Genomic DNA, 47,419 nt, shown 5'->3' on the forward strand with positions numbered 1-47,419 from the left:
TCGGAGGGCACGAGGATGGGTTCACGGCCGGCGGCGATGGCGCGCTTTTCACGCCACCTGTGCAGCCGGTCTGCAACGCGGTAGCCGATGTTGACTGCCTCGTCGGCAGCATCGTTCACAAGGTTGCGCAATTCGTGAGTGCCCAAATTCTCCATCCCACTAGTGTAGCGGAGCGTTACCGGCTTGAGGCTTCTTGATTTTGTGTTCTTATACCTAGTTTTTATACCTATTAATACTGTGGTGCTGAGCGCGCGGTGTGATGTGCACATTATTTAGGGTGTATTCGCTGTTCAGATTCGTTCCTTGCAGGTGGGGGCGTTATCCTGGAGAGTATGACCCACTCACAGCCTAACCGCCGACTTTTTGTGCTCGGCACTGCTATGCTTCCGCTGATTGCTGCCTGCTCGAAGAAGTCGAATGACTACGACGGCACCAGCGGTAATTTCACTCCGTATCAGGCTGGCGGCGAGACCTCTGCTACTGCTACTCGCCCCGCACCCACGAATTCGCCGACGGTTGCCGCTGCTGGCAACCCGGTTGATAAGCCGCGCGAATGGCCCGGCATCGGCAACTCCCTCATTGGTGACGGCAAGTATGTTGCGTGGACTGTTGATGACGGCGCAAGCCCGGAGGCGATTCGCGGCTACGCTGAGTTCTCGAAGCGTACGAATACTCGCCTGACTTTCTTCATTAACGCTTCTTACACCGGTTTTAAGGAGCATGTGTCGTTGCTGCGTCCGCTGGTTCAGAGCGGCCAGATTCAGGTTGCGAACCACACGTACAGCCACGCCGATCTGACCACCCTGGATGCTGAGGGCGTGAAGGAAGAGCTGCAGCGTAACGAAGACGAGATTATGAGCATGTTCGGTGTCTCGTCGAAGCCGTACTTCCGCCCGCCCTACGGCCGCTACAACGATGCGGTGCTGAAGGCTGCCGGTGAGATTGGTTTTACCCGCCCGGTCATGTGGAACGGCACCACCGGTGACGAGGCGAAGACCAGCTCCCGCGTGATTTACATGCGTTGCATCCGCTACATGCTGCCGCAGCAGATTGTGCTGGGTCACCTGAACTACGAGACGATCATCCCGATTCTGGATAAGGTGAAGGGTCTGATTGATGACCGCGGCCTGACTGCGGTGACGGTTCGTGACTACTACGGTGACGCATCCGAGGAAGAGATTAAGGCGGCGGCTCCTTCGCCGACCCCTACCCCGGAGGAGAAAACCCCGGAGCCCGAGCAGACCACTGAGGCACCGGCAACCCCTACCCAGGAGCCGACTACTGAAACTCCGACTCAGGCACCGACCACCCGCTATGAGGATGAGGTAGCGGCTAGCCAGCAGGCTACTACGGCTCCGGCGGCAACGACTGCTCCGCCTGCTCGTGCGACGGCGGCTCCGGCGGCTACGACCGCACCGGCAGGCACGACGAGCGCTTCGGCAGCTGCCCGCCGATAGGCTCGCGTATATCGCGTGTGCTAAGCCCCCTTGACCCGGTTCCCCTACGGACCGGTACGAGGGGGCTTTGCCGTACCCGGCGAGAATAAACGCGCGGGAATAAAGGCTGGGGAATAAACGCGGCAACCGGGGCGTTAGGTGAGCGTACAGTTGCGGCAGTTGCCCCATCCGAGTGTGAGAGGAATAGACACCATGCGTATTGATATTTGGTCCGATATTGTGTGCCCCTTCTGCTACGTGGGCAAGCGTAACCTGGAGCTGGCGCTCGCCGAGTTTGAGCACCGTGACGAGGTTGAGGTGGTGTGGCATAGTTTTGAGCTGGACCCGTCGGCTACGGAGCATCCGGCAGGTTCGTTGCCTGAGATGATTGCTGGCAAGTATCAGATGCCGTTGGAGCAGGCGATTGCGAGCCAGGAGTCGATAGCGGAGCGTGCCCGCGAGGTGGGTTTGGATTTCAATTGGCGGCAGGCACGCTACGGTAACACGTTTGATGCGCACCGTGTGATTCATTATGCGGCGGAGCAGGGTTTGGCATCGGCGGCGCAGGAGGCGTTTAAGAAGGCGTACTTCACGCAGGGCCGTTCGGTGCAGGATCACGAGTCGATTCTGGATATCGCCTCTGAGATTGGTTTGGATACCGCCGAGGTTGAGGCGGTGTTGAAGAGCGACCGTTACGCGGTGGATGTGCGCGCTGATGAGCAGTTGGCGCACCAGCTGGGCATTAATGGTGTGCCGTTCTTCTTGATTGAGTCGAAGTGGGCGGTGAATGGTGCGCAGCCTGCGGAGGCGCTGGTGCAGGCGCTGCGTCAGGTGTGGGAGCAGACTCATCAGGTTGAGTTCCTGAACCCGCTGGCGGGCGCGGCTGGTGACGCAGCAGGTAACAATGCTGCGGAGGCGGGTCCGTCCTGCGATGTGAACGGCAACTGCTCCTAGCCTCAGCCCGGCTAGAGCTAGCGGTTCTGGCTAGAGCTGTCCCGGCGGGGACTACTCCCCTAGCTCTCCCCGGCTCATACAGCCCCAGATATGGCGAAGCAACAGATATAGCGAAGCCCCCTTGTGCCGGTTCTGTGCGAACCGGTGCGAGGGGGCTTTGCCATGCCCGCACACTGTGTCTTTCCTTGTCGGGCTCTTTGTGGGCGGCTCGATGTTGTCTGCGGGTGGGGCTGTTTTCCTTTACACTGGAGTGTGTGTTCTACGGTGAACACGCTTGTCCACTCACTTCTAAAGGAATATTGTGTTGAAAATTCACGCCGCGACCGCTGGTGTTCTTGCGGGTGCCCTGCTTCTGACCGGTTGCTCTTCGTCTGTTCGCGCTCCGAAGCCTGGGCCTTCTGCGTCATCGTCGACGTCTGTTTCTGCTAGCCCTTCGGTTTCAGCTACTCCTAGTTCTTCTCCGAGTGCGTCTGCGACTCCTTCGGAGTCTCCTACCCCGACGGTAACCCCGTCTCCGGTTCCGACTACTGAGGCTCCCGTGCAGGCACCGGCTACTGAGGCACCTTCCGCGGAGGCTCCGGCACCTCCAGTTTCTGAGGCACCCGCGCAACAGGCTGAGCCTGTTCAGCAGGCGCCGGTAGCTACGGAGGCGCCCGTCCAGCAGGCACCCGCGCAGGCTCCGGCGGCTGAGGCTCCCGCTCAGCAAGCTCCCGCGCAGCCGGTGCAGCAGGCTCCGGCGCAGTCGAGTGTTTATTACAAGAATTGTGATGCGGTACGTGCAGCTGGTGCGGCGCCGTTGCATCGTGGCGAGCCGGGTTACCGCCCCGGTCTTGATTCTGATGGTGACGGCGTGGCGTGCGAGCCGAAGAAGAAGCACTAAGTTTCAACCCCAGATATGGCGAAGCCCCCTCGCACTATTTCTAGTACGAGGGGGCTTCGTCATATCAGCCTCGTTCTGTCAGCTCAGCCGGTGAGGTTAGCGCGGCTGGTAGGCACGGGCACGCTCAGCACGAGCACGGCGCGCCTCCGCATCCTGCAGGACCGGCACCAGCATACGCACCACCTGGCCCATGCCACGCAGCACCAAATTCAGCCACAAACCCACAGACCACACCGCCGCCACACGCGGATGCCCCGTGCGCATCCACCGCACACCCAGAAAAGACAGCGAGTAATACAGCAGAAGCAGCAGCGACTCACGGAAGCGGTGCACCTGCCGAAGGATAGGGTTCTGAGGAAGCTTCATCATGCCTCCCAGTATACCCACCGGAACCCCTCGCCGGGGCTCCCCCGCACTACCCGTAATAGTCGCGAATCGTCACCGTCTTCAACCCGCGCCGATTCAACAACGCCCGAATACGGTCCAGCTCAGACACCACACCCCGATAATTCAAATGCCCAATCACAATATGCTGAGCCAACGCATACTTCTCCGCATAGGCATACACCTCAGCCGAAGAAATATTAGACGAATCCGCCAACGACCCGTACCACAGAACCGGGCGCGTAAAACCACACGAGGCCGCAGCCGCCAACACGCGCGCATCATAATACCCGTACGGCGGGCGGAAATACGGCTTCGAAGACACCCCAAACAGACGCCTAATCTCCTCATCATTACGGGTCAACTCCTGAACAATCTGCTCATCCGTCAGGCTCGTCAACGCCGCATGACTATACGTATGGTTCGCAATCTGCAACTGACCACTCTTCACCAGCGGCAACAACAGGTCACGATGCTGCCTAAACGCCGGGTACTGACCGTTGATAAAGAAGGTGAGGCGCGTGCCGGTACGGCGAGAAAACTCCGCGTAGGCGCGTACCACCTCCGGGTCGGCGCCGTCATCGACCGTCCACGCAATATACTTGCCCTCACCCGGTAGACCGGTCTGCGGGCCAGTCCAGGCGCGCGCTGCGGGAACCGGGTTCGACGAGGTCGCAGTCGCAGAATCGGTCTTAGATGCCGCGGCGGTCGGGGATGCAGTACCCGTTGCGGAGCCAGATGCGGAAGGGGTAGCCGCCGAGCTTGCCGAAGGGGTCGAAGAAGGGCTTGCCGAGGCGCTACCCGACGCACTACCGGACGGGCTGCTCGATGGGGTGTTCGACGGGGTGCAACCGGTGAGGCCAAGACCCAGCACTCCGAAGCTCACCGCGCCCAGACCAAAGGTACTAACGTGTCGTAAGAGTTCCCGTCGCCCCATGGAGGCGCGGGCAGAGGCACCCGCCACCGCCCGGTCAGCGGTGGGGTCAGTAATAGCGGATTGACGAGGAGCGATAGGTGTTTCTGAGTGTGGAACAGTGTTCATATTACGAGTGTATGATGAGACCACTGTTAGCTATCGAAAAATTCAAAATATTACTTAATGATTAACAACTGCGCTATTAAAGAACCTCTACGTACTTTCAGTCCACTCACTCACCGAAGACCACGCTCAGCGCACTAAGCTACCCCCGCCAGGCAATCCAGGTACAGCTACAGCGCAAGGTGCAGCTCTAGGTAAGCACAGCAAGGCCCCTCCCCCAGAACGCGTTCACAACGCGCCCTGGAAAGGGGCCTCAATATATAAGTTCACACAATCGTACAACCAAGTACGCGGCTAGAAACCTACTCGGATTCAGACGCTTCCGGCTGCTCCGCCTTAGCGGATTCCAACGCATTCAGCGCCTCCAGAGCTGCAGCCTCCGCCGCTTCTTCGGCGTCCGCCTCAGCCACACGCTCAGCATCCGACTCAGCAGAAGTCACCGCCGCCGGGTTCGTCAGAACCTTCACACCCATGCTGCGCAGCGCATCCGTGTTCGTAATCGTCTCGTCATTATCAATCAGGTACACCTTGTACCCGTCATTCCGCAGGCGACGCATCAGCTCCAGGAGCATGCTCTGAGCGACCTCATCCACCGCGTACACGCGCGTCACATCCAGGGCGACCTTGGAACCCTCCATCGGGGATTCCACAATCTCACGGATTACGCGCTCCACACCCGCAAAACGGATGCGGCCCTGCAACTGAATCAGGCGCATAGACTCATCGCCCGAACCGATCTGGTAGTTCGCGCGCAACGCCGAACGAGCCACGGTCGGCACGTTCATCACGTGCATGCCCATGTCATCCGAGAACTGTTCGAACAGCTCCACACCGCGCACACTGTTACCGTGACCGTCAAGGCGCGGCGAGAACGTCGCCACACCCAGCTGACCGGGCACCGCACCAATAATGCCGCCGCCCACGCCGCTCTTCGCCGGCACACCCACCTGGGTCGCCCAGTCACCCGCAGCGTTATACATACCGCACGTGAACATGACGCTCAGCACCTGACGCACCACAGTCTTAGGAACCACCTGCTCACCCGTCACCGGATGCACACCATAGTTCGCCAAAGTCGCCGCCATCAGCGCCAAATCCTTAACCGTCACCATCAGCGAGCACTGGCGGGTGTAACCCTGCACCGCCACGGTCGGGTCACCGGTCAGGATGCCGTGGCCGCGCAACATGTGCGCAATCGCGTAGTTACGGTGCGCGTGCTCCAGCTCAGACTCGTACACGCGCTCATTCACCGACAGGCGACGACCCGCAAACGCAGATAGACCAGAAATGACGCGCTCCATGCGCTCGCCCTGAGTCGCACCGGGAGGACCCACCAGCGAATGGGTAGTAATCGCACCCGCGTTAATCATCGGGTTCAGCGGTTTACCGGAGCCGTCCTCCAGGGACAGCTCATTGAACGGCTCACCGGAAGGCTCCACGCCCACCTTTGCAAGCACGTCATCATAGCCGCGGTCCGCGAGCGCCAGGGCGTACACGAACGGCTTAGAAATCGACTGGATCGTGAACTCCACATCGGAGTCACCGGCGGCGTACTGCTCACCGTCAACCATCGCAATAGACGCGGCGAGCTTGTCCGGGTCCACGGCGGCAAGTTCCGGAATATAGTTTGCCAACTCACCGGAGGTATCAGAAGCGACCGACTCGAGGGTCTCGGTCAGGTAAGTGGCAATAGGTGAATGCATAGTGTTCCGTATCTGCTGCTAATCGTGGTTGTTCTCGTCAAAAATCTATGGATGCGCCCGCCCGCTGTTCCGTTTCAGCTATTCCGTTTCAGCTGGGCTGAGGCGCTCATCGTTGCAGGCTACCGCGACTGCCAAACTAAAGAGCCAGCCAGCGGACCTGTCAAAGTGTGCGGGTGAGGAGCACCTTTTGCTCCCTAAAGAGTGTATCTTTTGCATAGTTGAGCCACCAAATATAACGGTCGCCTCTCCCCCGCTATCTCTGGTTCTGGTACCTGTTCTGGCTTGCTATTTCTGCTCTATCTACCGCGGCGGGCAGACCTGCCGGCGAAGCATGGGCAAAATCTACGCGAGGCAAAACCTACGCGAGGCAAAACCTACGCGAGCCAGCCTACGGGTGGCGAATCGAAGCCGGCTCACGACCACCCAGCTCGGCGGTCTCCAGCTGGAAGGTCGAGTGCTCAACCGACACCTCAAAATGGCTCGCCACACACGAACGGATATGGTCCAGAATCGTCACCGCAGACCCGTCATGGAAGCATGAATCGGCAACCACCACGTGCGCGGTCACCACTGGCAGACCGGTCGCCACCATCGAGGCGTGCACATCGTGCACCTCTACAACGCCGTCAACGCGCAGCATGTGCTCACGCATCGCGTCCAGGTCCAGGCCGTCCGGGGTAAACTCCATGAGCACCGCCGTGGTCTGCTTCATCAAACGTACTGCACGCGGCACAATCAGCGCCGCAATGAATAGACCCGCCAGGGCATCCGCCTGGTAGAAGCCGGTCAGCCAAATCACGATAGCCGCCACAATCACGCCCAGCGAGCCCAGGGCGTCATTGAGCACCTCCAGGAACGCGGCACGCATATTGAAGTTCGAGTTACGGCCCGAAGCCAGCACCGCAATACCAATAGCGTTCGCGACCAGGCCAACCACACCAAAGATCAGCAGTTCGGTACCGGGCACCTCCGGCGGAGCGAACAGGCGATGCACGCCCTCCACCGCCGTGTAGATACCCACCGCCAGCAGTAGCACTGACTGTCCGAGGGCGGCAAGCACCTCAATGCGGCGGAAACCCCATGTGCGGCGGGACGTCGCGGGCCGGGTCATCAGCGAAGCCGCCGTAAGCGCCACCAGCAGGCCCGAGGCATCCGCCAGGGCGTGCGCCGTATCAGTCAGCAGCGCAAGACTTCCCGTGACCAACGAACCAATCGCCTGCGCCAACACAATAACGACCGCCAAGCTAAACGCAATCAGCAGGCGCGGACGCATCAAGGCGGCGTCCTCCGGGCTCGGGGCATGCGAATGATCGTGGTGATGCCCGTGATGCCCGCCGTGGCCGTGATGTGCGTGCGCTCCCATGAGTGACTCCTCAACTATGAACTGTGTTGTTGACTATCGAGAGTTATCGGCAGATAGCAAAATCGCCCGATTCACAAGAACCGGGCGACAAGCTCCTCAACCGAGGAAAACGTGGAGATAAGGGGACTCGAACCCCTGACCCCCTGCATGCCATGCAGGTGCGCTACCAGCTGCGCCATATCCCCATATTCAGTTAGTGACCTCAACGAGGCAACATGAATATATTACACACACCACGGACAGCGATGCAAACCAGCGCACCCAAAAATCCAAAAAGTTCCCGGCGGGTAAGCCAAAGGCTAAGCAAGAAGGGCGGACCCCGCGGCACCATACAGCGCCAGCAGAGCCCACCCCTCATCAGCTAAAAATCAAGCTTACGCCTCATCCTGAGCGGGAATGATGCGCGCAGCATCTTCCTCAGTCTCACCCTCAATGTCGAAGGGAGCCTCGTTCTCAACCCCCAGCTCAATACGCGGGGCCTCAGCCCACAGACGATCCAGAGCGTAGAACTCGCGGTCCTCCTCATGCTGAACATGCACGACAATATCGCCGAAGTCCAGCAGAATCCAACGACCCGAGGAACGACCCTCACGGCGGACCGGCTTCAGGTCAGCCTGCTCACGCAGAGCGTCCTCAACCTCATCCGCAACAGCGTTCACGAGGCGCTCATTGTGGGCAGAAACCACCAGGAAGCCATCAATCAGACCCATCGCGTCGGATGCATCCACAGCGAACAGGTTCGTTCCCTGCTTCTCCTCCGCAGCGCGGGCGGCAATGCGCAGAGCCTCAATCGAGGACTGTGCAGCAGTCATATTTTCCTTCCTTGCCGGCAGAACACCCGCCGGCAGCACCCGCAACAGGGGTGCATTGTTCACGGCCTACTTAGGGCCAAAAATCATAATCAGACCAACAACGACCAGGGCAAGCAGCAGCACAATCCACAGCCACGCCAGGGAGGTCTTCTGCGCAGGTTGCAGAACCTCTTCAGCCTTCTCAACAGCGCTCTCAGAAGCAGACTCTTCCTCAGCTTCCTCCGGAGCCTCAGCAGAAGCAGCCGAAGCAGACTTCGACTCAGCCGACTTAGACTCTTCATCCTCAGAGTCCTCTTCAGACTCTTCGGCAGTCTCCTCAACCAGTGCCTCTTCGGGATCCTGACGATCCACCATGCGCTGCAGCAGCTCCTCAACCTCATCCGGGCTCAGAGCAACAGTCGGGTCGCCGTCCACCGAATCTACGGTATCCCCTGCGGAGGCGCTATCCAACACGCTCAGGTCAAGACCCTGCGCGTTCACTGCGCTCACGCGGGTGGGCAGTTCGTCAGCAGACTCTTCAACCTCAGCAACCTCAACGGTCTCTTCCTCAACGGAAGCGACCTCGGTCTGCTCAGCCTCAACGTCAGAGCTGTCCAGCTCCTCAACCTTCGGCTCATCGCGCACCAGGTACTGGTGCAGCTCGGGTTCCGGCTTCTCCTCCTTGACCACGGCAATGACAGGGATTGAAGAAGTCATCGGGTTATCCACCGCGGAGGGGCTGGTCGCATCCACACGGTTCTGCGCGATCTCTTCGGGACGCAGAATACGCAGGCTACTGGTCAGAGGAGCAGGCTCGTGCAGCTTCTCCTCATCGTTCGCCTCAGTGTCAATCTTGCCCTGCGCCGCCAGCGCCGCAAAACGACGCTGAACAGCCAGAACCTGCGGGTCAATAGCGTCCGCATGAATCACGGAGCCCATATTCGCAACAGGCTTCGCGGGCTCACCGCGGCGGGCTGCACGCAGGTACTCGGCAACTTCTTCACGGTAGCGGGCAAGACGGCGCGGACCCATCACCTTAGTAGGCGGCGGCACCTCAATGCCGTCCTCGGTCACGTACGTCTCGTAGAGGTACGCTTCGTCCTCGCTATAGGGCTTCGAACCCGTAGCTTCACTCATGTGTTCCCTCATTATTCGTCGATTGGGGTGCCTGCCCAGACTCATCTTTCACGTGAGGCAAGCCGTCACGGTACGCCGTCAAAGCGTCCTTCTTGTACAGGCCGTACTTAGCAATGTACTGCACCACACCATCGGGCACCAGGTACCAGATGGGGGCATCTTCAGCTGCGCGGCGACGAATATCGGTCGAAGAGATCGCCATCGCAGGAATCTTCAGGGTCGTAATATGACGACCCTCTGCCAGCGGCGGATCCAGATCGTGATCGGGGCGGGTCACACCCACAAAAGTCGCCAAATCCCACAGCTTATGGGCATTGCGCCAGGTCATAATCTGGCTAATCGCGTCCGCGCCGGTAATGAAGAACAGGTCAGCATCCGGGCGCAGGGCGCGCAGCTCGTTAAGCGTATCAAAGGTGTAGGTGGCGCCGCCACGGTCAATATCAATACGGCTCACCGTAAAACGCGGGTTCGACGCGGTCGCAATCACCGTCATCAGGTAGCGATGCTCAGCGTCGCTCACGTGCCGCTCCCCCACCTTCTGCCAGGGCTGACCGGTCGGAACGAACACGACCTCGTCCAGGTCGAACACGGCGGCAACTTCACTAGCTGCCACCAGGTGTCCGTGGTGAATCGGGTCGAAGGTTCCACCCATCACGCCCAGACGCACCCGACCGGGAATGCGCGGGGGAATCGACTCGGTGCTCGGAGCACCAAAATCAAGGTGAACAGACTGGTCAGTCACAAATGCCGTCCTTGCTGGGGACAGAGACCGCACCACGGCAGCTAAAAAGCCACTACAGGCGCGGATGCGGGCAGGTACACAGAAGGCACGCAACACCGAAAACGGTGCCCGCGTACATTCCCCTCTATGCTACCTGCTTACGGTCAAAAAAACCGAAATGACGGGGGGTGAGCTAAGCCGCCAGTGGAATACCCAGCCAGCACGCCCGACCACAGGTTCACCCGCATGTTCCAACACACACATCCGGCGCGAGAGACAACCGCACAGCACACAAGAAAGTGCCGCGCACCGGGGCAAACCCCGGTGCGCGGCACCATTCACTGTCTAGGCAACAGCTGTCTAGGCAACAGCTAACGCTTCAGCTATTAGTCCTCGACGTTCGGCATGTCGATATTCTCGTCGACCTTGCCTTCCTTCAGCTTCTTGCGGTACTCAACCGACTCGGTCCACACGCCTGCAGCGCGCTCGGACTCCAGCTCGGCACGAGCCTCCGCCTTCGCGTCCATACGCTCCTTGTACTCCACACGCTTCTGCGCACGAGTCGGGCGAATGATCTCTTCCAGACGAGCGTCCGTACCACGCGGGGAGGACAGCAGCTCAGCGCCACCGACCATGGTCGGCTCCCAATCGAAGATCACCGAGTTGTCGTTCTCACCAATCACCACGGCGTCACCGGCACGAGCACCAGCCTTAAACAGCTCATCCTCAACACCCAGGCGCGCCAGGCGGTCCGCCAGGTAGCCGACAGCCTCATCATTATTGAAGTCAGTCTGCTGAATCCAACGCTCAGGCTTCTCACCAATCACGCGGAATAGCGGCTCAAGGTTACGCTCCTCGCGGCGAATAGTGAACTCCTGCTTCTTCTTACCGCGGAAGCCCTTCGGACGAACCACGGGAGCCTCAACAACCACGCGCTCCGCTTCCTTCTCGGCAGCGGCACGAGCCACGCGGTCCTCCTCCACGAGCTTTGCCATCGCAAAGATCAGGGACTTCAGACCCTCATGGGAAGCAGTCGAAATCTCGAAGACCTTGAAGCCCATCTCCTCAAACTCGGGGCGAACAAACTCAGCCAGCTCACGAGCCTCAGGAACGTCAATCTTATTGAGCACCACAATCTGCGGACGCTCATGCAGCGGCACGGTCACACCCGCAGTCGGGTCAACCTCATAGTTCTGCAGCTCGCCGCGGATCACCTCAAAGTCACTAATCGGGTCGCGGCCCGGCTCCAAAGTAGCGCAGTCAATCACATGCACAAGAGCCGAAGAACGCTCCACATGGCGCAGGAAGCGGTGACCCAGACCGCGGCCCTCCGAAGCGCCCTCAATCAGACCCGGAACATCCGCGACGGTGTAGCGAACATCGCCCGCCTGCACCACACCCAGGTTCGGAATCAAAGTGGTGAACGGGTAGTCAGCAATCTTCGGACGCGCCGCAGAAATCGCAGCAATCAACGAAGACTTACCCGCCGACGGGTAACCCACCAGAGCCACATCCGCAATGGACTTGAGCTCCAGAACAATATCAGCCTCTTCACCGGGGGTGCCCAACAGAGCAAAACCGGGAGCCTTACGCTTAGCCGAAGCCAACGCAGCATTACCCAGACCGCCCATACCGCCACGCGCAGCAACATACTCGTCGCCCACACGCAGCAGGTCAGCCAAAACATTACCCTCGCGGTCCTTCACCACAGTACCCTGCGGCACGGTCAGAACCAGGTCCTCACCGTTATAGCCGTGGTGCATATCGCCACGACCAATATCGCCATTCGGGGCGTGCTGGTGCGGGCTGTGGTGGTACTCCAGCAGGGTCGTGGTCTGGTTATCTACGCGCAGAATCACCGCGCCACCATTACCACCGTTACCGCCGTTAGGGCCGCCCAGGGGCTTAAACTTTTCACGTCGCACGGAGACGCAGCCGTTACCTCCGCGACCGCCAGATACATGCAAGACCACGCGGTCCACGAATTCTGCCACGGGTTCTCCTTATCTTGGAAAATCTTCACTTCGCCACCGCACGGCACACACCAATCATGCTGCGGATGCGGCGGCAGGCGCGACCGGGTTGGGGTGCGCCTCATCGTGGAGCCCAGCACGGGCGTCCACGGCATTCGAGGTCATAGCGAGAGGGGGTAGACTAACGCCTACCCCCTCTGCCCTAGCGGTGAGTATTACTCAGCTGCTGCCAGGATGTTAACGACCTTGCGGCCCTTGCGGGTACCGAATTCGACGGTGCCTGCTGCCAGAGCGAACAGGGTGTCGTCGCCACCGCGGCCAACGTTCAGGCCGGGGTGGAAGTGGGTGCCGCGCTGGCGAACGAGAATCTCGCCTGCGTTGACGGACTGGCCGCCGTAGCGCTTAACACCGAGGTACTGGGGGTTCGAGTCACGGCCGTTACGGGTGGAGCTTGCGCCCTTCTTGTGTGCCATTCTGTATTCCTACCTTAGGGTTGAATTCCGGTCGTTTCGATTACGCGTTGATAGCGGTAATCTTGACGGTGGTCAGCTCGGCGCGGAAGCCCTGACGCTTCTTGTAACCGGTCTTGTTCTTGTACTTCTGAATAACGATCTTCGGACCGCGCAGGTCCTCAACCTTCTCAGCAACAACCTTGGCGGAAGCCAGGGACTTTGCGTCAGCGGTGACCTTGTCACCGTCGACGAGCAGCAGCACGGGCAGCTCGATGGTGCTGCCGGGCTCGCCTGCAACACGGTCAAGGGTAACGAGGTCGCCTACGGAAACCTTCTCCTGGCGGCCGCCAGCGCGTACAATCGCGTATGCCACTATGGGACTCACTTTTCTCGACAACTTGCTTCTTGAATCTCACACGAATGAGCAGCCTGCGCTTTCATTGCTGTGCGCCCTCCCCCGCCAGTCGAATGACCGCGAACAAGGAGGAACGGCCCGTGCGTTCCGGCGGGATTGCCCGCCGAAGCCAACACGCGAGGCTCACCGGTGGTGTCTCTCTCCCGCACGTTCCAACTCAGCCGAATACTCGACCGCGCCGAAGACGATGCGGGTGGGAGCGGTGTCTCCCGCTGGCCCTGCGTCGATAGGGCTTCACTGAGATAAACACCAGTCCTTAAGGATACGGCATGATCTACGCGCCGCGCAATAGATAATTTTGCGGATTATCCGCAGACACCACGTGATGCTCCTCTAATACTGCACCGCACTCTTAGTAGCGCCTTTAAAATGACGCAGCACACGCACAGAAAAAATAGCCTCGGTAGGGAAGTTCCGGCTCGCCCTACCGAGGCTATCTCATATACACACACCATCGGAATTCCGATGATCGGAAGCTAAAGACTAATCGTCCTTACCTTCACGCTTAATGTCGGCAGCAGCAACGCCAATGCCGAACAAGACAGGAGCCGAAGCGTCATCAGCCACCGGAGCCACATCCGCAACAGAAGCGGAAGCAACCACGGAACCCTCAGCACGCTCGGAAGCATCCACGGTCACGACCTGAGCACCGGCACCAGCGCTCGAAGCCGCACGGCGAGTGCGACGCTTACGCGGGGTCGAACCGGGCACCTGAGCCGCAGGCTTCTGGGCTTCCTCAACCGGAGCCTCAACCACTGCGGGAGCTGCGCCCACCACACCGGTCACAGCCGGAGCACCAATCACGCCGGTCACAACCGGGCGAGACTCAGACTTCTCAATCTTATCAGCCTTTGCGGGTGCCTGCTCGGATGCCACGCTCTGCTCAGCTGCCTTCTCGGCGCGCTTCTCATCAGCGGCGCGACGAGCACGGCGGCGGGACGCACGCGGGGTCTCACGAACATCCTCAATGCGCAGGTCCTCACGCTCAACACGCTTGGACTCCTGAGCCTTCTGCACACCCGAGTTTACCTCAGCGGAGGTTGCCTCAGCGTTCTGCTGCTCACGGTCCTGGCGCTTCGCCGCACAATCCTCACGGTTCGAACGGAACGACTCGCCCTCGGCACGGGCAATACGGCCAGCCTTCTGAGAAGCACGAGCCTTCGCCTCACCGGCGCGAATCGCCTCGAAACGATCCGAAGAGCGGCTAAAGCGCGGGTCGAGCTCCGGGTCAACGTGGTGCTCGTCCTCCAGCGCACCCGCGCCGGAATCCTCCACAGCGGCGATATCCGCATCGGTCAGCTCGCGGCGCTTACGGTTACGAGAAGACTTCTTCTCGCCACGCTTGGACGAACGACGCTCCTCAGAACGATCCTGATCAGAACGGCCCTCAGCAGAGTCCTTCGAGGAATCCTCAGCGGACTCCTCCTCCACGCGGTCGAACGCGCTTGCCAGCTGTTCCAGGGAGAAACCGCCCTGCTCACCGATCCAGTTGCCCTCGGTGACCTCAGCGACCTTGTCCTCACGCTGAGCAACCTCCGCGTGGGCCTGCTCGCTGGCAGCCTCGGCAATACCCTGAATCTCCTGCTCAAGCGAAAGCTCAGCGGTCTCCGCGCGGCGCGAACGCTTGCGGCGCTTACGCTTCTTGCGGGTCGAAGTGGTCTCCTCCGAAGCCTCATCAGCCTGGGCGGATGCGGCAGCCACCGCAGCCATAGCGTTACGGCGCTCAGCCTTCTTCGACTCCAGAGCATCCTGCTTCTGCTGGTCACGAGAATCCTCGCGGGCAGCGGCACGGCTACGCTTACGGTCATTACGCTCATGGCGGTGGACGTAATCCGACGCGCCACCGCTACGACCGCTCAGCGGCTGATCGTGAACCACCAGGCCACGGCCGGCACACTGCTCGCAGGGCTCCGAGAAGACCTCAAGCAGACCGGTACCCAGGCGCTTACGGGTCATCTGAACCAGACCCAGCGAAGTCACCTCAGCCACCTGATGCTTGGTACGGTCACGGCCCAGGCACTCAATCAGGCGACGCAGAACCAGGTCACGGTTCGACTCAAGCACCATGTCAATGAAGTCAATGACGATAATGCCGCCAATATCGCGCAGACGCAGCTGACGGACAATCTCCTCAGCAGCTTCCAGGTTGTTCTTGGTGACAGTCTCTTCCAGGTTGCCGCCGCTACCGGTGAACTTACCGGTGTTCACGTCCACCACAGTCATGGCTTCGGTGCGGTCAATCACCAGCGAACCACCCGAAGGCAGGTACACCTTACGGTCCAGTGCCTTCGCCAGCTGCTCGTTAATGCGGTAGTGATCGAAGAGGTCGTCGTCGCCGTCCCACTGCTGCAGGCGGGAGACCAGGTCCGGCGCCACGTACGTCACGTACGCCTCGATGGAATCCCAGGCGTTCTCGCCCTGAACGATCATCGCGGTGAAGTCCTCGTTGAAGACGTCACGTACGGTCTTAATCATCAGGTCAGGCTCCTGGTAGAGCATCTCCGGAGCCAGCACCTTACGGGAGTTAGCCTTCTCCTGGATCTCTTCCCACTGCGCACGCAGACGGTTAATGTCGTGGGTCAGCTCCTCCTCAGAAGCACCCTCCGCCGCGGTACGAACGATTACGCCAGCACCCTCGGGCAGCTTGTCCTTCAGAATCTTCTTCAGACGAGCACGCTCAGTGTCGGGCAGCTTACGGGAAATACCGGTCATCGAACCACCCGGCACGTACACCAGGAAGCGGCCGGGCAGGGAAACCTGGCTGGTCAGGCGGGCACCCTTGTGACCAATCGGGTCCTTAGTGACCTGCACCAGAACCGAATCGCCGGGCTTCAGGGCGTTCTCAATCTTGCGGGGTGCACCGTCCAGACCGGTGACATCCCAGTTGACCTCGCCCGCGTACAGCACAGCGTTGCGACCGCGTCCAATGTCAACGAACGCAGCTTCCATGGACGGCAGAACGTTCTGAACCTTACCCAGGTACACGTTGCCAATCAGGGAATCCTGCTGGGTCTTAGACACGAAGTGCTCAGCCAGCACGCCGTCCTCAAGCACACCAATCTGGATGCGGCCGTCCTTCTGACGAACCAGCATCTGACGGTCCACGGACTCGCGGCGAGCCAGGAACTCAGCCTCGGTCACGATGTGGCGGCGGCGACCCAGGGAACGGGACTCGCGGCGGCGCACACGCTTCGCCTCCAGGCGGGTAGAACCGCGCACACCGGTCACAGTGTTGGATGCGTGAGAGTCAGCCAGGCGCGGTGCACGCACCTTGGTGACGGTCTCAACCTCATCATCAACGCCGCCCTCAATCTCAATATCTTCGGTACCGCGGCGACGGCGACGGCGACGGTGGCTCGTCACCTCAGCCTCAGCGGCAGCCTCCTCGCGGCGGCGCTCCATGCGCTCCTTACGCTTCTGTTCCTCGGCAGCGGCGCGGCGTGCTTCACGCTCCAGCTTGGCGGCAACAGCAAGCTCGCTCAGCTCCTCCGGCTCGGGCGCCATGAACAGCGGCATCGCACCCATCGGGGTACGCGAGCGCAGCTCCTGCAGCTTTTCGCGCTGCAGATCGCTAATGGTCTTTACCGGCTCAGCCGGTTCCTCGGACTCCTCAGCAGACTCTTCTGCGGCGGGTGCCTCGAGTGCAGCTTCTTCGGTTGCGGATTCCTCAGCAACTGCAGCAGCCTCGGCGGGCTGCTCAGCGGCAGCCTCTTCAGCCTTCTGCTCAGTATCTTCAGCAACAGGAGCTTCAACGGCAGCCTCGGTCTTCTCAGCTTCCTCAGCCTTTGCGGGGGTTACGACCTCAACCTTGGCGGTCTCTTCCTTCACCTCAACGGCAGACTCGGCAGTGGGCTCAGCCACCTTCTTCTCAGCAACCGGCTCAGCAGACTCAGCGGCAGGGGCAACAACTTCCTCCACCTTCGCGGTCTTCTCAACGGTCTCGACCTTAGCGGCCTTCTCCACGACAGCAGGCTCAGCAGCCTTCTTCTCAGCAGCCTCAAACAGGCTATCGAGGGTAGAAGCGACCTCGGTCTCAGACGTAGCGGGAGCGGCAACCTTCGGTGCCGGCGCGTGCTTAGCCTTAGCGTTACGCAGGTTGGTCAGGCCAGCAGCAATCGCCTCATCCAGGGGAACCTCAGGAGCCTTCTCCTTCTTCGGGCGACCCGGACGGCGGCGCTCAATACCCTGCTGGGCGTCAGAGCTCTCACGAACATTCTTACGCAGAGTTTCACGGGTCTCTGCAGAGGCGTTCTTCTCCTCCGCGAGGGCGTTCAGCGCCTCAAAAACCCCAAGTTCGACGTTCTTCTCGTCAGACATTAATCTTCTTTCGTTACACCCTGCTCCGCACCGCAAGGATTTTAACAGCGCGCATACAGCGCAAAGCCTAGTTGCTGTCACCGCGGCTCAAGCCTCACCCTACGGTGCGCGTTCATCGGCGCTACCGGGCACTATCTCGTTCAGTGCTTCTGCCGTAGGGGGCGAGCGGGCGGAACGCAGAGCGCGCCGCGACGGTCACAGCCACCTCGCTCTCGAGCACGGCACGCTCACACCCTTCCTGGGTGCCCTGCCGGTCTTCGGGTTTCTTCGCCGAGGCGGGCGGCCCGCGCGGTGCGACAGTTATGCTCCGCGGCTTATAGCCGGCGCTCTTCGGGTACTCTCCCTCGATGCGTTGGTGGGGATCTTTATGCGCGTGCGGGGCGCACAAGACACCGTGTTCCATTATACCCGGTAGAGAGTACCTCTAAGCCACCCCACCCATCCTATCTGGGCTCCACCTCCCGGCAGGATGCGCGGGCACATTACTACGGGCACCTTGCAGCAGGCACATTGCTGCGAGCACGCTGCGGCGGGCGCATGGCGGGTACAGCAAAGCCGGGCATGCCACTACGCACCACCCGGCTTCAAAAACTTTCAGAGGAGGGACTAGTCCAGACCCAGCTCCGCATCGCGCGCCTCACGAGCCTGCTGAGCAAGCTTCGGGTCGGTCGGCAGGTACTCCGGACCGGAACCGGTCGCAAACGGAACACCCAGAATGAAAACAAACGGAGAAACCACCAGCAGAATCACCCACAGCAGCGAGAAGTGACCGGCGGTCAGCAACAGCAGGGCAGTCAGAAAAATAACGGCAGCAGCGCCCATTGCGGCAATTCCGGCAGTCTTCACGGGTCTCCTCGAAGGGGTATCAAGAATCTAGTGTCCAGCAGAACGGCAGGCAGGTAACGCCGCAGGTGAACCCCGCGGACGGCTCCGACTGATGCCGCTCAAGAATATACCTGACCATTATACGCACCCGCGCCGCCTCCCCGCTGACCGCCACCGGCAAAGTCACCGGCACCCCCCCCCACTACCCGGCGCCTCAGCCCGGCGCCTCAGCCCGGCGCAACCTCACCCGCCCGCAGATACAGCAACGCCCCGGCACCAACAGGCACTGGGGCGTTGCATGTTCGGGGCATCAGCCCTCAAATGCTTAGCGCATCATATTCACAATGACCTCAAAGAAGCGGATCACGATGATGCCGAAAATCAGGATCAGCCACAGGCTAATCGCAAACCACGACCAGCCGCGCGCGCTCTCACGCATCGACTGCGACGCCGGAATAACACCCGCCGAAATATTGCGGACCGTGGTCTTCACAAAAAGCGTGATGGTCATAACCCACACGATCATGCAGAACAGGCACAGGGCGTTGATCTGGAACGTCGTCTGGTACCACAGCCACATAATGAATGCGGTCGCCGCCGCCAAACCAATGTTCATGCACACCCAGAACCACTTCTTAAACTGTGCGCCCGCCATAATCGCGGCACCGATAGTCACCACAATCGAAAAGCCCACCAGACCAATGAACGGGTTCGGGAAGCCGAAAGCTTCCGCCTGCGGGGTGCGCATCACCGTGCCGCAGCTGAGCAGGGCGTTGATATCGCAGACCGTGGAGTGGCCGGCATCAATGTAAATCTGCAGGCGCTCGTACACCAGAATCGCTGAAGAAATGAGTGCGATTAGGCCGGCGCCAACCAACCAGAATCCGAGCTGTCGGTCTGAGTAGCTGCCCGGGGTTCCCGCGTGCCCGTGCTGCGCTTCTTTTTCAGCGCGGGTGGGCTCGGTAGTACTCGATGCGGCGGTACTCATACGACTCCTTTAGATAGTGTTTTACGGTGGTACTGTCCCAGCAGCACCGTCTTAAGCTCTGTAGTGTTGAGGGGCGCAGCAACCGTCAAAGCGGCAGACGCCGGGGACGGTTGAGGAGGTACCGGTTAGGTTCCTCAAGGGTGCGCCTCACCTCGTGCAGTAGCGGGTACGTACCGGCGCGGCATAGCCAGCACCCCGGAAGCAGTACCCCATTTATCCTAGCCTCTCACATTGCTCAATAGCACGCCATTAGCTTCTACATTTACTATATGACGCCTCAAATCATGCAAATAGGCGCATTTTTGTGACGTACCTTAAACACAAAAGCCCCGGAAGGAGCCCGCAACGTAGCGGCGGGCGGGACCTTCCGGGGCATGGTGCGCATGTTTTCTATGGCATTCGCCTTATCGACGCGCGGCGGCTCCCACGGCAACTACCGTGGAGCGCACAGACGGCACGTGAGGGCAGTGCGTTAGGGCAGCGGGTGGGTGTACGACTCGTCAAAGAACTGCTGCTCCAGCTCCACCGCGCGGCTAAAGAACTCGCGGGCAGCCTGCGCATCCGACGGGCCCACACGGTCCAGTTCACGGCGCAGGAAATCAACCAGTTCACGGAACTCCGGGTAGTCGTGCAGGGTAATCCACTCGTGGTGCACAAAAGAATCGGGGCGCTTGGCGGGAGCCTTAGACGCCCAATCCAGGTACAGGCCCTCGCAAACCATCAGCACCGACAGAATCGCCGCGTAGCTGCCGCTTGCCGCAGCGTCGAGGAAGAGGCGCTTGAAGCCGGTGGTCGCCTCCGTATCGGGCATGGATTCACGCTGATGCTCGGTCACGCCCAGAGTCTCAAAACAACGCAGGAAGTAGGTGTTCTCGTCACCGGCAATTTCGCCCGCGAACTGTGCCAGGCGCAGGCGGCCCGCAAGAGTGTCAGCGTTGGCGATAGCGCCACCAATCAGGGCGAGGAACGTGTCCAGGAAGCGGTAGTCCTGCACCAGGTACCCCGCCATGACCTGCGGGGCAATCGAGCCGTCAAAAAGCTCAGCAACAAAGCGGTGATTCGTGGCAGAAAGCCAGGTGGCGAGGTTCTCCTGGCGTAGGGACTCGGTGAACGAATCGGTGCCGATCAAATCGGTGAAGGGTGCGGGCATGATGGGTGCCTTTCGCTATGTGGCATACCGTCGCTGGTATGCGTATGTGTGCGGGTGTGTTGGTGCGGCCTCAGGCGTTGGGGCCGGCGCCTCAGCGAATATAGCACCGTGACGCCAAGGCGTGCCCGGTTTTGCGCCCCCGGTGCCCACAATTTTTCGTTATTTTCGATTTATGGGTGGGTGGAGGCGGAAGATACCGGTTGCACTCGGGCGATTGGGGTTAGGTGAGAGCCCATGGGAACACGTGAGAAATCATGCGTTCGAGTGGGAGCACGAGGGCAGAGGCGCGAAAAGGCGGGGCACAAAAAACGGGGCGCCGCTCCCCCAGCCGGTAAAACCAACTAGGGGGCGGCACCCCGCCTTCTCATCAATAACCTCAGTGGGCTTTATTCGTCTTCGGAATCATCGTCACCGAAGAAATCATCGGTGTACGAGTCACCCAGCGGCAGACCCAGCGAATCCTCCAGCGAAGAACCCGCCGCAGACTCGCCACCCAGCTCAGCCATGATGCCGTCCAGCAGCTCATCCGGCTCAGCAGAGGCAGCCGCAGCCGCCGCGGCAGCCAGAGTCGAAGCCGACGCCGCACCCGCAGAACCCGCATAAGCGCCCTCGGCGGGCAGCTCATCCGGTAGCTCCTCAGCCTCAGCGCCGGGGGTCTTCGCCTGCTCATGCGCAGCCAGCAGGGTACGCGCCTCACCGATGACCGTAATCGAACCGGTAATCAGCACGCCCGCCGACTCCTGCTCGAAGAGGGCGTTCTCCATGGCGGTGGCAATCGCCTCGTCCAGGTGCTCGAACACCTCAATCGAGTCTTCGTCCAGACCAGCGTCCAGGGCGAGCTCGTGCAGGCGCTCCGGGGCAATCGCACGTGGCGAATCCGACGCCGCCAGATACAGGCGGAACGTACCGTCCGAAGCGTCAACATACTCTTCGCGCATGGTCTCAAACATGCCCAGCGCATCCTTCTCACCCAGGATGCCAACCACCGCGTGCAGGTGCGAAAGCTTGAACGCCTCAGTCAGCGCAGCCGCGGAAGCACGCACACCGTGCGGGTTGTGGCCCGCGTCCAGGATGGTCAGCGGCTCGGTGCGTACAACCTCCAGACGACCCGGCGAACGCACCGTCTCAAACGCGGTACGCACCACGTCCTCGGGCAGCTGACGCTGACCGCCGAAGAACGCCTCCACGGCGGCAAGAGCCACCACGGCGTTCTGCGCCTGATGCGCACCGTGCAGGGACAGCGGCACATCCGGGTACTCGCCCGCCAGACCGCGCAGGGTCAGCAGCTGACCGCCGACCGCAAGCTCACGGGAGACAACGCCGAACTCCACGCCCTCAAAGGCGAAGGATGCTTCCTTCTCGCGGGCGGAGGCGAGCAGCACGTCCGCCGCTTCCGGGTCCTGTGCCGCAGAAATCAGGAAGCCGCCGGGCTTGATAATGCCGGACTTTTCGGTCGCGATCTCGGCGAGGGTTTCGCCGAGCATATCGGTGTGGTCCAGACCGATCGGGGTGACCACGGAAACCACGCCGTCGGCAACGTTCGTGGAGTCCCAGGTGCCGCCGATACCGACCTCGAGCACCACCACGTCTACCGGCTCATCCGCGAAAATCGCGAAGGCGAGCACGGTAACGGACTCGAAGAAGGTCAGCGCGGGCTCGCCGCGGGAGGTCATCTCTGCGTCCACAATCTGCAGGTAGGGGGCGATTTCATCCCAAATGCGCACGAAGGTGGCGTCCGGTACGGGTGCACCGTTAATGCAGATACGCTCGGTGACGCTTTCGAGGTGCGGGCTGGTAAAGCGGCCCACGCGCAGATCGTGGCCGAGCAGCAGCGCCTCAATCATGCGGGCGGTGCTGGTCTTGCCGTTCGTGCCGGTGATGTGGATGACCGGCGCGGCACGGTGCACGTCGCCGAGGATTTCGACGGCGCGCGCCACGGCGTCCAGGCGCGGCGCCATCTTGTTTTCGGGTGCTCGCGCCAGCAGTTCACCGTAGACCCGCTCCACGCCCTCGGGGTCGGGAATTGCGGGGTAATTCTTCTCGCTCATTGTTCTCCTCACTGGGATAGCCGGCCGGTGCCGGCGGGGGCCCACCGTGCGGCGGGATAACCGTGCGGCGGGATAGACGACGGGCCGCCCCGCCCAATCAAGGGGGCGGGACGGCCGTACGGTTCAGGCGTTTTATGCCTTGGCTACGCTAATGCTCAGCTCGGCTGCTTCGCTCAGCTGCAGGGACACGGCGAGGGTCTCGCCGGTCACCAGTGCCTCGTTGGCGCGCAGAGCTGCCAGAGTTTCCTCCGGTGCCGCGATGCTCAGGTTGATGCGGTCCGCAACGTTCAGGTCGGCGTCCTTACGTGCCTGCTGAATAGCGCGGATGGTGTCTCGGGCGATACCCTCGGCAACCAGCTCGTCGGTCAGCTCAATGTTGAGGACCAGGAAGCCGCCGGGCAGAACCGCAGCCGCAGTGTGCTCAGCACCCTCAGCGTCAGCGGCAACCACGGTTGCCAGCTCGTATTCGCCCTCTTCCAGAGCCAGGCCGCCGTCCAGAGCTGCCACGCCGACCAGGACGGTACCGTCCTCGGTCACGGTCCAGTCACCGGACTTGGATGCCTTAATGGCAACCTGCACCTGCTTGCCCAGGCGCGGACCTGCCGCACGTGCGTTGACCTTCAGCTGCTGGGAGATGCCGTAGTCGGCGGGGTCGACGGTGTCGGCGCTGACCAGCTCCACCTGGCGCAGGTTCAGCTCGTCCTCGACGATGTTCGCGAAGTACTCCGCGCCCTTCTCACCGAAAGCGGTGCCCAGGGCTGCGAACTGCTCGGGTGCAATCGCCACGGTCATCTTCTGCAGCGGCTGGCGCACGCGGATCTTCTTTTCCTTGCGCAGTGCCGAACCGGCGGAGCAGACCTCACGCACGGTCTGCATGAGAGCCAGCAGGTCAGACTCGTCAGCGAAAGCGGATGCCTCGGGCCAGTCAGCCAGGTGCACGGAGCGTTCACCGGTGAGGCCGCGGTAGATTTCCTCGCTGCTGAGCGGCAGCAGGGACGCGGCAACCTTCGACACGGTCACCAGTGCGGTGTAGAGGGTGTCGAATGCGTCGGTGTCTTCGTTGAAGAAGCGCTCGCGGGAGCGGCGCACGTACCAGTTGGTCAGTGCGTCAGCGTACTGGCGCAGGGATTCGCAGGCGTTCCAGATGTCGTAGGAGTCCATCGCTGCGGTGACCTGCTCGATGAGTTCGCGGGTCTTGCCGAGGATGAAGCGGTCCATCACGTGCTGCGAGTCGTACTTGAGCTTTGCGCTGTAGCCTTCGCCGTTGTTGGCGGCGTTAGCGTACAGGGCGAAGAAGTGGTAGACGTTCCACAGCGGCAGCATGACCTGGCGTACACCCTCGCGGATGCCCTGCTCGGTCACGATCAGGTTGCCGCCGCGCAGGATCGGGGAGGACATCAGGAACCAACGCATCGCGTCGGAGCCGTCGCGGTCGAGGACCTCGGAGACGTCCGGGTAGTTACGCAGGGACTTGGACATCTTCTGACCGTCCGAGCCGAGCACAATACCGTGGCTGATGACGTTCTTGAACGCGGGGCGGTCGAAGAGCGCGGTCGCCAGTACGTGCAGCACGTAGAACCAGCCGCGGGTCTGACCGATGTACTCGACGATGAAATCTGCCGGGTAGTGGTTCTCGAACCATTCCTGGTTCTCGAAGGGGTAGTGCACCTGTGCGTAGGGCATGGAGCCGGAGTCGAACCAGACGTCGAGCACGTCTTCCACGCGGCGCATGGTGGACTTACCGGTCGGGTCGTCCGGGTTCGGGCGGGTCAGCTCGTCAATGTACGGGCGGTGCAGGTCGGGTTCGCCATCCTTGTTCAGGGGCAGTCGGCCGAAGTCTGCCTTGAGCTCTTCGAGGGAGCCGTACACGTCCATGCGCGGGTAGTTCGGGTCGTCCGAAACCCACACGGGAATCGGGGAGCCCCAGAAGCGGTTACGGGAGATGGACCAGTCGCGTGCGTTCTCAACCCACTTGCCGAACTGGCCGTACTTCACGTTTTCGGGGATCCAGTTGATCTGCTTGTTCAGCTCGTACATGCGGTCCTTGAAGTCGGTGACCTTCACGTACCAGGAGGTGATTGCACGGTAGATGAGCGGGGTGCGGCAGCGCCAGCAGTGCGGGTAGGAGTGCACGTAGGACTTCTCACGAATCAGCACGTCATCTGCCTTGAGGGCGTTGATAATGGTGCGGTTCGCGTCGAATGCCTGCACGCCTGCAATCTCAGCCAGGGCGGTGGTGCCGGAGGCGGTGGGCTCGGCGAAGAGGTTCAGGAACTTTGCGCCTTCGTCGAGGGAGAGAATCACGGGGATGCCGTAGCCTTCACAGACCTTCTGGTCGTCTTCGCCGTAGGCGGGTGCCTGGTGGACGATGCCGGTACCGTCACCGGTGGTGACGTAGTCGGCGACGAGGATCTGCCAGGAGGTTTCGGTGCCCCACTTTTCGGTGTCTGCGAAGTAGTCCCACAGCGGGGTGTAGCGTACGTGCTCGAGCTGGGAGCCGGTGTAGCGTGCGGTGACGGCTGCGGCTGCGTCCTTTTCGGGCTGGTCGCCTTCGTAGCCGAGATCCTTGGCGTAGGAGCCGAGCAGGTCGGAGGCAATCAGGAAGGAGCGGCCCTCAAACTTGCCCGCGCCGGGCACGACGGAGTATTCAATCTCGGGTCCAACGGCGAGCGCCTGGTTGGTGGGCAGGGTCCAGGGGGTGGTGGTCCATGCGAGTGCTTCGACGCCGTCGAGTTCTGCGGCGACCTTCTCGTCAGCACCGAGGGCGGTGTCTGCGGTGAGGCGGAATGCGACGGTGACGGTCTGATCCTGGCGGTCCTTGTACACGTCGTCGTCCATGCGCAGCTCGTGGTTGGAGAGGGGGGTCTCGTCCTTCCAGCAGTAGGGCAGCACGCGGAAGCCCTGGTAGGTCAGGCCCTTGTCGTAGAGGCGCTTGAACGCCCAGATGACGGACTCCATGTACTCGACGTTCAGGGTCTTGTAGTCGTTTTCGAAGTCGACCCAGCGTGCCTGGCGGGTGACGTACTTTTCCCACTCGTTGGTGTACTTGAGCACGGATGCGCGGGCAGCGTCGTTGAAGTTGTCGATGCCCATTTCGAGGATTTCGCGCTTGTCGGTCATGCCGAGCTGCTTCATTGCCTCGAGTTCTGCGGGCAGGCCGTGGGTGTCCCAGCCGAAGCGGCGTTCTACCTTGTGGCCGCGCTGAGTCTGGTAGCGTGCGACGAGGTCCTTGGCGTAGCCGGTGAGCAGGTGGCCGTAGTGGGGCAGGCCGTTAGCGAAGGGAGGGCCGTCGTAGAAGACGAATTCGTTTTCGCCGTTTTCGCCTGCGGGGCGGTTCTCGACGGATGCGGAGAAGGTGTTGTCCTTCTTCCAGTAGTCGAGGACTGCCTCTTCGAGTGCGGGGAACTTGGGCGATGCGGTGACGCCGCTTCCTGCGGCTTCGAAGGCGCTCGCCTTGGGGTAAACATGGGACATGTGTTTGTGCGCCCTTATCTGTTGTTCTCAACGCTGAGAGGTTGGGGCGACAGGGTACGTAGCACTCGTCGTCCCACCGTTTCAGCGGGTGAGGATTGACATGACGGGTGCAAGGACGCCTGGGCATCGCTGACTTGCCCGGGTTGTGCCGGGGGTCGGGATGCGGCGCGGTACCACCTTGCTTACTGATTTAACAGCTCAACGCACCGAACCCTCCCGGGGCTACGTGGCGTCGCGGTGTATGTCCGCGATACCTAGCCACCGGAAGAGCGGCGCGTTGGGCGGGTATCAGTCGCTTATTACAGCTATATCGGGCTTAACCGTCCGGTTCTACTGGGACTACATCTCTTCCGCTAAGACACCCTCGCCGCAGCGATTGGCGGGTGCCCGCAGGTGCGGTCCGTTCTTCCGAATTGCTCGCCGGTGATGGCCGGGTCGTTGCAAACACTAATAGTTTATGTGGCTTTTGTGTCTGTATGCAACCCCGCGGGGTGTGGGTTTGAACAGTACTTTTCAGATGCACCAACACTGGGGGTACAAAACAGAATGGTTCTTCGTTCGGCGATATTTAGAGCAAGTAGGGGGTTTAAGGGGTCTTGCCTCACCCCACACTCGGGCGTGTTTAAGGATGTATGTTTTTACATTCCCCCAGTGTTGCTTTAAGTGGGTTTCGATTTTTTCAAGGGAGCCTGCGGGATTAGTGTCGGTACAACCACAAGATATGGGGTGAACACCGATGTAATTCCACTAGATATTCACCTCTGCAAGTTTTCATCCCCTCAGTATTCCGTGTGGGAACCGGTTTTTCCGGATGGTTCAGCAATGCATAGCGGGTGAATAGAGTGCATATTTGGGGATTGCCGAGCGGGTTTCCCCTTATTGAATCGGGTATTTCTTCTGGACTATTGAAGACCTCCTTACGGTCAGAAGATTAAACTAAACACCCTCCTCTCCCCCGCCTTTTGGAAATACTGAGGCGCAGCTCTTTTATTTTTCAAGTCATAAATATGACCGAAATCACTTAGCTCGACATGCGCGCAACCCCCTCGCCAAGTAGTCGCCTCCATCACATAACTCCTCACCAGCAGGGGGCAGCCGTAATACTTTACAGTGATTGATATCTTGAATGCCCCATAGGCTCTCAGGGATTACTAAGGTGCTTTTTCGTGCATTTTGAGTTCAAAATAGTCTAAAATGAATCGTGCAACACATCAATGATGATTCGATAGTATTACCTACCCTCTCACTGGGGTGTGAACATAGCAGTCCCAAAGATGAGTTCACCAGTACCCCTCGCCCACGGCGTGAGGTACACCCGAGGTCACTTCCGGACAGGGTCTGAAACCGCGGCATTTGCCCGAAGTTTTCACCCCTTTCACGACCTCATCCAACACGCCATACAACCACGCGCCCGCCGCCGGGTGCCCCGAGCCTGCCTCGGAAAAAATCAAGGAGTTCACCGATGCTCTCACCCGACCGCTCTTCGAGTACCCGTTCCGCTACTTCCCGCCTTATGAGCCGCCGCGCCCTACTGCTCGGTGGCGCGGTTTCCCTCATGGCCGGTTGCGCCTCCGATATTCGCCCGCTGAGCGAAGAGGCGAAGGCTAAGATCGGCTCCCCCACTTCTTCTGCGAGCGCGACCGCTAGTTCTTCTGCGAGCACTTCCGCTTCACCGTCTGCCTCGGCAACGGCTTCGGCAAGCGCTAAGAGCAGTTCGTCCGGCGCGGCGCGCGTACCCGTATCTAAGGATGCACTCGTTGAGGGTTGGGAAAAGTACCCCGGCCCCCTGAAGCTGACCGGCGAATACATGGGTGAGTACCAGCCCGCAACGGATTCCTCCCCGGCGAAGAACGTACCCAAGCCCCTCAAGACCGTTCCGCACCGTGAGGAACCAACGTTCCAGGGCGCCTACGAGACCTTGCGCGCATACTACAGCGCACAGATTACCGCACTCAAGGATGGCCGCTATGCAGATCAGGCGATTGAGCTGACCTACCCGGCAGACAAGAGCGCCATCGACGAGGTCAAGGCGGTCAAGGAACTGTATGAGCAGAACGGCTGGTACATGGACTTCACGTGCAGCATTTCCATGCGGAATACGGAGCCTCGAACCGCCCTGAAGAACGGTGACGGCTATGTAGAAATCATGATGGACGCCAAGTATTCTGCCACCGCCATCCATCAGCCGGACGGCTCCGAACGCAAGATACCGGCGATTACTCAGGTAGCCATTCCGCACGTGATGCTCTACACCGAGGGTAAGTGGTGGCGAATCGGCAACGACTATCTGAATGGCGGCAAGGGCTCTTCCGATTCTTCCGACTCTTCTAGTTCCGGAGGTTCCGGTTCCGCTGGTTCTAGCGGTTCTTCGGGTCGCGGCTCCACTAAGGTCTAAATCCGCAGGGGTCTAATACCCCCGGTCGAGAGCCGCCCCATCTCACCAATTTCATACGCACTAGCCCAAAGTCGTTGAGGCACAGTTCCCCCTGCACCTCACCGACTTTGGGTTATTGTGCCTTAAAGACAATGTCCAGGGTTTTTTGACGAAGTTTTAAAACCAGTCTTCTATAGTAAGAAGTGGATACTTCATACCGCCGCAGTTCACGCTCCGGCACACCCGTATCCCGGTACCCCCCCTGTACCGCGCACCATACAAAACGATGAGGAAGAGTCTCTCGTACGCATCGCAGCGTTGCGAGTTACCTCGATCAACCACTTTCAGGAGATACCATGTCCTTCCGGCCGAGTGCACACACCAGCTTCTCTGCTAACGACCGAAACGGATTGACCCGCCGCACCGTTCTTTTTGGCGGTCTGACCGCCGGTGCTTTGACTCTAGCAGGATGCGCCTTCAACAAGGATATTCGCCCCACCGGTAGCGGCGACACTTTCTCCGGCTCCCCGAGCGCCTCTCCCTCGGCGTCTGCGTCGGCTTCGCCTTCTGAGTCTGCCTCGGCTTCGGCATCCGCTTCGTCTTCGTCCTCGTCAAGCCGTAACAGCGCGAAGATTATTCCGTCTGACGAGTTCTTGAAGGACTATAAGAAGTACATTGGCGACGTCAAGTACGAGTACAAGCCCGCCATTGCGCACTATGTTGAGCCGACCGACACCTCCCCCGCGAAGAACGTTCCGATCCCGGTCATTGATACTGTGGCTCAGCGTACCGTCTCCCTCGAGGGCGCCTACAAGACCCTGGCTGCTTACCAGAGCGCGTACATTGCCGCGATGTACAGCGGCGATCTGCAGTACCTCAAGGGTCTGGTCCACGGCGCTGACAGCGGTCTGGTCAACAACCTGAAGGCTATTGCTAAGCTCTACGCTGCGGGCGGTTGGACTAAGGACTACGAGAGCAAGCTGAGCATCCGTGACGATCTCGATGCGAAGGCTCTTGCCTCTTCCGATTTGGCTGTTGTGGCGTTCCCCTGCCGGGATGTTGTCAAGGAATACACCATCTACCAGAAGGGCACGGGTGAGCCTCAGAAGGCAAGCACCCTGGATGTCGTGATTTACGTGGTGTACGCCGAGGGCAAGTGGCGCGTGACCAGCCGCGAGTACTTTGTGTCGGAGTACAGCGACCGATTCCGCAAGGTCTTTGAGGGCCCCTCCTCATCGGCTTCGGCAAGCAAGTCCAGCGGTGGCGGCTCCGGCAGCTCCGGTGGCTCTAGCTCCGGTAGCAGCAACGATTTCAAGATCTAGGCACTGAGATTCTAAGCTCCAAGATTAGGATTTGAGCGCAGCGCCCCTGATGAAAGCGGGGCGGGTATCAACTGATACCCGCCCCGCTTTCGTATGTTCCTGTGCTTCTGTACCGCAGCGCTCCCCCGCTACTGCGCCAGCGAGCGCCTCAGCGCCCGGCAGGTGGCAACTACAGCACAGCAATACCAGCAGGCACAGCAACAGCCCCGCTCCTTGGCAACTAGGAAAAACCAAGGATGCGGGGCTGCGCAATATTATCTAACGCACCGCGCTATCTAGCGCACCACCTCTAGGAGGTGGAACGCTCACGCAGACGCTCGTGAACCTCGCTCACAAAGCGGTTCTGATCATCGCGAGCATAATGCACGACCTCACCGATGACGGTAATAGCCGGCGCCCTAACCGATGCGCAATCTACCTGAGCGTTCTCAAGGGTCGTGACAGTCACGCGCTCCTTCTCAGAGAAACCGTTCTCAATGGTTGCCAGCGGCGTGTCAGCCTCAATCCCACGAGAGAGCAGAGACGCCACCGTATCGGGCAGGGTACGAACGCCCATCAGCAGCACCACGGTGCCCTGGGCACGCAGGGTCGCCTCAACCGCCGACACTTCGGTCTCCGACAGGCCGGAGTGACCAGAAATGACGGTGAAAATCGAGGATACCTTACGCAGGGTCACCGGAATCGCCGCACGCGCAGGAACCGCGATGGCGCTGGTAATGCCGGGGATGACCTCAGCCTCCAGGCCTGCGGCGATGCACGCATCCAGCTCTTCAGCACCGCGACCGTACACGTACGGGTCGCCACCCTTCAAACGCACCACGGTCTTACCCGAGAGCGCGTAATCAATCATGAGCTGCTGAATGCGGGACTGCGGAACAGCGTGCTTACCGGGAACCTTGCCCACATCAACGATGAGGGCGTTCGGTGCGTACTCGCCGTACTCCTGCGGGGCGAGGTGATCCAGAAGGACCACGTCCGCCTCGCTCAGGGCACGTGCCGCACGCAGGGTCAGCAGGTCAGCGGCACCGGGGCCGCCACCCACAATGTAGACCTTGCCGGGGTTCTCAGCAGGCTCGCCGGGCAGAAGAATGCCGCGTTCCGTCACGCTATCGTCCAGGCTGTGCCCGGGCGCCCCGCCCGCGAGTACTTCGTCGATAGTGGCGAACTCGCGGGGCGGGAACGGAGGAATCTTCGGGCACATACTATGCTGCCGGGACCGGGTTGAGGTCACTGGGCTTACCCACGGGAATCTTGGTACCGGTCAGCAGGACGGTGTCGGACTCGCCAGCTTCTGCCGCCGCAATTTCCTCGGGGGTTGCGGGGCGAATCTGCTCGCGCTCCAGCACGTACAGGTGCGAACCCTCGTCGCTGCCGTTGGGCTCGTTGATGAAGGCACGGAAGCGGCGCAGGCGGCGCTCGTCACGCAGGGTTGCTGCCCACTCGTCCTCGTAAGAGTCAACGTGACGCTGCATGTCGCGCTCCAGGTCCTCGCACACGCCCAGGGAGTCCTCAATGAGGACGGACTGCAGGTGTGCCAGACCGTCGCCGTGCTCCTCATCCAGGTCCTCAAGCCAGCGAGCGGTACGCTGCAGCTTGTCTGCGGTACGGATGTAGTACATCAGGTAGCGGTCGATGTAGCGGATGATGTCCTCGCTGGAGGCGTCCTTGACGAAGAGGCGACCGTGAGCGGGGTTTGCACCACCGTTACCGCCCAGGTACAGGTTCCAGCCGTTGGTGGTTGCGATCAGACCAACGTCCTTGCCCTGTGCCTCAGCACATTCACGGTTACAACCGGAAACGCCGAACTTGAACTTGTGCGGGGAACGCAGACCGCGGTAACGGTTCTCCAGCTGGATTGCCATGCCGGTAGAGTCCTGAACACCGAAGCGGCACCAGGTCGAACCCATGCAGGACTTCACGTTACGCAGGGACTTACCGTATGCCTGACCGGACTCGAAGCCGGCATCCACCAGGCGCTCCCAAATGTAGGGCAGCTGCTCCAGGCGAGCACCGAACATACCGATACGCTGCGCACCGGTGATCTTCACGTACAGACCGAACTCTTCAGCGACCTCTGCGATGACGCCCAGCTTCTTAGCGGGAATCTCACCTGCGGGAATACGCGGAACGACGGAGTAGGTACCGTTCTTCTGCATGTTTGCCAGCGCACGGTCGTTGGTCTCCTGAATACCACCGCGGCCAGCGTCCAGGACGTAGGAGTTGCGGAAGGAGGAGAGAATCGACGCAACGGTCGGCTTACAGATTGCACAGCCGTCGCCACCGCGGCCGAAGCGTGCCAGCACGGAGTCGAAGTCGTCCAGGTTGGTCAGACGCACAGCCTCAGCCAGCTCTGCACGGGAGAAGTCGAAGTGCTCACACAGTGCCTTGGAGACGGTCAGACCCATCTTCTTCATCTGCTGTTCCAGAGTCTTCTGTAGCATCGGAACACAGGAACCGCACTGGGTACCCGCGGTGGTGCAGGACTTCAGGGATGCAACATCGTGGTTGCCGTCAACGATTGCCTCGCGGACAGCACCGAAGCTGATGTTGTTGCAGGAACACAGGATTGCGTCGTCGGGCAGTTCGGTGTCGGGGATGCCGTCGCCGCCGCCAGCTGCGGTCAGGTAAACGTTCGGTTCAGCGGGCAGTTCGCGGCCGAGCAGGGGCTTGAGGGAGTCGAAGGGAGCGGTGTCACCGACGAACACGCCACCGAGCAGGGTCTTTGCGTCGCCGCTGGTCACGATCTTCTGGTACATACCGCGTGCGGGGTCTGCGAACAGAACCTCGAGGCAGCCCTCGGTGGTGCCGCGGCGGTCACCGAAGCCAGCCACCTGAACGCCGGAGAACTTCAGCTTGGTTGCGATGTCGAACTCTTCAACCTGAGCTTCTTCGTTGTCGTTGAGCAGGTTAGCTGCCACAGCATCAGCCATAGCGTTAGCCGGTGCGACCAGACCCCAGGTGCGGCCCAGCACGCAGGCGACCTCACCGATAGCCCAAATGTGCTCGTCGGAGGAGTGGCATGCGTCGTTGACGAGAATACCGCCGCGCTCGCCCAGTGCCAGGTCGGCGTCGCGTGCCAGCTCGTCGTTGGGGCGAATACCGGCACCGAAGACCACCATGTCGGCGGGCAGGGTGCGGATTTCTGCATCCTCAGAGGGAGAATCTGCGATGGAGACGGAGACGACGTTGCCGTCAGCATCCTTGTTGATGCCGGAGATGTACACGCCGGTCTCAATGTCAATGCCGGTTGCCTTGATCTGGGCGTTCACGGCGTAACCGCCGCCCTGGTCAACCTCAACGGAGAGCAGCCAGGGTGCCACGTCCAGGATGGTGGGCTCTGCGCCCAGGTCCTTCAGACCCTCAGCTGCTTCGAGGCCGAGCAGACCGCCACCGACGACGACACCGCGGGGTGCGCGGCCCAGGGTGGACTGCAGACGGTTGACCTCGGAGACCATGTTCTTCACGTCGTCAATGGTGCGGAAGACGTGTGCGGCGTCCGAGTTAAGAATGGGGATACGAACCGCGCGGGAACCGGTTGCGAAGACCAGTACGTCGTAGGGGTACTCGTTGCCCTCGGTGTCGGTGACGACGCGGCGGGTGCGGTCAAGCTTCTCTGCGTGGCAGTTGTTGACCAGGTTGATGTTCTCTGCATTCCACAGTTCGGGGTCACCGAGGGTCAGGTCCTTCTCGGTGTCCTTGAAAATCTTCTCGATAGCAACGCGGTCGTAGGGGATGTAGGGCTCATCGTTGAGGACGGTGATGGTGTCCGCTGCGCGACCGGCAGCTTCAGCGCCTTCGTGGTACGCGCGTACAAAACGCCACGCAGCGGGGCCTGCGCCGACAACGAGAATGTTGCGGGGGGTGTGCGACATGGATTTTCCTTCCTAGTTGTAATGCAGGTAGTTCATGGCACTTATCTACCCTCAGTGTGCGGCTGGATTGTGCCCGGTATTGGAACTCCTAGTTTCCGTACCGTTGGGCTCGTACCTGATGCGTACCGAGTAGTTGAAGCGCCCGCTTCTTTAGAATGCATCTGAAAATTACGAAACATTTTTGTGTGGGATTATGTTGTTTTCTTCAGGCAGTCAAAAGGCGTTTTAAACTACGACTTTTATCGTACACTCTAGCGCGGGGTCGAAGTATCGAAAATCCGTATTTTTTGGGAAAATTTTCCAAAAAATCCGCGGAATACCGGGCTGGAATAGGGTATTCTTACCTTATCTAAACCTAATTTAGGTAAGGCTAATCTATAAAATTTGAGATCATCTTTTAGGGTAAAAATAACCTTTAGCACCCTCCGCGTGCCCCATTTCCAAATGTGGGTTTCATAAGGTAAACTCCAAACAAAGAACACACGAACCGCTATTGTGTCCTGCACCCCGCGCGGCGCAGACCACCACTTCGAAAGGAAACCCCCATGGCTGAGAACTGGGTACGCATCTGCGCCGAATCTGACCTCGAAGAAAACTGGGGTGAAGTCGCCCTGGTCGACGGCTACCAGTACGCGATCTACAAGACCAAGCACGGCATCTTCGCCAGCGACCACCTCGACCCGCACAGCCAGGCACTGGTCCTCGCACGCGGCATCGTCGGCGAGAAGAACGGCAACCCCACCATCACCGCCCCCCTCTACAAGGAGGTCTACGACCTGACCACCGGCGAGTGCGTCTCTGACCCCTCCTACTCCATCAAGGTCTACCCCGTAGAGGTCCGCGACGGCGACGTCTACCTCAAGACCGCCTAAACACTCACACTTCACAACTCAAACACAGCAACACAAAAAACCTCGGGAACATAACGTCCCGAGGTTTTTTGTATGGATTTTCAGAAGCCCCGAATCAGGTGAGTGAACAGCGAGCGCACTAGCCTGATTTTAAGTCATCTAGGCGGCATCCAGCTGGGCAATAGCGGCATCCATGCGGTCAATAAAGCACTCCGCCACCACGGCAGCAGAAGCACCACCCTGCGCGTTCACCAGCGGCGAGGCAACCTTCACCGGCACACCGGTCGACTCAGCATCACGGCGCATCTTACCGGCGAAGAAACCCTCCGCTAGCAGGTAGGTCGCGGCAAACTTAGGCTGATGTTCGGCAACAACCTCGTGGAACTTCGGATCGATAGCGGCAACGAAGCCGTGATGCACCGGGGTGTTCAGTTCCTCAGCCAGCAACTCAGCGGCACGGCTCATGTCCGCACGGCCATCAGCACGAGAAGAACCCGCAGCACCCTGCACAACAGGGCCGTCGCCGGGAGTCCAACCAGCCTCTTCCAGGCGGGCGCGGGTCAGTGCGGCAAGGCGCGCATCCGGGCCCAGAGACTCGCCAATACTAATACGCTCAATACCGCTATTGCGTGCGGCACGGCGCAAATCCACCTGAGTGTGGAAACCGGTCGACAGCAGAATCGGCACGATCACGCAGGGCTCATCATTGGGCAGAGAGGCTGCGGCATCATCAACGCTGGGAGATTCCACATCCACATATGCGGCGTGGATACGGTACTCCACGCCGTCGTTACGCTGCGCGAGCAGGAACTTGATCTGCTCACGAATCAGCGTAATAGCCTCGCGACCGGCGACCGAGTCGGTGCCGTGCGAGGTTGCGATTACATTCAGAATAGTCATATTTCCATTGTATGAAAGGAACACCCCGCTTCCCCACTCATGAACACGAGTGACGAAACGGGGTGTTGCACGAAGGCTAAATTTTAGCTCTTGCGGCGGCGTGCCACGACCAGTGCGGTACCTGCAGCCAGGGTGATAGCACCAGCTGCTGCTGCGAACATAGCGCCGGATGCGCCGGTCTGTGCCAGCTTCGAGGAGGAGCTACCGGAGGTCGAGGAACCACCTGCGGAAGAACCACCGTTAGAGGAACCGCCGTTGGAGCCGCTCACACCCAAGTTGTCGGAGGCGCCGGAACCTGCGTCAGAACCGCCGTTGGAGCCACCCTTGTGGCCGGCTGCGTTCTGGTCAGCGGTGCTGCTCTCAGAAGCAGAAGCGCTCGCGGATGCAGACTCACTTGCGGAAGCGCTCGCGGACGCGGATGCACTCGCAGATGCAGACTCGCTAGCCGATGCGGTCACCGATGCGCTGCTGGAGCTGCTTGCGGAGCTCGATGCGCTCGCAGAAGCGCTCGAAGAAGCAGACGCGCTAGCGGATGCAGACGCGCTCACCGAGGGGGTCACAGCGGGAACGCTCGGAACCGCGGTCGGGGAAGCGCTCACCGATGCGCTCGGAGTTGCAGAAGCACTCGGGGCTACAGAAGGAGCCACGGATGCGGTCGGCAGAGACGGCGAGGTGGGCTCTTCCGAAGGTGCTGCGGTGGGTTCTGCGGTCACGCTGGGCTCAGCGGTTGCAGAGGGTTCCACGGTCGGCTCAGCAGTCGGTTCTGCGGTGACAGAAGGTTCTGCAGTAGCAGAAGGCTCCGCAGTCGGCTCAGCGGTGGGAGCAACGGTCGGCTCAGCAGAGGGTGCCTCGGTGGGCGCAACAGTCGGCTCAGCAGACTTAGTGGGCTCTGCGGTCGGCGCCTCGGTCGGAGCAACAGTCGGCTCCGCAGTCACGGTAGGCTCAGCAGAAGGCTCAGCAGAAGGCGCGACGGTCGGCTCAGCAGTCGGTGCCACGGTAGGCTCAGCAGACTTAGTCGGCTCAGGTGCCTTAGTCGGCTCAGGTGCCTTAGTCGGTTCAGGTGCCTTGGTCGGCTCGGGTGCCGGGGTCGGTGCCGAGTTCGCTGCCAGGCGGTTCAGCCACAGCTGATCCTCATAGGTGTTCGGGTTCTCGAAGCTGGTTGGGTAGATAATATCGCCGTTGGGCAGCTCGAGAGCGTTGTAGCCGCCGCTCTTGTCGGTCTTGCGCATCGAGGAGAGCACCACCTCGTTCACCTTGTTCAGGTTGTCATCCATGAACACCAGGCGGGAGCCGGAAGCATCCACCACAACCACGTTGCCCGCGCGGGTCAGGAACATGGTGGCAACCTCGGTCTTCTCGAAGCCCTCAAGAGTTGCGGACTCGCGGACCACGCTGAAAGTGCCGTTCTCGTACTTGAGGATCTGCACCTTACCGCCGTACCAGTTGTTCCAACGGTAAATGTAGCCCTTGGGGCTGACCAGGGTCGAGGGCAGGGCGGTGTCGTAGCCTGCGGGTGAAGAGTTCGGAACCAGGGACACGCCGTTGCTGCTCATGTGCAGCAGGTGACCCTTCTGAACCGCCTTTTCGCCGGCCGCATCGTAGATGGAAGTCGACGGCGCGTACACGAAGCTGCCGTCGGGCAGCGGTGCGAGGGTCACGGTGTTGTTGGAGAACGAGTCGCCGTAGTACTCGTCGAGCGAGTATGCGTTCACAACCTGCGGGTCGATAGAGTCGGGCTTCGGCAGAGCCTGCGAGGTTGCCTTGCCGGATGCGTCAATGATGGTGAGCTTGCCGCCGCCCTGGCCGTCAATGCTGACGATACCCCAGGTGTTGTTGGCGGGGTTGTAGCCGATTGCCTTGACGGTGGTGGTGCCGAGGTCTGCGTTGGAGTAGGTGCCGGAGGAGACGAGCTTACCTTCAGCGGTTACGGTGTACAGCTCGGGCTTGTTGGTCTCGCTGTTGATGACGAGCATGCGGTTGCCGTCAGCATCCACGGCGAAAACGCCCTTGTTGGCCTTCAGTACGCCGGTGTCGGTCATCTTCAGGTTGGAGCTGGTCAGCACGGTGTAGGTGGTGTCGCCGCCGAAGCTCGGGGGTGCCACGTGCACGATGTGGTTCTGGCCCAGACGTGCGGTGTTCTGGGGCAGGTTCACGCCCGCACCGGTGTTGTAGGACTCAGCGACGCTGTAGGCGCTCTTGGGGGTGTTAGCTGCGCTACCGTTGTAGGAGATGCTCAGCGGGTCGAGGCTGGCGCCTTCGTTGTAGAAGTCGGAGAAGGCGTGGTTACCGTCGGCGGTCAGGTTCGCGGAGATGCCGCTGATGCTGACCACACCGTCCTTCTCGCTCTGCTTGGCGGTGCCGGTGCTCAGGGTCGCCATCTTGACTTCCATGGGGCCCTCGAACTTGCCGGAGGCGTAGTTTTTGGTGCGCACGGTCATGTAGAGGGAGCCGGTGCCGTCAGCAAGGTTCAGTTCCACGCGGGGGTTGGAGAAGGTGAGGTTCAGGGCGCAACCAGTTTCGGGGTCTTGACCTTCGGCGCAGTGGCCGGTGAACCAGAGGCGGCCGGCAGCCTGCAGGGTGACCTGCTTGCCGTCTTCAGAGACGGTGGTGGAGGTCGGGGTGAAGGTGAACTGCTTTGCGGTTGCGTCCCAGGCTGCGCCGTCGGTCATTTCGCGGGGCATACCGTTGTAGGACAGGAAGGAGGCGCGCACGCCCCAGCCGAAGGACGCGCCTGCAGTTGCCTGGTCGCCTGCAGCGACGTTCTGTGCGGCAACGTTCTGGGCAGCGATATTAATGTTCTCGGCGAGAACGGGTGCCAGGGGCAGGGCGACAGCGCCAGCGACAGCGAGGGCGCAGGCTCCCTTGGAGAGGCGGGTGCCAGATGTGAAAATCTTCATTGGTGTGTATCCATACTATCGACACTGTTAGGACAGGCTTACTATATCGATAGCGTGAGTATTTCTCAACATCAGGTTCCAAGAAACCGTTTTGTGACAAACCACCCCACAGCACACCGACAGGGCAATACCCCCTCAACAGGCAACAGGGGCCGCTACTCCCCCACCCCCTACGCGACTAATCCTTCTTCGAGGTATGCATGCGTGACATGCCCAGAGCACCAAGAATCAGGCCACCGCCCAGGGTCACCAAAATCGGCAGAAGAGGCGAACTCTTATCCATGTTGCGGGTAATCTGCGCCTCCATTGCCTTCACGCCATCCGGCGACCCGTGCTCAGTACGAACCTGAGAGGAAGAACCATTCAGAATCGCGGCACGGCGAGACTGCGCCGCCGAGTCAATACCCGAAGGCAGATTAGAGTCGGGGGTCGGCACCTGAACAGGCTGCGCCTCCTCAGTGCGGTACCCCAGCGCCGAGGAAGACGCGGTGGCAGAGCTACCGGTAGCGCGCGGAATAGAAATCGTGGCGTCCTTAGTGCCCGGAGCCATGGCGGTATCAGCCTGAATACCGCGGGTCTTAGACCTAGATCCTGCGGCGGGTGTGCTCGCGCCAGATGCACCTGCAGAATCAGTGGTAATCGTAGGATTCGCAGAAGGTTCCGCAGTCGATTCGCTCTCGTTCTTAGAGGAAGAATCAGACGACGAGCCACTATTCTCAACAGAAGCCTGAGTCACCGTAAAACGAACCGTATTCAGCTGAAGGTTGCCGTCATTGGCGGCGTCAAATGCTGCCACCAGGTACGTCTTGCCGACCTGCAAGGACGCGCCGGGCACGCCAATCACCGCCTCGAAAGCACCCGCAGAAATAGATTCTGGACCAACGTGTACAATGGCGAGCGCATCACCCACAGTGTTGCCGTTGGAGTCGATTTCCATGACGATCAGGTCGTAACCCTTCTCGTTCTGAGGGAAGTTCGTGGCACGGACCGTGACGGGCTTTGTGTCATCCTGAGAGTTACCCTGCGAGTCCTGAATGGACATGTGCGCCTTACCCTCGCGCTGATTCATCGGGTCATGCATACTGGTGTCTTCGGAGATACCATACTGACCAGAATCTTTGTTCTGCGGGTTGTCTACGGTACGGCGAACCGCGTCACCGTTCGCATCGGTGGATGACGTAGCGGTCGGCGAAGGCAGGTTTACCGCCTCGGGACTTGGGGTAACAGTTGCGTCAGCGGTTTCTGCTTCTTCACGCTCAATATCGACCGGAGGTTCGGTGGGCTTTGTTTTGCCGTTGCGCGGGTCAGCAGCCTCTACCAGGCGGTTCCCCCGCTCGGTCACAAAAAATTCGTAGGAGACACCGTGCGCGGTATCCTCCAGAACGATTACGTACACGACATTAGAGTCCGTCGCCGGGCTCATCAGGAGGCGAAACTCCCCCTCCTTGGTCCCCTCAGTTAGGGCGGGGCTTTCCAGGACGGAGCCGCCGTACTCACCGGAAGGGGTGTAGAAGTTCACGTCAACCAGAACGCTGGAGGCCTCCAGATCTTTAGGGAAGCCCGTCCAACGTAGAAGATAGCCGCCATCCTTGAGCTGCGCCTTCATGGTGATGGTGGAGGCGGCGCCCTGTGCCTCCTGATTATCTTCAGCCTGGTTCGCGTTCAAGGTCGCGGTTTTTTGCACGGCAGAGTGCGTCGTGACGGGTGCTTCCGTTGCGACAGAGGGTACAACAAGCCCGCACTGAAGCCCCGCAACCAAAACGGTTGCGGTGACAATACGGTGCTTCGCTGAATAAATACTCATGCAATGCGTCTTTTCATGGTGGAAATGTGCGTGCTACTGCCCGTTCCTCATGTGCCGCGCGGACCCCCGAGTGCGCCATACACCCGGATTCGTCGTACCATACTCCGCTTCATATTTCAGGTGAAGAAGACCTGACAATAGCTCGCATCTATTTATCGGTTATTTCAACCCTATCACGAACCTTAAGGTTTATTCACGCGAGGGTAGAGTTTTTTTGAACACCCTGAACGCACGACTCACCCCCGCGATCTGCGCCAACAGATAGCGGGGGCGAGCATTCCTCATGAAACAACGAACATACTATGCGATGCCGTCAAAAAGCACGGATTAGGGGCGTTAGCCGCCGAGGACTCCCCTGCGGTGAGCCATCCACGCGGCACCAACCACCAGCGCCAAACCGGCGCCTCCAAGAGCCCAGAAAGCTACACCGTGCTGCGCAACCTCTTCACTAGCAGGAGACGCCGCCGAAGCTACAGCTTTCACGCCATCCTGACGATCAGCATTCGCGGTGGAGTGCACCTGAGTGGTATTCGAGTTCACCGTAGCTGAACGATTATTAGACTCCGAATGAACCACGGGGGTGAAACCCTTATTTCCGTTACCAGAAGCTACCGACGCTGCCTTTTCTTCATCCGTCAAAGCATCCAGCTTCGCGGTAGCAGCGATAGATGCCGGATCAGAACCCGAACTGTACGCCGAAATCTGATTGGTGCGGGTCGGTTCAAAAGCCGAACGCGGAGCGATCGTACGTGCCTGAGCCAAAGCCTGCAGAGCCTGACGCTGACGCTCAGCCTTCGCTTCCTTTGCCTTGGACATGGCGCTCACCGCATCCAGAGTGGAGCGGGGTGCGCTCGCGGCAGACTGACCCGAGCCCGACTGGGTGTCATCAGAACGAGTCGAGACGGCGTTAGTAGCAGCGGAGGGGCTACCCTGAGTGGCGCCGGTCGCCTCGGCTGTATTGGCGCTGGGCGTAAGCGATGCGTTTGCATCCTGGCGGGGCGACTCATCCTTCGTCAAGGAGGTTGAGTTGCCGGTCGCCTCGCCACTGACCTTGAATCGCACCGAGACAACTTCTTCCGCATACTCAGTATCGTCCGCACGCACCAGGTAGGCGGTGTACACCGAGCCGGTCTTCAGCAGAGAGCCGGGCATGCCAACCTCTTCCTTGAACGCGCCATTCACGATGCGATCAGAGCTGATGTGTGTAATGGACAGCGCATCACCCTTATGGTTGCCACTCATATCGGTTTCAACCACGATTAGGTCGTAGCCAGCCGCATTCGCGGGCAGACGCGCTGCACTGATAGTCACCGGCTTGGTTTCCTTATCAGAGCGAACCTCAGCATAGGCGACCTTCAGTTCCGCAACACTCAGGGTCTGAGTATCGCGAGAAGAGGTCGATCCGCCGGGGACCTGCTCTAGCTTCTGCGTGTGGGTTTCGAGGTTCAGGTTTTCAGCAGATTCGGAAGGCACCTCAGTCTTAACCTTATCCTTGCTACCCTTCTGATCTGCATCCTGCTGGTTCTTCTGCTCCTCTTCACGGAGCTTTTCCATCGTCTTCAGCTCGTCAATGGTCGGCACCTGGTGGGCGTTTTCCTTCTTGTCCACCATCACCTCGTCAGAGTCATCCCCAATCGGGATAGCGTGCGGAACGAGGGAACCCTCAGAAATCATGAATTCGCCATAGCCCTCGTCAGAGGTCGTCAGGTCCATGACGCTCATGGAGTAGTAGCCCTCCTGGGGCATCTGCGGCATCTCAAAGGTGACAAGCATCGAGCCGTCGTCCGCACGCTCAACCTGCATTGCGGAGGGCTCGTAGGTGTCAGACCCAAGCAACGTGCCAGTGGCGTCGTAGTACTGCATTACCAGGTACACCCTAGAGGCATCGCCCACGTAGCCGCCCTCATAGAGGGGCGCGAGCTTAATGGTTGCCTGACCGTCCTTGATGGACTGAATCTGAATCTCAATGGTATCGACCTCAATTTCAAGGTCTTCGTAGGGGCAGCTTGAATTAAATTCGCTATTAACCAGAGCCGCCAGGCAATCATTCACGTTAATTGCTTCAGCCTCTACTGCGGAGGCGCCAGGAAGCACAAAAGCGCTTGCACCTAAAGCGGCTGCAAGCGAAAGAGCATGAATGCGTTTCGGAAGTCGAGTGATAGTCATGTGCGCCATTTCGATCGATGTAGGCGCAAAGCGTGGACTAGGGAAGGCTCACCACAAGCCGGTGTTTCTATCCAAGTATTTGCGCACCAGTACGTCGGTTACACCCTAGCCTAACACGGATATTGCACTTAATGTTGCATTGCATTCACGTGCTAAAACTTTATGTCGCGATAATTGCCGAAATAAAAGGGAATTAATTACTTTACTGAGATATAAATAACGCAAAATTCGAATGTCAAAATATATTCCCCAGAGTGCACTAAAAAGAGATTTTTACACCACCCCAAAGCGCACCAGACCACCGCGCAATAGAGTCAAACATCCGGGCACACAGAAGGCGCCCCGCCGAACACGCACCCACACGGCACGCACCCGACAGAGCGCCTCCCACTCAACAAACTCCCCTACAGAGAGCCACGCCTCACAGAGCTAAGCAACAAATAGCTGAACTACTCAGCACCCAGCTCCTCAGCGCCCTCAAGGCGACGACGATACACATTCACCGCCACAGCAGTACCCACAAAAGCAACCGAACCCAGCAGAGCAATACTCAGCGGCAAGGTACCCTCCGGCAGCGGGCCATTATCCTGAGCGCTCGCCTCCAGCTTCGAACCGGCAGAATCACCGCGCGACTTCGAGCTACGCGTATAGAAACTACCCGAACCTGCAGCACCCACATTCTCCTGAGGCGAAGCAACAGTCACCGTTTCAGACTCCGAAGACTGATAACCCAGCAGGTTCACCACAGTACGACCAGGCAGTAGCGTCGCATAACCAGACATAATCATCGTCGAAGGAACCACCGCAGTCTCAGCCACAGAACTACGAGCCTGCGCGGTAATCGCACGCGCCGACTGCTGCGCCTGCACAATATAGCCCAGAGCGCTATCCACCGAGGGAATCTTAGCAACAGAATCAGTCACCAAATCTTGAGCATCCGCAGAGGCACCTGAAGAATCCACAGTGCTCACGCGACCCGAAGGGGCCGAAGGGCTCACACGATGATTCGCATCAGAAATCATCGGGACCTGCGGGTGAACAACAGTATTCGTAGGCTTCGGAGCCGGGTCAACAGGAACCGCACGCTGAATCACGCTCACACCAAAAGCACTGGTCGCCATGAGCTGCAGCTCCTCAGTGGAGTTACCACCCACCACAACCACACGATAGCGTTTACCAGCATTCAAAGAGGTACCGGGAACCTTCAAATCAGCAGAGAAAGAAGCATCAGCCACCTGCTGAGGGCTCACATGCGTGGTCGCCAGCGGTGAACCCACGGCACCGCCGTCAGCAGGCATCTCAAAGACCATCACGTCATAACCCAGGCCACTCTCCGCAACGTTCCTAGCGCGCACGCTAATCGGCTGCAGCTCATCCGATCCGCGCAGCTCTGCGGTGGAAATTTCCAGGGTCGCCTCACGGGTCTCCGCGGGAGCCCGATCGGAGCGGGAGTGCACCAGCAGACGATCCTCGGTCACCTCAGCGGGCGCCGCATCATCGGTAGAAGAACTCACCGAAGCAGAAGCACTGGCAGACGCACTCACCGAGGCGCTAGCAGATGCACTCACAGAAGGACGAGCAGAAACTTTCTGCGATGCAGACGGCGCTTCAGAAGGTGCCGGGGCGACCGTCGGGCGCGGGCTATCCTTCGCGGCACTCGGGGATGCGCTGGGGCTCAGGGACACCTCGGGGGCAGGATTCGCCTCCACGCGGTTAGCACGGGGAACACCGGGGGTGTCCGGGAAGAAAATGTTCTGGCTGCTAGCCATAATCTCGTCGACTGTTACACCGTACTCGGGCATAAACTCAACGGAGACAGTCTCGCCGTTGCTCAGATTCTCAATTTCCACCATGTACGGCTGCTCAACGTTGAGGCGCTGGTGGATGCTCAGCTCAATATTGCCTTCTTCATTCTTTGAGGCAGTCATCTGGGCTGCGGGTACGGTCATGGTCGCCACAACGCCATCTTCAACGGAGATGGCGGACAGGCGAACCTTCACCTGGTCCAGGGAATTTACACCGCCGATTTGCAGAAGAGTGTAGTCGCCAGTCTGAGCCAGTAAAACCAAGGAGATACTGTGCTGAACCACATCAGTGGCAACGGCGAGCGGAAGTTCAGGCTTTTCAGGCTGCTGAGTCTGAGCGTAGGCAACAGGCGCGAAAGTTGCGGGAGCAAGAGTTGCAGGCGCGAGAGCACCCCCCAAACCGAGGGTTGCGGACGCTACTAGCGCCGCGCCGCGAGCAGTTCGCTGCGTGGAAAACATGGTCACCTATTTTCGTGAGTGAGTGTGATGAATCGTCGTGTGACTCCTGCGCCCAAAGGTCGGAAGTAGGCACAGAATAACGGTTCTCTGATATCGGTGACCGGAGGCGCTTCACAGCGACTCCTCACCTCGGGTGAACGAGGTGGTAAAGAGTGATAGTACCGTCTATGACAGCACTCTAAATTATAGGTATAACCTTAGAAAAAGTTAAAGATGTAGGGACGCCCGAATCTTGCATTTCGGACATCCCTACATCTATATGCGTATTTTGCCTAGTGGGGCAATAATTGACCCGTTTTAGCGGCGAGAACTGAGCTGCATCTCACTACGGCGACGGCGGCTCAAACGCATACCGGCAAGCAGTGACAGCGATCCAGCGGCACTAATGACCAACATATTGGAGGCGCCGGTAGCCGCCAACTGCTCGCGCTTCTGCTGGGCACCGGAGGCAACCTTCTGGGAGCCAGATGCCTGTGCTTCGGCCTTCTGCGCGTTGCCCTTCTGCGCTTCAACCTTCTGCACAGAGGTATTCTGTGCAGAAACATTCTGCGCGGGAGCACCCTGAACACCAGCCGGAGCGTCCTTCTTCTGCTCAGCACCGCTCTCCCCCGCCTTCTGCTCGGTAACAGAAGCCTGATCAGCCGCAGGCTCAGTAGGCACCGAAGCATCGACCGCGGGAGTCTCGACAGCGGGAGTGTCGGCTACGGGAGCCTCGACAGTGGGCGCATCCTGCTCAGGGGTAGTGGGCAGGCTATCCACGCTATCGCGCTCGACGGTAAAGCCGCCATTGACCATGCGCACAGTACCCTGCTCATCCTCCGCCACAGCACTCACACGATAGGTGGCACCGGACTTGAGCTCCGAGCCGGGAATCTGCACCTGTGCGGTGAAAGCACCGGAGTCGTCAATCTCAGAGACATCAGCCGACGCAATCACGCCGCCGGTAGCCACTCCGTATTCATCGATAGCGCTAACCATCAGGTGCACCGAGCTGACGCCGGTGAAGCCCTCTCCACGCAGGGTCAGGGTCTTTGCGGAATCGTTTTCGGGAACTACGGTTTCTTCTACGTGCAGGCGGGCGGTCATCACGGGGTTAGAGGTGTTGTTCTGTTCTTTAGTGGTGTCGTGGACGCGGTCAAAGACGGTATTGCGCGGCAGGCTGTAGTGGCGGCGCGGGTCGTTCTCGGGCAGTACGTGGTCGAACTGCTCGACGGGGCTCGCGGCAACTGCCTGAGCGGACTGAGCATTCGAGGTAGCCTGCTCAGACTGCGCACTCGGGGTAGCCTGGGCGACCTGCTCGGGCTGCGCTTCCTCTGCAGGCTGCTTCTTCTCGAACTGTGCCTGCTCCGCCATTGCACGCTCAGCGGTAGCAACCGGAGCGGAGCCATTCTGTGCATTCCAACCATTCATGAAGGGAACCTCAACTTCCTGGGCGGTGTAACCATTAGCGGCAGAGGGCGCAACCTCAATGCTCAGCACGTAGCGCAGGTCTTCGTGAACAGCCTGCACTTCTTCCAGCCTGGATCCGGGCACTTCAATGCCGTCCAGGAGGGTGCCGTTCATAACGTCGGCACGCGCGGGAGAGGCAGCGAGCAGGATGCGGTTACCCTGGCTATCCAGGGCGTAGGTGTAGGTCATGACTTCAAAAGCCTGCGCCTCACCCAGACCGGTGACCTTGTAGACGACAAGGTTCTTATCCTGCGGGATTTCCAGCTGCCCCGAAAGAATCTGAGCATTGAGCGGCTCATCCTGAGTATTTGCGGGCAGCAGCTCCAGGGGTGCGGAGGAGTTGTAGGAGGGATCCTCCGTCGCGTAGCCCTTGGCAGGGTCAACCACGGCAGTTGCGACAACGTACTGCTGGTTGGGGTCGAGGGTACCTGCGGGCAGGGTCAACTGGGTGCTGAAGCGGCCACCGTCCACATCGAGTTCGGGCACGAGGGTCATCGTCACTGCGGAACCGCGCCCCAACGCGTAGAGGGGGTACTGGCGGTATTCGCTCACGTACACCGCCACACCGTAACGTTCAACGGCACCGCCGGTGAAGCCTTCACCGGTGACGGTAATGCTCTGGGAGCGCGCGGGGTTAATGACAACACCCTGCTCGACGTACACCTGCGGGGAGTTCTGGGTAGCAACGTTTTCGATGGGGGTTGCGTTTACAGCGGAGGGAGGATTGTCGAGTTCCACCGCAGTCGGTGAAGCCATTCCGCCGGTATTCTGCACCTGCACATCTGCGTGCGCAGCACCAACACCGGTGACGGACAGGACGGAAGCAGCAATAGCGGCTGTTGCTCGGGTTTTTGAGTGAGCGGGTTCGGGCATGAAACACACCTTCTTCTGTGAGTGTGAACGATACCCTCCGGAGGGTGCCACGGATCGAAGCTGGACGGGTGTCTCTTCGGGATTGACCGCTATAACGTACGGACTAGTCATAACGTTCATGTAATGGTGGAAGTTACCGCGAAGGGAATCGCTCTATTTATCGGTAATTCCACACTAACAATACTTTTCTTGTTATTGCTGTAAAGACGCTTTACGTCCCAACTATTTTCCTGTGCAATAACCCACACAGCATATTTTTTACTCTCTATAACATCACCAAGAGCACTCAAATTGCATGGACTAGGCAAAATTTTTCAACTCTCCCTTGAAACTCAAGGTTTTATTGCATGTATATGCATTTTTAATGGATTTGAGATAAAAATATTCTGCACATTCATGCATTTAATTTATTTCTTTTGAGTGAAAAAATTGCAGGTCACAGCGCTTTTCCCCGCACATTGATTAAAAGCGTGCGTACCAATAACCACGCACAAAATAAGTCGACAAAATCATTCCGTTACGCCAGCCTGCACCCCCAATACGGAAGAGCTACCCCTCTCACCCCGCTTGCCACACACAACTACCCCCCCCCCCCCC

Annotated in this window: 31 protein-coding genes and 1 tRNA gene (1 of these 32 only partly in view); 6 read left to right on the forward strand and 26 right to left on the reverse strand. The window is 59.8% G+C overall.

What is annotated here, in order from left to right:
* Positions 1-155, reverse strand: partial view of an App1 family protein gene (locus tag HMPREF2749_RS02845; protein WP_070593378.1) — the beginning only. Its footprint begins 955 nt before the window's first position; 155 of the gene's 1,110 nt are visible here — the first part of the coding sequence; it begins with the start codon at positions 153-155; its stop codon lies beyond the left edge, outside the window.
* 177 nt (positions 156-332) lie between these two features.
* Here HMPREF2749_RS02845 and HMPREF2749_RS02850 point away from each other — a divergent pair, with 177 nt between their 5' ends.
* The 3 genes from HMPREF2749_RS02850 (at position 333) to HMPREF2749_RS02860 (ending at position 3,270) form a co-directional block, all read left to right on the forward strand.
* Complete coding sequence (locus HMPREF2749_RS02850) at positions 333-1,457, forward strand: polysaccharide deacetylase family protein (RefSeq protein ID WP_070593379.1); 1,125 nt, start codon at positions 333-335, stop codon at positions 1,455-1,457.
* Positions 1,458-1,649: 192 nt separating this feature from the next.
* Positions 1,650-2,390 carry a DsbA family oxidoreductase gene (locus HMPREF2749_RS02855; protein ID WP_070593380.1) on the forward strand — a complete coding sequence of 247 codons (741 nt, stop codon included), beginning with the start codon at positions 1,650-1,652 and terminating at the stop codon, positions 2,388-2,390.
* A gap of 301 nt (positions 2,391-2,691) precedes the next feature.
* Complete coding sequence (locus HMPREF2749_RS02860; RefSeq protein WP_049352363.1) at positions 2,692-3,270, forward strand: excalibur calcium-binding domain-containing protein; 579 nt, start codon at positions 2,692-2,694, stop codon at positions 3,268-3,270.
* A gap of 96 nt (positions 3,271-3,366) precedes the next feature.
* Here the strand turns inward: HMPREF2749_RS02860 and HMPREF2749_RS02865 are convergent, their stop codons facing one another.
* The 17 genes from HMPREF2749_RS02865 to ileS form a co-directional block, all read right to left on the reverse strand.
* The gene (locus HMPREF2749_RS02865; RefSeq protein WP_246823486.1) at positions 3,367-3,639 is read right to left on the reverse strand and encodes a hypothetical protein; all 273 of its coding nucleotides are present in this window, start codon (positions 3,637-3,639) and stop codon (positions 3,367-3,369) included.
* Between the two features lie 46 nt (positions 3,640-3,685).
* Positions 3,686-4,540: a polysaccharide deacetylase family protein gene (locus HMPREF2749_RS02870; protein WP_246823487.1), complete on the reverse strand. Its 855-nt coding sequence runs from the start codon at positions 4,538-4,540 to the stop codon at positions 3,686-3,688.
* Positions 4,541-4,995: 455 nt separating this feature from the next.
* Entirely contained in the window at positions 4,996-6,396 is a 1,401-nt protein-coding gene (locus HMPREF2749_RS02875; RefSeq protein WP_070593382.1) for a glutaminase, read from the reverse strand.
* A 388-nt stretch (positions 6,397-6,784) separates the two neighbouring features.
* Positions 6,785-7,759, reverse strand: coding sequence for a cation diffusion facilitator family transporter (locus HMPREF2749_RS02880; protein WP_070593383.1), 975 nt, complete (start codon positions 7,757-7,759; stop codon positions 6,785-6,787).
* A 112-nt stretch (positions 7,760-7,871) separates the two neighbouring features.
* Positions 7,872-7,944 (reverse strand) — tRNA-Ala (locus HMPREF2749_RS02885).
* A gap of 189 nt (positions 7,945-8,133) precedes the next feature.
* On the reverse strand, positions 8,134-8,571 hold the full coding sequence (rsfS, locus tag HMPREF2749_RS02890; RefSeq protein WP_005505774.1) for a ribosome silencing factor: 438 nt from the start codon (positions 8,569-8,571) through the stop codon (positions 8,134-8,136).
* A gap of 66 nt (positions 8,572-8,637) precedes the next feature.
* Positions 8,638-9,687 (reverse strand): hypothetical protein, encoded by a 1,050-nt coding sequence (locus HMPREF2749_RS02895; protein ID WP_049356787.1) that lies wholly within the window; start codon positions 9,685-9,687, stop codon positions 8,638-8,640.
* Positions 9,680-10,429: a nicotinate-nucleotide adenylyltransferase gene (gene nadD / locus HMPREF2749_RS02900; protein ID WP_049350106.1), complete on the reverse strand. Its 750-nt coding sequence runs from the start codon at positions 10,427-10,429 to the stop codon at positions 9,680-9,682. Before nadD ends, HMPREF2749_RS02895 begins: the two co-directional genes overlap by 8 nt.
* A 365-nt stretch (positions 10,430-10,794) precedes the next feature.
* Positions 10,795-12,402, reverse strand: coding sequence for a GTPase ObgE (gene obgE / locus HMPREF2749_RS02905; protein WP_070593384.1), 1,608 nt, complete (start codon positions 12,400-12,402; stop codon positions 10,795-10,797).
* A gap of 194 nt (positions 12,403-12,596) precedes the next feature.
* On the reverse strand, positions 12,597-12,854 hold the full coding sequence (gene rpmA, locus HMPREF2749_RS02910; protein ID WP_005505766.1) for a 50S ribosomal protein L27: 258 nt from the start codon (positions 12,852-12,854) through the stop codon (positions 12,597-12,599).
* 40 nt (positions 12,855-12,894) lie between these two features.
* Entirely contained in the window at positions 12,895-13,206 is a 312-nt protein-coding gene (gene rplU, locus HMPREF2749_RS02915; RefSeq protein WP_005505764.1) for a 50S ribosomal protein L21, read from the reverse strand.
* A gap of 525 nt (positions 13,207-13,731) precedes the next feature.
* Positions 13,732-17,565 (reverse strand): Rne/Rng family ribonuclease, encoded by a 3,834-nt coding sequence (locus HMPREF2749_RS02920; protein WP_070593385.1) that lies wholly within the window; start codon positions 17,563-17,565, stop codon positions 13,732-13,734.
* 606 nt (positions 17,566-18,171) lie between these two features.
* Entirely contained in the window at positions 18,172-18,411 is a 240-nt protein-coding gene (locus HMPREF2749_RS02930; protein ID WP_005505761.1) for a hypothetical protein, read from the reverse strand.
* Between the two features lie 304 nt (positions 18,412-18,715).
* Entirely contained in the window at positions 18,716-19,378 is a 663-nt protein-coding gene (locus tag HMPREF2749_RS02935; RefSeq protein WP_060824691.1) for a vitamin K epoxide reductase family protein, read from the reverse strand.
* 472 nt (positions 19,379-19,850) lie between these two features.
* Complete coding sequence (locus HMPREF2749_RS02940) at positions 19,851-20,528, reverse strand: TenA family protein (RefSeq protein WP_049342062.1); 678 nt, start codon at positions 20,526-20,528, stop codon at positions 19,851-19,853.
* 386 nt (positions 20,529-20,914) lie between these two features.
* Positions 20,915-22,576 carry a bifunctional folylpolyglutamate synthase/dihydrofolate synthase gene (locus HMPREF2749_RS02945; protein WP_070593386.1) on the reverse strand — a complete coding sequence of 554 codons (1,662 nt, stop codon included), beginning with the start codon at positions 22,574-22,576 and terminating at the stop codon, positions 20,915-20,917.
* Between the two features lie 132 nt (positions 22,577-22,708).
* Positions 22,709-26,050, reverse strand: coding sequence for an isoleucine--tRNA ligase (ileS, locus tag HMPREF2749_RS02950; RefSeq protein WP_070593387.1), 3,342 nt, complete (start codon positions 26,048-26,050; stop codon positions 22,709-22,711).
* 1,462 nt (positions 26,051-27,512) lie between these two features.
* Here ileS and HMPREF2749_RS02955 point away from each other — a divergent pair.
* Both HMPREF2749_RS02955 and HMPREF2749_RS02960 read left to right on the forward strand, forming a co-directional pair.
* Positions 27,513-28,445 carry a DUF6318 family protein gene (locus tag HMPREF2749_RS02955; protein WP_070593388.1) on the forward strand — a complete coding sequence of 311 codons (933 nt, stop codon included), beginning with the start codon at positions 27,513-27,515 and terminating at the stop codon, positions 28,443-28,445.
* Positions 28,446-28,780: 335 nt separating this feature from the next.
* Positions 28,781-29,746 carry a DUF6318 family protein gene (locus HMPREF2749_RS02960; RefSeq protein ID WP_070593389.1) on the forward strand — a complete coding sequence of 322 codons (966 nt, stop codon included), beginning with the start codon at positions 28,781-28,783 and terminating at the stop codon, positions 29,744-29,746.
* A 289-nt stretch (positions 29,747-30,035) separates the two neighbouring features.
* Here the strand turns inward: HMPREF2749_RS02960 and cobA are convergent, their stop codons facing one another.
* Together cobA and nirB are read right to left on the reverse strand one after the other, a co-directional pair.
* On the reverse strand, positions 30,036-30,947 hold the full coding sequence (cobA, locus tag HMPREF2749_RS02965) for a uroporphyrinogen-III C-methyltransferase (RefSeq protein WP_070593390.1): 912 nt from the start codon (positions 30,945-30,947) through the stop codon (positions 30,036-30,038).
* Between the two features lies 1 nt (position 30,948).
* Positions 30,949-33,618: a nitrite reductase large subunit NirB gene (gene nirB / locus HMPREF2749_RS02970; protein ID WP_049345594.1), complete on the reverse strand. Its 2,670-nt coding sequence runs from the start codon at positions 33,616-33,618 to the stop codon at positions 30,949-30,951.
* 545 nt (positions 33,619-34,163) lie between these two features.
* Here nirB and nirD point away from each other — a divergent pair.
* Positions 34,164-34,490 (forward strand): nitrite reductase small subunit NirD, encoded by a 327-nt coding sequence (gene nirD / locus HMPREF2749_RS02975; protein ID WP_070593391.1) that lies wholly within the window; start codon positions 34,164-34,166, stop codon positions 34,488-34,490.
* A gap of 138 nt (positions 34,491-34,628) precedes the next feature.
* Here the strand turns inward: nirD and HMPREF2749_RS02980 are convergent, their stop codons facing one another.
* From HMPREF2749_RS02980 to HMPREF2749_RS03005, 6 genes are all read right to left on the reverse strand, one after another.
* The gene (locus tag HMPREF2749_RS02980) at positions 34,629-35,369 is read right to left on the reverse strand and encodes a sirohydrochlorin chelatase (protein WP_065423850.1); all 741 of its coding nucleotides are present in this window, start codon (positions 35,367-35,369) and stop codon (positions 34,629-34,631) included.
* 83 nt (positions 35,370-35,452) lie between these two features.
* Positions 35,453-38,266 (reverse strand): HtaA domain-containing protein, encoded by a 2,814-nt coding sequence (locus tag HMPREF2749_RS02985; RefSeq protein WP_070593392.1) that lies wholly within the window; start codon positions 38,264-38,266, stop codon positions 35,453-35,455.
* 178 nt (positions 38,267-38,444) lie between these two features.
* On the reverse strand, positions 38,445-39,932 hold the full coding sequence (locus HMPREF2749_RS02990) for an enoyl-CoA hydratase (RefSeq protein WP_246823488.1): 1,488 nt from the start codon (positions 39,930-39,932) through the stop codon (positions 38,445-38,447).
* A 474-nt stretch (positions 39,933-40,406) separates the two neighbouring features.
* On the reverse strand, positions 40,407-42,236 hold the full coding sequence (locus HMPREF2749_RS02995; protein ID WP_246823489.1) for a hypothetical protein: 1,830 nt from the start codon (positions 42,234-42,236) through the stop codon (positions 40,407-40,409).
* A gap of 449 nt (positions 42,237-42,685) precedes the next feature.
* A complete protein-coding gene (locus HMPREF2749_RS03000) occupies positions 42,686-44,500 on the reverse strand; it encodes a hypothetical protein (protein WP_044150365.1) in 1,815 nt (604 codons plus the stop codon).
* Between the two features lie 297 nt (positions 44,501-44,797).
* Positions 44,798-46,822 (reverse strand): adhesin, encoded by a 2,025-nt coding sequence (locus HMPREF2749_RS03005; protein WP_070593395.1) that lies wholly within the window; start codon positions 46,820-46,822, stop codon positions 44,798-44,800.
* Positions 46,823-47,419 lie beyond the last annotated feature (597 nt).

This window comes from Rothia sp. HMSC075F09 (genome assembly GCF_001810515.1).
In the GTDB taxonomy this organism is placed as follows: Bacteria; Actinomycetota; Actinomycetes; order Actinomycetales; family Micrococcaceae; genus Rothia.

Coding starts and splice junctions, on each gene's coding strand:
- HMPREF2749_RS02850 (WP_070593379.1), top strand. CDS start 333: ATGACCCACTCACAGCCTAACCGCCGACTTTTTGTGCTCGGCACTGCT.
- HMPREF2749_RS02855 (WP_070593380.1), top strand. CDS start 1,650: ATGCGTATTGATATTTGGTCCGATATTGTGTGCCCCTTCTGCTACGTG.
- HMPREF2749_RS02865 (WP_246823486.1), bottom strand. CDS start 3,639: ATGATGAAGCTTCCTCAGAACCCTATCCTTCGGCAGGTGCACCGCTTC.
- HMPREF2749_RS02875 (WP_070593382.1), bottom strand. CDS start 6,396: ATGCATTCACCTATTGCCACTTACCTGACCGAGACCCTCGAGTCGGTC.
- HMPREF2749_RS02880 (WP_070593383.1), bottom strand. CDS start 7,759: ATGGGAGCGCACGCACATCACGGCCACGGCGGGCATCACGGGCATCAC.
- rsfS (WP_005505774.1), bottom strand. CDS start 8,571: ATGACTGCTGCACAGTCCTCGATTGAGGCTCTGCGCATTGCCGCCCGC.
- HMPREF2749_RS02895 (WP_049356787.1), bottom strand. CDS start 9,687: ATGAGTGAAGCTACGGGTTCGAAGCCCTATAGCGAGGACGAAGCGTAC.
- rpmA (WP_005505766.1), bottom strand. CDS start 12,854: ATGGCACACAAGAAGGGCGCAAGCTCCACCCGTAACGGCCGTGACTCG.
- HMPREF2749_RS02920 (WP_070593385.1), bottom strand. CDS start 17,565: ATGTCTGACGAGAAGAACGTCGAACTTGGGGTTTTTGAGGCGCTGAAC.
- HMPREF2749_RS02935 (WP_060824691.1), bottom strand. CDS start 19,378: ATGAGTACCGCCGCATCGAGTACTACCGAGCCCACCCGCGCTGAAAAA.
- HMPREF2749_RS02940 (WP_049342062.1), bottom strand. CDS start 20,528: ATGCCCGCACCCTTCACCGATTTGATCGGCACCGATTCGTTCACCGAG.
- HMPREF2749_RS02945 (WP_070593386.1), bottom strand. CDS start 22,576: ATGAGCGAGAAGAATTACCCCGCAATTCCCGACCCCGAGGGCGTGGAG.
- ileS (WP_070593387.1), bottom strand. CDS start 26,050: ATGTCCCATGTTTACCCCAAGGCGAGCGCCTTCGAAGCCGCAGGAAGC.
- HMPREF2749_RS02955 (WP_070593388.1), top strand. CDS start 27,513: ATGCTCTCACCCGACCGCTCTTCGAGTACCCGTTCCGCTACTTCCCGC.
- HMPREF2749_RS02960 (WP_070593389.1), top strand. CDS start 28,781: ATGTCCTTCCGGCCGAGTGCACACACCAGCTTCTCTGCTAACGACCGA.
- cobA (WP_070593390.1), bottom strand. CDS start 30,947: ATGTGCCCGAAGATTCCTCCGTTCCCGCCCCGCGAGTTCGCCACTATC.
- nirB (WP_049345594.1), bottom strand. CDS start 33,618: ATGTCGCACACCCCCCGCAACATTCTCGTTGTCGGCGCAGGCCCCGCT.
- nirD (WP_070593391.1), top strand. CDS start 34,164: ATGGCTGAGAACTGGGTACGCATCTGCGCCGAATCTGACCTCGAAGAA.
- HMPREF2749_RS02980 (WP_065423850.1), bottom strand. CDS start 35,369: ATGACTATTCTGAATGTAATCGCAACCTCGCACGGCACCGACTCGGTC.
- HMPREF2749_RS02985 (WP_070593392.1), bottom strand. CDS start 38,266: ATGAAGATTTTCACATCTGGCACCCGCCTCTCCAAGGGAGCCTGCGCC.
- HMPREF2749_RS02995 (WP_246823489.1), bottom strand. CDS start 42,236: ATGACTATCACTCGACTTCCGAAACGCATTCATGCTCTTTCGCTTGCA.
- HMPREF2749_RS03000 (WP_044150365.1), bottom strand. CDS start 44,500: ATGTTTTCCACGCAGCGAACTGCTCGCGGCGCGGCGCTAGTAGCGTCC.
- HMPREF2749_RS03005 (WP_070593395.1), bottom strand. CDS start 46,822: ATGCCCGAACCCGCTCACTCAAAAACCCGAGCAACAGCCGCTATTGCT.